Raw genomic sequence first — 57508 nt, 5'->3', positions numbered from 1 at the left:
GTCCGAAACCTGAAAAAGAATTGCTTCCTTATTTGAAATATTCCGGAGATAAAACCTTTGATATTCATCTGGAAGTTTCTCTGAAGCCAAATGGAGGCGAAGAAAACCTGATCTCAAAATCCAACTTCAAATATCTTTACTGGAATATGAGTCAGCAGCTCGCTCACCATACCGTGAATGGTTGCCCGGTAATGTCGGGAGATATGATGGCCTCAGGAACGATTTCCGGTGCCAGTGAAGACTCTTTTGGTTCCATGCTGGAATTGACCTGGAGCGGAAAAAAACCTTTAAAACTGAAGGACGGCAGTGAACGCAGCTTTATTGAAGATAATGATACGGTGATCATGCGCGGCTATTGCCAGAATGGTAATTCCCGAATAGGTTTTGGAGAAATAAGCACAAAACTTCTTCCTGTTTATAAGCCAAAAAAGAAATAAACTAAACTGAAAAGAGGCTGTCTAAAAAGTAAAGAAAACGCCATCCTGAATTTATTTCAGGATCTTAACTAATTGAAAATCAAAATCAATTAGAAGCTGAATCAAGTTCAGCTTGACGAAAAAGGCCTTTTCAGGCAGCCTCTATTTTACTCTTTTTTTCCTTTTTTATCCCTAAAATCTTCACGGGATTTAAGTTCATCCTCAGGATCTATTTTTCTTTTCTTTCCAGACTCTTTTTTTAATTCTTCTTTCTGCTCTGCATCCATAAATTCTCTTTTTTGTCGTTCGTTATCGGGATGTTGTATGTCCCGTTTTAATTCCTCTTTCTTTTCATCTTTCAATTTCATCATTAAAGGTTTTTGTTATTAAAAGAAAAATATAAAAAAGGTGCTCAAAAATTGAAAGCACCTTAATATTCTTTAACGTATAATTCTTAAAACAGGAAAAATTACCCAACCAGCTCCTTAAGCTTGCCTGCCTCTATTTGTTGATGAGATGCATGATGGACCACTTCGGCATCTTTTATTATAATTAGTTGCGGACTCTCATGCCGAACGCCAAACTTTTCGGCTATCGCATTTGAAACATCGCGGTGTGCAATAAGGTCCAGAAAATATAATTTCACCGGAGCATCCTCAGGAAGATTATAGTCGGACTCGAACATTCGCAATACCATTCGGCTAACCCCGCATCTCGTGGAGTGTTTCAAAATAGCCACATATTGTTCTTCAGATTCAATTTTAATAGAATCCAGTTGCTCAATGGAAGTAAGTTCATTCCACGGAACGACGGTATTTTCTTTCTTTTCTCCTTCATTTTCATTTTTAAAGATTTTATCAAATAATCCCATAGAAATTCTTTTCGGTAAAGGTAATTCTAAGTAAATTTAATAGAGAATTGAGATCGATAAAATTTTAATAAAAAGCACTAAAACTGCCTTTTTGTCGGTTATTTTTCAATAAAAACAGCCATTTTGTCTTCTTTCTCTAATGGTATATTAATTGACTTTCAGGAATAAAAACGAAGCATATGAATTTTCAAAACTTTACCATAAAATCACAGGAAGCCATCCAGCAGGCTCAGCAGCTTGCCCAGGAGATGGGCCATCAGCAAATTGAAAACGAGCATCTCATGAAAGCCATCACCATGGTTGATGAGAATGTGACGCCTTTCCTGCTGAAAAAACTGAACATCAACGTGAACCTATTCAACCAGATTCTTGATAAAAGCCTGGAGAGTTTTCCGAAGGTTAGCGGAGGTGACATCATGCTTTCCCGGGAAGCCGGAAAAACCGTAAACGAGGCTACAAGTATTGCCAAGAAGATGAATGATGAATATGTTTCTATTGAGCATCTTATTCTGGCAATTTTTAAATCATCCGGCAAGGTAGGCCAGATGCTGAAAGACCAGGGAGCAACCGAAAAAGGCTTGAAAGCTGCTATTGAAGAATTGAGGCAGGGTGATCGTGTGACCTCGCAAAGCGCTGAAGAAACCTATAATTCCCTGGAGAAATATGCCCGAAATCTTAATAAACTGGCGGAAGAAGGGAAACTGGATCCTGTAATTGGGCGCGATGAGGAAATAAGGAGAATTCTTCAGATCCTTTCACGAAGAACAAAGAACAATCCGATGCTCGTAGGTGAACCCGGGACCGGTAAAACCGCGATTGCAGAAGGTTTAGCCCATCGTATCGTTGATGGCGACGTTCCCGAAAACCTGAAAGACAAGCGTATTTATTCACTGGATATGGGTGCCCTTATCGCGGGTGCGAAATATAAAGGTGAATTTGAAGAAAGACTAAAAGCAGTAATAAAAGAAGTTACTTCGAGCGATGGAAATATCGTTCTTTTTATTGACGAGATACATACCCTTGTGGGCGCCGGTGGCGGACAGGGGGCCATGGACGCCGCAAATATCCTGAAACCAGCACTGGCACGTGGAGAACTCCGGGCAATAGGAGCCACAACCCTGGACGAATACCAGAAATATTTTGAAAAGGATAAAGCGCTGGAACGCCGTTTTCAGAAAGTAAATGTTGAAGAACCTGATACCGAGAGCGCGATTTCGATCCTTCGCGGTATCAAGGAAAAATATGAAACTCACCACAAGGTGCGCATCAAAGACGAGGCGATTATCGCAGCCGTGGAGCTTTCACAACGTTATATCACCAACAGGTTCCTGCCTGATAAGGCTATTGATTTGATGGACGAGGCAGCGTCTAAATTAAGAATGGAGATCAACTCTAAACCTGAAGAACTGGACGTTCTTGACAGAAAGATCATGCAGCTGGAAATTGAGATCGAAGCGATCAAGCGTGAAAAAGATGAAACCAAATTAAAAGCCTTAAGAGCCGATCTGGCAAATTTGAAAGAAGAACGCAATGATCTTCATGCCCGCTGGATGAGTGAAAAAGAGGTGGTTGATAATATCCAGAATTTAAAATCGGATATTGAAAATTATAAACTTGAAGCTGAAAAAGCCGAGCGTGAAGGCGATTATGGAAAAGTAGCCGAGATTCGCTATGGAAAGATCAAGGAATCTCAGGAAAAACTGGAAAAACTTCAGCAGCAGGTAGCCGAAAAACAGGATGGTAAATCATTGATCCAGGAAGAAGTCACTTACGAAGATATTGCTGAAGTGGTTGCAAAATGGACCGGTATTCCTGTAACCAAAATGCTGCAAAGCGAACGCGAGAAATTGCTGAAACTGGAGGAAGATCTTCATAAAAGAGTGGTTGGCCAGGACGAGGCTATTATGGCGGTGAGCGATGCAATAAGACGAAGCCGCGCCGGATTACAGGATCAGAAAAGACCAATAGGTTCCTTCCTCTTCCTTGGTACTACCGGTGTTGGTAAAACCGAGCTTGCCAAGGCTCTAGCGGAATATCTGTTCGATGACGAATCGGCGATGACCCGAATCGACATGAGCGAATACCAGGAAAGACATTCGGTAAGTAGGCTGGTAGGGGCGCCTCCCGGATATGTTGGTTATGATGAAGGAGGCCAGCTAACAGAAGCGGTACGAAGAAAACCCTATTCGGTGGTACTCCTTGATGAGATCGAAAAAGCGCACCCCGATACCTTCAATATTTTATTGCAGGTACTCGATGAGGGAAGGCTAACCGATAATAAAGGTCGTGTAGCCGATTTCAAAAATACCATCATTATCATGACCTCGAATATGGGTAGCCAGATCATTCAGGAGAAATTTGAAAATATCAAAGACCTTGATACGGCTATGGAATCGGCAAAATCGGAAGTTTTGAATTTGCTGAAACAAAGTGTACGTCCTGAATTCCTTAACAGGATAGACGATATCGTGATGTTTAGTCCGCTGACTCAAAAAGACATCAGGCAGATTGTAAAACTGCAGCTGAAAGCTGTGAAGAAAATGCTTGCCAAGCAGAATATCGTGCTTGATGCGACTGAGGAAGCTATTAGTTATCTTGCTTCCAAGGGGTTTGATCCACAGTTTGGAGCGAGACCGGTGAAACGAGTGGTTCAGCGGGAAGTTTTGAACAAGCTTTCTAAAGAAATACTGGCTGGAAAAGTTACAACCGATAGTATAATCCTGCTGGATGAATTTAACGATGAACTGGTTTTCCGAAATCAGGAACACCTGGCGGAACAGGAATAAAAGCAAAAAAGCGGCAGAAAAATCTGCCGCTTTTTTAATGAAAAAATTCTTCTTAGAATCTTACCATTTGTCTATTTCCTTTTTTAATTCTTCTTTTGATTTTCCGGTCTTTTCCTGCATGCGACCTAACATTTCATCAAATTTTCCTTCCGAAAATTTAACATCGTCATCGGTGAGCCTTCCATATTTCTGTTTGAACTCTCCTCTGATTTGTTTCCACTTTCCTTCTAACTGATCATTATTCATAATACATTGGTTTTTGAAATTATTATTTTAAATATATTCATAAGTAAAGACGGCAGCTCCCAAGAAATTCACATAATTCTCTTAAACATTTGTTATTTTTGAAATTCAATAAATTGCAATGAATTTCAGAAAACTTCTATACTTTTTACTGCCTTTGATCACCGGTTGTGCCGTTACCAACAGAATTGACAATTCTATGGTAAAACTTCAATTTTTAGACGAATATGTACTTCCCGCCGAAACTACCTTTCAAAATACAAAAGTGGGAGGCCTTTCCGGGATAGACCGAAAGAATGGCAAATATTATTTGGTTTGCGACCAGAGCTCCAACCCGAGGATCTATGAAGCTGATATTCCAATTTCTGATAAACAGATAGATTCCGTAGAAATTACCGGCATGATCACGGTTAAAAAGGGAAAAGAATTTTCTTCAGCGGTGCTTGACCTGGAATCGGTAAAATACGATCAGCTCCGCGATAAATTTGTGATTACCAGCGAAGGAAGTATTGACTCTGGCAAGGATCCTGGAGTTTATACTTTGAACCATAAAGGTGAAATAGAAGAAAAATTTGAAATTCCTTCTTATTTTGACGCAAAAGGCGAACAACGGCCAAGGAATAACGGAGTTTTTGAAGGGCTGGCAGAAAGTTATGACAATCGTGGTTATTGGGTGGCCGATGAATTGCCACTGGAAAAGGACGGCCCTAAACCTAAAATTTATCCTACGCATTCGCACATTCGCATCACCAAATACGACAAGAATACGGGTGAACCCATGAAACAGTTCGCTTATAAGTTAGAAGGAATTTCCAAATTACCCATCAATTTTTTCGCGATAAATGGCGTCACAGAATTGCTGGAATATGCCCCTGATAAGTTCCTGGTTTTGGAAAGGGCCTACTCTGCAGGTTATGGCCCGCACAGCAATACGGTAAAGATTTTCCAAATAGATGCTTCAGAAGCGACCAATACCTTGAAAATGGAGAGCTTAAAAAAGAACAAATATGAGATGCCTGAAAAACATCTGGTATTTAATTTTAAATCTGTCAGAGATCAACTTACCGATGGGATAATCGATAATATTGAGGGAATGTGCTTCGGGCCTGTTTTATCAAACGGTAAACAATCCTTGCTTTTTGTATCAGATGATAACTTCAGTGGTTTTGGGCATCAGATTACCCAATTCATACTTTTTGAAATTGAATACCAAAAGTAAACTTCACCCCCAGGCGCTGTTTATTAAATCTAAATTACTTTTATTTTTCTTCCTTCCTTTCCCCGAAGGTATTTCAGGATTCTACATTTACTAAATAATCCCGTGAGTTGTTGGTTTTGCTTTGATGCCCCCAATGCGAAGCAATTTATCTATGATGGCTCTACTATTTTCCTCTAATCCGACGTCATTCCAATCAAGCCTAACTTAATGATGGCCCTGAAAAGCTCCCCCGAACGGGGAGAATGTCTATAAAAAAAGAATTAAGATTTACCCCTCAAAAAGATATCCATTAAGTTTTTATTTTTATATCCTTATTTTTAAAAAAAAATTAAAAGAATTAAAACATTATGTAATTTTTTAATTATACCTTTTCCTAATTATCGTGAAATGCTTAAATATTTACAACCTTTTATTTTCCTCTTTCTTATAGCCTCACCTGGACTTTTCGGGCAAAAAGTTAATAGCGCCTATCGCCTACACATAAAAAAAACCGCAACACCAGTAAAAGTTGACGGAATAATGGATGATAAGGCGTGGTCAAAGGCAGAAGTCGCTGATGATTTTTATATGATTCTCCCTACGGATACCAGTTATGCCGAGGTCCTCACTGAGGTAAGAATGACCTATGATCAAGAAAACCTTTATCTATTTGTGACCAATCACCACGGTATCCCAGGTCCCTATATAGTAGAATCATTAAGAAGAGATTTCTCCTTTTCCAAAAACGATAACTTTCTCCTGTTTATGGATCCATTCGATGATCAAACCAATGGTTTTTCCTTTGGAGCCAATGCAGCAGGAGCTCAATGGGATGGCCTGATGTATAACGGCGGATCTGTGGACCTGAGCTGGGACAACAAATGGACTTCAGTTGTAAAAAATTATGAGGATAAATGGACTTTTGAAGCAGCCATACCCTTTAAAAGTATACGATATAAAAAAGGAATTAAAGAATGGGGGATTAATTTTGGCAGAAATGATTTAAAGACTGCTGAAAAATCCAGCTGGGCTCCTGTGCCCCGGCAGTTTCCCTCAGCCTCCTTAGCCTATACAGGCACCCTGGTCTGGGACGAACCCCCACCATCCACTGGGCCAAATATATCTTTAATTCCCTATGTACTGGCTGGAGGAAGCAAGGATTTTAATACCCAGGACGGGGTAAAGAAGCGAAGTGAAGCTGGTCTGGACGCCAAAATTGGGTTAGGCTCTTCCTTAAACCTGGATCTGACAATAAACCCGGATTTTTCCCAGGTAGAGGTCGATCGCCAGGTGACAAATTTGGATCGGTTTGAACTATTTTTTCCGGAACGCAGACAATTCTTCCTGGAAAATGCAGATATAGTGGCCGGTTTCGGGTATGAAAATATCAGGCCCTTCTTCTCACGACGAATAGGTCTTAACGCTCCTATTGATTTTGGTGCCCGTCTTAGCGGGAACATTAGTGAGGACTGGAGGATTAATGCCATGAGTATGCAAACGGGAAAAGTAAATGATATCGGGCTTCCAGCTCAGAACTTCAGCGTTATAGGAATACAGAGACGTGTATTCTCCCGTTCCAACATCCGAGCAATTTTCGTGAATAAAGAATTGCTAAACTACTCCCCTGATCCCCCATCAGACTACCCGACCTACAACCAATTCAACAGAAACCTGGGACTGGAATATAACCTTGCTTCCGCCAATAATGTCTGGACTGGCAAAGCCATGATTTTAAAGTCTTTTAGCCCCCATGAATCACAACAAAATTTAATTCACGCCGCCAATTTACAATATACCAGTGGCCATCTTAACTTTAACTGGAGACATGAGTATATATCGGAAAATTACCAGGCTGAAGTCGGTTATATCCCGCGCACCGGTTACTACAAGATCAATCCTAGTATTGGCTATCTTTTTTTTGGAAAGAACAAATATATCCTAAACCATGGCCCCCAGTTAAGCACTTCAATATTCTTTAACAAGCACTGGAAGAATACCGAATATCTTACATTGTTTGAGTATATGCTGCGGTTTCATAGCCAAAGCGTTTTTAGGCTATGGGCAGAGAATAATTATGTGCAGCTGCAACAAGCCTTTGATCCTACTAATTTTAGTGGTGTTGAACTGGCTGCCGGTACTCGACATCAGTGGTACCGTTGGGGTGCAAAATTTAATTCTAAACCTCAGAGCCTTTTCACATATGCGTTATCATACAGTACAGGTGGATATTATGCAGATGGAGCGATGACTAATTACGCTGCCGAAATGGGGTATAGGTTTCAGCCGTATGTGGAAATCTCTCTTAACGCCACCTATAACGCTCTGGAACTACCGGAGCCATGGGGAGACACCAAGTTCTGGCTGGTTGGTCCACGCCTGGATGTGACTCTGACCAATAAGGTATTCTTTACGGCCTTTGCCCAGTATAATGAGCAAATGGACAACCTCAATCTAAATGGTCGCTTTCAATGGCGCTTTAGTCCGGCATCAGATTTATTCCTTGTTTATACCGATAATTACATTCCTTACCCAATTCAGGTGCAAAACAGAGCATTGTTACTTAAACTCACCTATTGGTGGAATTTATAATTTTGTACTGCAATCGATAAGTCAAATCTTTTATGAAGATTTTTTTCTTGTATAAGAAATAATAGAAAATACGAAGAACACGTATGGTCCCAAATTACATGACAGAAACAATACTTTGCTGTTGATCTCAAATTCTAAATTTAATACTTATCAAAATAACTCAACCAATTTATTCTTCTGGAAATAACAAACCTTTACTAATTTCCGTGTAACTTATATTGGTAAATCAGTCGTATAAAAAACATTAATTATGAATAGCATCTTAATTTTATTCAGCTCTATTGTCCTCAGTCTTTTTACAAATCCGCAGAAAGACGCTATTAAACCCACACCCGGTACTGTGACTACTTACTATCTCATCCGGCATGCGGAAAAAAATGGAAATGTTATGACAGGAAATCCCGATTTGACCGAAAAAGGCCTCAAAAGAGCAGAAAATTGGGCGAAGGTTTTTAAGGATGTTGATTTTGATGCCGTTTATAGTACGGATTTCATAAGGACGATCAAAACGGCTACACCTACCGCCAAAGCTCAGAACCTGGAGGTGAAATTATACGACCCGAAAAATCTCTACAGCGATGATTTTCAGAAAGCGACAAATGGAAAAACCGTTCTGGTAGTGGGACATAGTAATACTACTCCTAAACTCGCCAACGCGATCCTAAAAAATAAAAAATATCAGGATCTGGACGAAACGGAATTTGGTGCTTTATTTATCGTGGAGATTTTTGAAGATGGCACCCAAACAAGCAAAGTTCTGTATATCAATTAGAAATCCGGATTCAGGTTCACTTCGATATTTTTATTGCGTATATCAGAAACTTTAAAAAGCTGCCCTGCTTCATAAAGGTTGTCGAGTTTTGAAAGCTCAACATTTATATCGTTGTACCCATAATTTTGATAATCCACAAATCGTATTCCCTCGATCCTGCGCGGGTTAATAGCTTTCCGAAATCGCACCCCACCACCTTCGGTTTCGTAATTATAGGCGAGATAATCCACACCAAAATTTTGCGTGTCTATCCAGTAAAGATATTCGTCCTGGTGATCCTCACCTCCGCCCTGTTTATCAAAAGTTACTCTGATCTCATAATATTCCCGGCCTTCAATACTGTCCTTTCCAATAAGCTTTTTGTTCACGGCGGGATCATTTAATCCGTAAGGTAATTCCATGAAATAATGAACAGAATTTACCGAATTGGTATAAGCCTGCACCAGCGAATCGGGAAGTTCAATTTTACTTTCCCCAAGATATCTTGCAAATCCCTTATTGTCGAGAACATCGTGTATTTCTCCAAGTAAAGTATCTTTCTGAAACCTTTCTAACCTGAATTTTCCAGCTTTCCGGCTGCTTCGGTAGCTTATATTTCTAAAATCAAAACTGATTTCGGCATTTTCATACTTCTCTCCTCCGGCATTTTCAATGGCCTTATCCACGATCTCCTGTGCTGTTTCATTGCTTTTTTCACAAGAAATAAAAATCATTAAGATGAGTAGGATCTGTAGGTATTTCATTATTGAATTTTAACACCCAAAGATACATAATTAGAAAGGAAGCCGCTTTTAAGAATTTTAATTTCCCTTTAGTATGATATTCTTTGAAAGCTTGTATTTTTGTGGGTGTATGAAGAATAAAATCAACATAAAGAACCGTAAAGCCAAGTTCAATTATGAATTTCTTGATAAATATACGGCGGGCATCAAACTTGCCGGTACCGAGATCAAGGCAATTCGTGAAGGAAAGGCCAGTATAGCCGAGAGTTTCTGCGAATTCCAGGATCATGAGCTTTACGTGATCAATATGCATGTTGAGGAATATTCTCATGCCAGCCACTTCAACCACGATCCCAAAAGCGAAAGAAAGCTGCTGCTGCAGAAGCGCGAATTGCGAAAACTTGAGAAAGAAGTGACAAATTCGGGCCTTACCATTATTCCGCTAAGGCTTTTTATCAATGACCGCGGCCTTGCGAAAGTTGAAATTGCTCTGGCTAAAGGTAAAAAGCTTTACGACAAGCGGGAAACCATCAAAGATCGCGAAAGCAAGCGTCGTTTGGATCGTATTCAAAAAGAATACAGATAATTCTTTGAAGACTCTTTCGTTATTCCGTAAACCGAAAGACCGGCTTATGATCAAAAAGCTTTTGTGTTGTATTTTTATTTTCGCGGCCCTTCAGGTTCATGCACAAATTTCAGGAACGGTAAAAGATCAACAGGGAAATTCGCTTCCCTATGTGAATATCTATACTGAAAATGGCCAATTTGGAACTACAACCAATGACGAGGGCTATTATGAATTAAAGATCCCGGCACCGGGAAAATACACGCTTATTTACCAGTTCCTGGGCTATAAGACGCAGCGAAAAACTATTGATTACACGGGGAAACCTCAGCAAATTGATGTTCGCCTTGCCACAGAAAGCACCTCCCTGGATGAAGTCACGATCAATTCGGGAGAAAATCCGGCTATAGCGATCATGCGAAAAGCCGTAGAAAACCGAAAGAAAAATGCGGCGAAACTGGAATCTTTTACGGCCGATTTCTACTCCCGCGGACTCTGGCGTATCAAAAATGCTCCCGTAAAGATCCTTGGCCAGGAAGTTGGAGATCTTGGCGGCGGATTAGATTCTACACGAAGCGGAATTGTTTATTTAAGCGAGACCATTTCAAAGATCGCCTTTCAGAAGCCTGATGATTTCAAGGAAAAGATCATCGCTTCCAAAGTGAGCGGCGATGATAATGGATTCAGCCTGAACTCGGCACAGGAAGCCTATTTTTCATTTTATGAAAATACTCTTGAGATCAACAGTGAACTGGTCTCTCCCATCGCCGATTACGCTTTCAATTATTACCGCTACAAGCTGGAAGGAACCTTTTATGATGATCGCGGCAACCTCATCAATAAAATCAAAGTGATCCCAAAAAGAGATAACGACCGGATTTTTTCAGGATATATTTATATCGTTGAAGATCTATGGCAGATCTATGGTGTGGAATTGACCACCACGGGAAAAGCCGTTCAGGTACCACCCATCGAAGAGCTCGTCTTCAGGCAGAATTATAAATATTCCGAAAAGATTGACCGGTACATACAGATCTCGCAAAGCGTGGATTTCAGTTTTAAGATTTTTGGTTTTGGGGGAGACGGAAGGTTCACCGCCGTTTACAGCAATTACGATTTTACTCCCGGTTTTAATAAAAACAGCTTCGGAAGGGAGATTTTGAGTTTTGCAAATGCGGCCAATAAAAAAGATTCGCTGTATTGGAAGGAAATGAGGCCGGTGCCGCTCACTTCCGAGGAAATTGAAGATTATGTTAGGAAAGACAGCATTCAGGAAATCAGAAATTCGAAAAGCTATAAAGATTCGGTAGATGCAGTTCAAAATAAATTCAAACTTAGCGATGTGCTTTTCGGCTATGATTATTCCGATTCCTGGAATCACAGGAATTTCAGTATTAGCGCACCAGTTTCCGGCATTCATTTCAATACGGTACAGGGCTGGAACGGGAATCTGGAACTCAATTATACCCAGCGAAAAGGAGAAAATCAGCAGAACTTCTGGCGGTTATACACGAATCTGAATTACGGCCTAAGCGAAGAGCGCTTCCGCATTCATGGTGGATTTTTAAAGAAATTCAACAATTTTTCCAGGCCTTACCTGAGAATTGAAGGCGGAACCGCGATCGAGCAGATCAATAACAAGGAACCTATTTCTCCAATTCTCAATGATGCCGCGACCATTCTTTTCGAGCGAAATTATATGAAGCTTTATGAAAAAGATTATGCCAGTATTGGTTACAGCCAGGAGGTGATAAATGGTGTGCAATTATTTGGAGGTCTGGCCTGGGAAAAGCGTCAGGCGCTGGTGAATCATTCAGATCATATATTTATCGATCGGGAAGACGTGAGTTATACTTCCAATAATCCGCTGCAGCCCAATAATTTTAGCAGTATCCCCTTTGAGGATCACCGGCTTTTTAAATTCAATTTTTCTGCAGAGATCACCTTTGCTCAGGATTACATGAGCTATCCGGATGGGAAATACAATTCTTACGAAAATAAGTTTCCGAAAATCGAACTTTCCTGGGAAAAAGGTTTCGCCGCCAGCGATTCAAAATTCGAATATGGTCAATTCAATGCTAAGCTGAGGCAGGAAATAGCCGTGGGCAATAAAGGAACTTTTCGCTACCTGATTAACGGCGGAATATTTTCAAATGCTGAAGGAATCAGCCTGGTAGATTACCAGGATTTTAATGCAAATCAAACTCGAATCGCTTTTGGAAGTTATGTGGGAAAATTCAATTTGATGCCTTACTACGATTTCAGCACCAATCATAATTATGTGGAGTTTCATGCCGAGCATGATTTTCAGGGATGGATACTCGGAAAACTTCCGCTGATCAATAAGCTCAATTATAACTTCATCATTGGCGCTCATCGATTAACAACACAGGGCCGTGCTCCATATTCGGAATATTCTGTTGGTATTGATAATATCGGTTTTGGAAAATATCGATTTCTGCGGCTTGACTATGTAATTTCAGAATTCGACGGGTATCATCAAGGCGCCTTGATATTCGGACTTAAATTTTAAATTCTAGTCAAACTGAATGAAAAAAAGGCTGAAAATTTCAATTTTCAGCCTTTAATATTTTCAGTGGAATAAGTTCTACTCTTCCTCGTCGTTTTTCGCGTCTTTGTTTTTATCTTCTTTTTCAGCCTTGGAAAAATCGGTGATCCCATTTTCAATAAGAATATTGTACCACTGCACGATCTTTTTCATATCGCTGGCATACACCCTGTCTTCATCATAATCAGGCAAAATTTCAGAAAAATAGGCTTCCAGTTCATTTTTTGAAGATTTGTGGCTTATGGCTTCTCCCCCGTCTTCTTTTTCCTTTATCTTCTGCATCACCTCACCAAGCGGCACTTCTTCGGTATATGTATAAATAGCGATCTCGCTCAGGATACTCACGTTATGACGCATATTCACCGCGATCTTTTTGCCGTCCAGCAAAGATTTGGCAACGAATCCGCCACGCGTTTGTGCGGTAAGTTCATACAATCCCGGTTTTCCTGAAATAGCAAGAATTTTATCTAATCCCATAGTTTTTTATTTAGGTTGGCAAATATCAAATGCCGGAAGAAATTATCAAAGTTATATGCGGCCTTTTTTCAAATTCGGAAAGCGCATTTTGTAGTCTACCTTAATTTTTCCTTTGGAAATATTGGCGAGTTTGCTTTTTATCAGCCTCTTTTTCAAGCTCGAAATCTTATCGGTAAACAAAATCCCCTCGATATGATCGTACTCATGCTGAATAACCCTTGCTGCCAGGCCGGAAAAAGTATCGGTATGTTTTTCCCAGTTCTCATCAAGATATTCAATTTTGATCTCCGGTTTTCTGAAGACATCTTCGCGAATTTCTGGAATACTCAGGCAGCCTTCGCCAAAGGCCCATTCTTCGCCTTCTTCAGTAATTATTTGCGGATTGATGAAGACCTTCCTCATATTCTTTAATTCTTCCCGCTCTTTTTCGTCCAGTTCTTCATCTTCAGAAAATGGTTCAGGATCTATTATAAACATGCGAATAGGCAGCCCGACCTGCGGTGCAGCGAGGCCCACTCCGTAAGCATTATACATCGTATCCCACATGTTGTTTATTAATTCTTCAAGTTTCGGATAATCCTTTTCAATCGCTTTCGCCTTTTTTTTCAGTACAGGATCACCGTATGCTACAATTGGTAAAATCATTGTAATGTTTAATGTTTATTGTTTAAGGTCTAATTTCGATTTTCAGAGCCTTCCGCTGTTTTCCTGGAGGCTACAAAAATTGAAGTCAGCTCTTTTGCTTCTTTTAAAATATCTGAACATGCATCTGCGGAAAATAAATTTTCTTTTAAAAGAAATTCTATCCAAAATATGCATTCATCTGCTTCTTCTATAACGATGCTAATTTTAGCAATAAAAGAACGTTTTGTTTGTCCCAGGTTCGCCGCTCTGTAATTTGATGCAACCGAAGTTGAACACCTGATTAACTGCTGCCGGATATGATTTCCCAGCGTGTTAGGAGGTAAAGAAAGAGAAAGTTTCACACATTTATGAGCAAAATCGTTTGTACGAACTTTTAGATTTCTCTCCATTTGTTAATCATTAAACCTTCAACCTTAATCCTTACTCATAGAGCCAGGTTTGCAGGATGATGGTCGCGCTGATCTCATCTACCAAAGCTTTGTCCCGACGCTTCTTCTTTTTGAGTCCGCTATCGATCATACTCTGAACGGCCATTTTACTGGTAAAACGCTCATCCACCCGTTCCAGCGGCATATCAGGAAATTTTTCAGAAAATTTCTTCAGGAATTCCTGAATATAAACTTCACTTTCAGAGGGTGAATGGTCCATTCTCTTAGGTTCTCCCACCAAAACCCGTTCCACCTTTTCTTTTTTGAAATATTCTGAAAGGAAATTGATAAGATCAGGAGTTTGAACCGTGGTAAGACCCGAGGCAATAAGTTGTAGCTCGTCAGTAACCGCGATTCCTGTTCGTTTTTTTCCGTAATCCAGCGCTAAAATCCTCGCCATTTCAAAAATTTAAGCAAAGGTAAGGTTTATATTGGTTTGTCCATAAATATTGAAAGAGACTGTTATCTTTGAAAAAAAATCGAAAATGGAGCAGTTAAAAGCAAAAATTGAAGCGGCCTGGGAGAACCGGGAATTGTTAAAAGATAAGGAAACTACCGATGCGATTCGACAGGTGATCGAACTACTGGATAAAGGAGAATTAAGGGTTGCCGAACCGACAGAGGGAGGATGGCAGGTAAACGAATGGGTAAAAAAAGGAGTGGTTTTATACTTCCCTATTCAGAAAATGGAAACCCTTGAAGCCGGAATTTTCGAATATCATGATAAAATACCATTAAAACGAGGCTATAAGGAAAAAGGAATCAGGGTCGTGCCCAATGCGGTGGCCAGACATGGCGCCTATATTTCTTCAGGCGTGATCATGATGCCAAGTTATGTGAATATTGGTGCTTATGTAGATGAAGGAACCATGGTTGATACCTGGGCCACAGTTGGAAGTTGTGCCCAAATTGGCAAAAATGTACATTTAAGCGGCGGCGTTGGAATTGGAGGGGTACTCGAACCACTTCAGGCAGCACCCGTGATCATAGAAGATAATGCATTTTTAGGTTCAAGAAGTATTGTAGTTGAAGGCGTGCGTGTGGAGAAAGAGGCCGTGCTGGGAGCAAATGTGGTGCTTACAGGTTCTACAAAAATTATTGATGTTACCGGTGATGAGCCAAAAGAATTTAAAGGTCTTGTACCTTCGCGATCGGTGGTGATTCCCGGAAGCTATACTAAAAAATTTCCTGCCGGAGATTACCAGGTGCCATGCGCATTGATCATCGGGAAAAGGAAGGAAAGCACCAACAAAAAGACTTCTCTCAACGATGCGCTGAGAGAATATAATGTGGCGGTTTAATCCACACCTATCTCCCCAGGGAGAGGTTAATTGGAAATTGGAATGAAAATATTAGTGATTCAGCTGAAAATGATTGGGGATGTGCTTACATCCTCAATCTTATTTAAGGCCTTACGGGAAAAATATCCCAATGCCCGGCTGGATTACCTGATTTATGAACATACCAAACCCGTAATAGAGAATAATCCTAATATTGACAGGCTTATCCTTTTTAAACCTTCTGAACATAAATCGCTGGCGGGCCTTCAAAAACTGGCGAAAGAGGTTAAAAAAGAAAAATATGATGCGGTAATAGATGTGTATTCAAAGATCAATTCGGCGTTTATTACACTTCAAAGCAGTGCGAAAATCAGAAGTTCGTACCGAAAATGGTATACCCGGAATGCCTATACACATACCTTCCCTTATAAAAAAGACACGGAAACAATTGCCGGACTCGCCATAGAAAACCGGCTTCAGCTTTTGACGCCTATGGGAGATGATTTTCCAAAGGAGATTAAACCCCGGATATTTTTAAGGGATGAAGAAAAAATATGGGCTAAAGATCTTTTAAAGAATGCTGAAATCGACCGTTCCAAACGGTTGTTTATGATAAGCATTCTGGGCAGCGGACCGGAAAAAACGTATCCGGGTAAATATATGGCTTACCTGTTGGATTATATTGTAGAAGAAGCAGAACCTACTTTATTGCTTAATTACATCCCGAGTCAGAAAAAAGAGGTTGACGAAATTTTGGAACTTTGCAAAACAGCCACTCGCAAAGATATTCGAGCTGATATTGTAGGAAAAAATCTTAGGGAATTTATCGCTATTTGCTCCCAATGTGATGCACTGTTAGGCAACGAAGGAGGCGCGGTGAATATGGCAAAAGCACTGGATATTCCCACATTTTCTATTTTCGCGCCCCAGACACCAAGGAAAGAATGGGGACTTTATGAGAAATCGGAAAAAAATTCCAGTGTTCATCTTGAAGATTATTTTAAGGAGATTCTGGAAGACAAGGATAAAAAAGCACTGCGGAAAGAATCTAAAAATCTCTACCTGCTTCTGAAACCTGAATTATTCGAAGATGAGTTGAAAGAATTTCTACAAAAATTCAGTTAAAAGTTACTTCTTCCAAAATTTCAGTCGCTTTTTGAGTCGCTGTTTTTGATGAAAAGATTTCTGAAACTGATCGGTAAAAAACCACATTTTTTCGAAAACATATTCCGGTGATTCCTTAATCAAGCTGGCATACTCTTCGGCCATAATTCTGACCATTTTCTTGTGAGGAGTTAACCGGCAGAAATTTTTGATACGCTCTGTTTCATTCAAAGGTTTGAAAACCATTCGGTTTAGATCGACTAGAAAAAATTTATAGTCGCCATTATTTACCTGGATAAGCGTGTTTCCCGGCGAATGATCCAGGAAAAGAATATTTTTTTCATGCATCTCGAAGGTAAATCGGGTAAAGGCGCGTAGAATTTTCTCATGTTCGGGATAATTTTCGTCAATCACCAGTTCGCGATAAGTTAGATCATAAGGCAGATGGCGGCTTACATAAAAACTCTTTCCAAAAGCAAGAGCCGAAGTTTCCTCAGCAAAAGCCACCGGATCTGGGGTTCCGATCCCCTTTTTCTGCAGAACTCCCGCGTAGTAAAAAGATCGCTCGGCCTTTGATTTTCGAAAAAAGCGGTAAGCTACTTTATTGATCGCATTCGGGATCTTAAAAGATTTTATATTGAACTCTCTCCCATCAATTTTAAAAATCTTGATGGTATTCCTTGCCGGCACTTCAAGTCTATCACCTTCTTTGTCAAAGTTGGCGATGAGAGAAAGAATTTCTCCCCGGTATTTTTCATATTCTTTTGCGAATACTGTTTTCATACTACAAAACTACAATATTCAGCGTTTTTTGTATAAGCCGGAAGCCGGATTTGAAACAGCTTTCTTATTTTCTCATATCTTTACAAACATTTAAAACTTGTTATTTATGCTCAAAAAATTCAGTTTTAAATACAAAACAGGGCTCTCTGTAGGTCATTATCCTGCCCTGAAAGTACTGTAATATGCTGGATGTTAGCTGTATCATCATAAATTATAATACCTCCGGATTTACATTCGATTGTGTAAAATCTATTATTGAAAATCATGATCCCGATTTTAAATGCGAGATCATTGTAATTGATAATGCATCCCGACAGGAAGATTTCCAAAAGCTTGATCGGGACCTGAAAAGTCTAAAGGGCCTTCCTATTAAACATATTGGAAGTAAAATCAATATAGGTTTTGGTGCCGGAAATATGCTGGGGGTACAGGAAGCTTCTCCTAGCCGTTATTATGCCTTTATCAATAATGATACATTGATCACCGCAAAAAACACCCTGGAGGAACTTGCTCAATTCATGGATAATAATGCTGAAATTGCTGTTTGTTCCCCACAAATGCTAGATGAAGAAGGAAATTTTCGGGTGACCATAGACCATTTTTCAACTTTACAGCGGGAAATTTTAAAAAGGTCGTTTCTGGAGACTTTTTTTCCGAAAAAATATCTAAATCGGAAAAAATTCTATGATAATCCAACTCGTGTGGATTATGTACAGGGTTCGTTTTTATTTGTTGATGCTCAGGATTTTAATGATGTTGGCGGTTTTGATACAAATCTTTTTCTTTACTATGAAGAATCTGATCTTTGCCGACGACTTTTAAAACAAAAGGGAAAACTAACCTATTTATATCCGTATCTGACATACATTCATTACAAAAGTGCCAGTATAGAGAAGAATATTGCCATCAAAAAAGAACTGAAAATTTCATTGTTATATTATATTAGGAAGCATTTCGGATTTCTTGCTTACAAAGTACTACTCACTTATATGATTATCAGGTATTTCTTTACCTGCCTTGTCAAACCCAAATATTTCCCTCTTTTTAAAGTTTTATGGCGTGGCGCGCATTTATCGGATTCATTGAAACAGAAGCAGGTTATCATAAGATGACAAATAACTTTGAACTTATATTTTAAAATGAATGGAAGTACTTAAATTTTTTAAAAGAATTCTTACCTCTCCCATAAGATCTGAATACAAGGATTCTTCTTTAAATATGCTTCTTGATAAAAAGCAAAATCATAAGAAAATACTTAATATCTATAGAATCGATAAAAACAATGCCGGGGATTTTTTTTCAGCACCTTTCCATTATTATGAAGGGATAGAAAATATTCTGGATATTTATGGATATAAGTCTTCTTCAAAAAATGAGCGATACAAATGGGTTAAAAAAATTGCAGCAAACTCGATTATTGTCGGTGGTGGAGGACTTTTAAATAGAAAAAGTTTTAAACGCCAGTTGCAGACCTTCGAAAAATTGGCCAGTGACAATAAAAAAATAGTACTATGGGGCGTTGGCCATAATTCCAAGAAAAAAAAGGACTTCAATAATATGAGTTCTTACAATATTGATATTAAGAAATTTGGACTCGTTGGCACCAGGGATTATTCAATGCCTGGAGACTATGTGCCCTGCGTAAGCTGTAAACATGTAGTTTTTGACGACTCCTATGAAATTGAAGATGAAATTGGGATTATATTTCATAAAAAAACAATGAAAAATAAAGCTGTTTTGGGGAAATTTTCAGCTTATCCATCCATTTCCAATACAGCCGAAGTGGAAAAGATTGTAGCATTTATTGGCAGTAAAGAGAAGATCATTACAGACAGTTATCATGCAATGTATTGGTCGATGCTCCTTGGCAGGAAGGTCGCTGTTATCCCCAATTCTTCTAAATTCTTTGATTTTAAATATAAACCGGTATTTTCAGATTTTGAAAATTGTATCGCGGAGGTAAATAAAGCTACTTCTTATACAGGAGTACTTGAAGAATGCAGAGAACTGAATGATTCTTTTTATCAAAAAGTAAAAGAGTACCTGGATTTTTAAACTATTTTTAATGATGAACATTCTCCAGGTTTCCAGTGGTAAAAAAGTTGGAGGCGGCCAAAAACAGCTGGAAAATCTATGCCTAGAATTAAATGAGCTCGATAAGGAAGTTAAAACTTTTATTCTGTGCATAAAAAATTCAGATTTTGAGAAGTATCTTTCTAAGAAAGACCTCGAATTTGACTCAGCTCCTTTATCTTTTAATTTAGATCCTCGTTTTCTTAGAAAAATAATTTCGATCGTTAAAGAGAAAAAAATTGATCTTATCCATATCCATGGCTCCGCAGCATTAACTTTGTGCATTATTGCCACAAAACTGGCAAAACTTCCGCCTTTTGTTTTCAGCAAAAAGACTTCTTTTCCTATAAAAAACAGAAAACAGACCCTGTATAAATACAACCATCCTAACCTCAAAAAGATTCTCTGTGTTTCTGAAACTACCAGAAAAATCGCTTCGGAGAGCATTAAAGATCATTCTAAACTCGTTAGGGTTTATCATGGATCACGTATAAAAAATACTGACCCGCCGTTTGATCTTCGAAAAAAATTAAATATTTCAGAAGATAAAATCATCGTCGGAACCATTGCCAATCATATAAGGGCAAAAAACCTGGAAACATGGGTAGCAACAATCGCTGAAATTATCAATATCAGGAAATATGAAAATTTCCATTTTGTGCAAATAGGATCTTTTACTTCTAGAACAGAAAATCTACAAGAGGAAATAAAAAGTAAAGGTCTGGAAGCTTCAATTTCAATGCTGGGATTTGTCGAAGAAGCCTCTGCACTTATCCCTCAATTTGATATTTCACTGCTGACTTCCCAAAGCGAAGGCCTTCCCCAGTTTATCTTTGAAAGTTTCTTTTATAAAACCCCGGTGGTTAGTACCGCTGTGGGTGGAATTCCGGAAATTATCAAAGACGGCGAAAACGGATTTCTAACTGAACCGTTTAATTCGGAACAATTAGCCGATAAATTGATAGCTTTGCAGGAAAATCCGGAGCTTGGGAAAAAATTTTCGGAAAGATCGCATAAAATATTTCTGAATAATTTTACCAGCCGGAAAATGGCCGAAAATACACTGGCCGAATATAAAAAAGTAATCAATGGAAAAGTTTGATCAGGAAGTTCAAAACTGTTTGGATGTCATTAAAAAAGGAGGAGTGATTCTCTACCCTACCGATACGGTATGGGGAATTGGCTGCGATGCGACCAATGCCGACGCGATAGACAGGATCTACGAAATAAAAAAACGGGAAGAATCAAAAGCGCTGATTACGCTCGTTTCGAACTTTAAAATGCTGGAACAATATGTCGAGGAAGTTCCTGAAATGGCCTATGATATTCTGAAATATGCCAAAAAACCAACCACGATAATCTATGATAAACCAATCCGAATCGCAGATAACCTGGTTGGGGAAGACGATTCATTAGGAATTCGTGTGGTTCGCGACGCTTTTTGCTCAGAACTAATAAAAAAAATGAGAAGGCCTTTGGTTTCCACCTCGGCGAACATCAGTGGAGAACCTACTCCGGAATCTTTTGATCAAATAAGTCCGCAAATTTTAAAAGAAGTGGACTATGTAGTAAATTTGCAGCGTTCAAAAAAATCGTCAAAACCCTCGTCGATCATCAAATTGAGCAATGATGGCCAGGTGAAAGTGATACGCAAGTAAAGATGCCGAAACACCACAATTACAGCAAAGCATTACATCATAATATTTTCAGAATAATTTCGGAAGCAGCCGATGAACTTTCGGTCGATGCCTACGTGATTGGCGGCTTTGTTCGCGACCATATTCTCGAGCGCGGCGATCCTACCGATATCGACATTGTTGCCGTGGGAAGCGGAATTCAACTTGCTAAAAAAGTAGCTGATAAACTCCCGAAAAAAACTCCTGTAAAGGTTTTTAAAAATTTTGGTACGGCGATGTTAAAAGCTGATGATAAAGAGATCGAGTTCGTTGGAGCCAGAAAAGAAAGTTATCGCCAGCACAGCCGGAAACCCATTGTGGAAGACGGCACGCTTCAAGACGACCAGAACCGAAGAGATTTCACCATAAATGCCCTGGCCCTGAAACTGAATAGTGACGGTTTTGGTGAACTGCTTGATCCCTTCAATGGTTACGAGGATCTTAAGAAAAAGATCATTCGCACTCCGCTGGATCCAGATCTCACCTACTCAGATGATCCCCTGCGGATGTATCGTGCCATTCGATTCGCCACCCAGCTCAATTTCATTATTGAAGAGGAATCGCTGAAGTCAATTAGTCGCAATAAAGAACGGATCAGGATCATTTCGAAAGAAAGGATCGTTGATGAGTTGAATAAAATTCTTCTAAGCGATAAACCTTCCAAAGGTTTTGCTTTGCTTTATAAAACCGGCCTGCTGGAAAAGATCCTTCCTGAATTAACCGCCCTTCAGGGAATAGATGAAGTGGAAGGGCAAACCCATAAAGACAATTTCTGGCATACACTTGAAGTAGTCGATAATATTTCAGAAAATACCGATGACCTATGGCTTCGCTGGGCCGCTTTGCTTCATGATATCGGTAAAGCTCCAACAAAAAAGTTTCATAAAAAAATTGGCTGGACCTTTCACGGGCATGAATTCGTAGGTGCGAAAATGGTCTTCAAATTATTTAAAAGACTGCGGCTTCCATTAAACGAAAAGATGAAATTCGTACAAAAAATGGTGCTGCTGAGTTCCCGCCCTATCGCAATAGTTGATGATAATGTAACCGATTCGGCTGTACGAAGATTGATTTTTGATGCGGGTGATAATATTGAAGAGCTGATGACGCTTTGTGAGGCAGATATCACCACCAAAAATCCGAAACGCTACAGAAAATATCACAATAATTTCCAGGTCGTACGCGAGAAAATACAGGAAGTGGAAGAACGCGATCATGTTCGCAATTTTCAACCTCCGGTTAGTGGTGAAGAGATCATGGAAACTTTCAATATAAAACCAAGCCGGGAAGTCGGGCTTATCAAAGATGCCATAAAAGAGGCCATTCTTGAAGGGGATATTCCCAATGAATATCAACCAGCCCGGGATTTTATGCTGAAAAAGGGAGAAGACCTGGGCTTAAAAGTTCAAAACCAAACATAAATCAACCACCAACCAAATCAATGAGTTTTGCATACTTAATTTTACTTCAATGAAAGACAACAAAAAAGTAGTTTACTGGCTGCTGACCGGATGTTTACTGATTTTTCTAATGGTAATTGTAGGTGGAATTACCCGTTTAACCAACTCCGGCCTTTCAATTTCAAATTATAAACTTATTAGCGGTACCATTCCGCCGCTCAATCAGCAGGAATGGGAAGAAGCCTTTGAGCTTTACAAGCAATATCCCGAATACCAGAAATTGCATTACCACTTTAATCTTGAAGATTTCAAATCTATTTATTTCTGGGAATGGATCCACCGGGTCATTGGAAGGCTGATCGGGATTGTATTTTTAATTCCGTTCATTTATTTCCTAATCAGGAAGCAACTTTCCAAATCTACGATCAAAAAAGCCCTGATATTATTGGCGCTGGGCGCCTTCCAGGGATTTTTAGGCTGGTATATGGTAAAAAGCGGACTTGTGGATATGCCTTGGGTGAGCCATTACCGCCTCGCCGCCCACCTGACCACCGCTTTTATAACTTTTGCCTATACCCTTTGGGTGGCTCTTGACATTCTTTATCCGCAAAGAAAACACATTGATAAAAGCTTCAGAAACCTGGTGAGATTCGGGCTCGGGGTTTTGTTGTTGCAGATCATCTGGGGTGCTTTTGTCGCCGGACTCGATGCCGGTTTTATCCATAATTTCTGGCCCATGATGGCAGAAGGAAAACTCATTCATGAAACCGTTTATACCGAAAAATCACCGATTTGGAGAAATTTTATCGAAGGTAAAAGTGGGGTTCAGTTCATTCATCGATACCTGGCCTATATCGTGGTGATAGTTATAGCCTACATTTGGTACAGGGCAAAGAACCTTGAGCTTACGAATCCGCAGAAAAACGGAGTGAATTTTTTACTGGTAATGGTATTTGTACAATTTACCCTGGGAGTTCTCACGCTTATCTACGCAGTACCCATCTGGCTGGGAGTACTTCACCAGGCAGGCGCATTTTTGTTATTAACAGGAATGACTTTTACGCTGCACAGATTTAGTAAATAACTTATTTTTCCCGACTAAAATTTTATCTTTGTAATCCAAAATTTTAAGAGGTATGGTTTACAGATTCAGAGTGATTCTCGATGCGCAAGAAGATGTTTTTAGGGATATTGAAATGCTTCAGGAAAGCACCCTGGAAGATTTGCATAATGTGATCGTTCAGTCTTTCGGTTTCGACGGAACCGAAATGGCTTCCTTTTACATCAGTGATGAAAACTGGAACCAGGGCGAAGAGATCCATCAGTTTGACATGAGCGGGAATGACACCTCCATAAAACTGATGAACGAAACTACTCTTGACAGCGTTCTTTCTGAAGACCAGACAAAACTCATCTATGTCTACGATTTCCTGAAAATGTGGACTTTTTTAGTCGAACTTGCACAAATAGCTGAAGTGGAAGAAGGCCGGGATTACCCCAATTTAATGTTCGTTCATGGTCAGATCCCTGATAATGCACCCGATAAGGAATTCATTGGGGAAGATGAAAACCAGGGTCTTAATGGCGATGATGTTTTTGACGACGATAACTTTGATGATTTTTCTTATGACGATGAATGGAATTAATTCCCTTCCTGCATAGAAGATCAAAATTTCATCATACATTTTAACCATTTCCCTATTAACTCTTTTACTCATTAACTCTTTTTACACATTTCCTATAAATAATGATCAACCTTTATAACGCTCAAATTGAATCCCTTTCTATTCACCGCGTTGGCAATAAAAGCCGTGGTGAAAATATCTTTCTTTCGGCATCGACCTATCATTTAAATGATGAGATCAAACCACTTATCAAGGAATATTTTCTGAAGCCATTCCGCGAAAAAGAAGAATCTTATTATCGTTTTGATCATGAAACCGATCTGGAATTCAATGAGCTTTATAATTTGTCAAATTCGATCTTTGATGATCATTTGAATACACATGAATATTCCAAGAAAATTGCCACTCTTTTATATGAGCAGTCCAGCCATCCGCATATTAAAAGCGGGGAGGTTTACGTGGTATATTTTGAAAATATGCAGATCGATAATGAAAAAGTTTCGGCTATCGGAATCTTTAAATCTGAATTAAAACATGATTTCCTTCAGTTTGAGCAAAAAGGAAGCAATCTTGAGATGATCGTTGAGCAGGGAGTAAACCTGAATAAACTCGATAAAGGAGCACTTATTTTTAATAAAAACCGTGCGGAAGGTTACAAGATCATGAGTGTGGATTCAAATAAATATGACACGAAATACTGGCTGGAGAATTTCCTGGGAGTGGATGTTTTAGCTGATGAAAACTACTTCACGAAGAATTACCTGAATTTCTGTAAAAATTTCGCGAAAGACGTTGTTTTACCTGCCGAAGACAAAAAACAGGAGGTGATGTTCATGAACCGGAGCATGGATTATTTTGCTAAAAATGATGATTTTGAGGAAAGTAATTTCATGAATTCGGTGATTGATAATCCCGCACTGATCCCTGAATTTCAAAATTATAAAACCGAAAAGGCTCCAAAATACAAAGTTGAAGATCTCAGTACCTTTCCTATTTCAAATAAAGCCGTAACCGATGCGAGGAAAAAGATCAAAAACGTGATCACCCTGGACACTCATATCCAAATAAAAATGGATTTTGTAAATCCCGAGTCGGCTGAAAAATTCGTGGAAAAAGGCTGGGACGAAGAAAAACAGATGTATTATTACCTTGTTTATTTCAATAAAGAGGAAAAGAAATAAATGGCCATAAGCCTTAAAAAAGTCTGTTTCGGGCAAAGCGACGAATTAGGAAAGTACTATTCCAGCATTCGGCGCGTATTCACATTTTCGTAATTACGCTTCACAAAATCGAGGGCTGTCCTTAAAATCTGGCCCATGGTGCTGGCGCGTTTGAATTTCATGTCTTTCGAAAAAGCATAAAGCTCCTGCCGAAGCTGCAGAACATTCTCTTTAGTTGAAACATGGTCATTGATCATACACCTTATCAATTCTTTATAACGGCTTTTGGTATTGATCATTCTTTTTGCCAGAAGTGAACGTTCTTCCTTACGATATTGCTCAATAGAAGACTCTTCCAGTTTTTCGGAAACCAGCTTCACCATTTTGTAATTTTCCTTGAAGAACTGTGGGCGGTACACCTTCAAATTTCCTTCAAAACACTGCTGATCAAAATCTATGGCGCGAATCTGGTATTCCACATGATCAAAATCATGAGTGGGAATGACCACATAATTATAAGAACGCATATCTCCCAGCAACCTCACCGTACAGCGTTCATTGAATTTAACGAATTGCTTGGCAATTTGCGTTTGGGCTCTCAGATCACATTCAGGAAGGTGATCTTCTATAAATACATCACCTGGAATTCCCGCAATATGGGCTTCAATCAAAGTATCTTTATAAACAAGGAAATTAATACGGTGCGGAGAAAGCAAATGCTCAAATTCGAGTCCGTAAATTCGGGAAGCATCGGCTTTTTTCACATAGAAATAGGTAAAACTGTCGTTCAGTATATTCCGGACTTTAATGCGGAAAGGCTTGGAATTTCCGAAGGTGCAGTAATCAATTGCGTCAACATTCAGCCATTCCAGCGAATCCTCACTCCCGTCTGAATGCAAAATAGTATAGACCTTTTTAAGACTGGTATCAATTTCCTTTCGTTCATGATCGGCATAATAACAACGTATCCAGAAAGTATCCTGATCATGCTGATCATAAACTACGATAGAACCAGAAAACCTTAGCAGATCCTCATAAAAAACGGGTATTTTGGTATTTCGGTTATATTTTGCCAGGTAGCGGTTAAAGCGTTCATTAATAGGAAATGAAGGCTTCTTCTTTGACATAAGTTTTGGCTCCATAAATAAGGGCGTGTTTTCTCAAAAATATGCCTATTATAGGGAAAGATGTAACAAAATCCTATTTTAGACGTCGTATTTTTAAACACTTCATCAATCTTGGAAACAATTTTAAGTCTTAACAAGCTCACGAAGCGATTTGGAAGGCTCACCGCTGTAGACAATCTCAGCTTTAGCATTGAAAAAGGAAATGTGTACGGAATCCTGGGACCCAACGGCAGCGGGAAATCAACTACCCTCGGGATGGTTCTTAATGTGGTAAATAAATCTGATGGTGATTTCAGATGGTTCGACGGGAAAACATCAACCCATAATGCGCTGAAAAAAGTTGGAGCCATCATAGAGCATCCAAACTTTTACCCGTATATGACGGCTGAGCAAAACCTTGCTCTCGTATGTAAGATCAAGGGAACCAATCCCCAAAAAATACGTGAGAAACTGGAGATCGTGGGATTGCTTGACAGAAAAGACAGTAAATTTCGCACTTTTTCACTGGGAATGAAACAAAGGCTGGCTATTGCTTCTGCCCTGTTGAATGATCCTGAAATTCTTATTCTTGATGAGCCTACCAATGGTTTGGATCCCCAGGGAATCCACCAGATAAGGGAAATTATCCGCCAGATAGCTGCCGGCGGCACAACCATTCTTCTTGCTTCTCATTTGCTTGATGAAGTTGAAAAGGTTTGTTCGCACGTGGTGATCATCCGCAAAGGAAAAAAACTTTACAGTGGACCTGTTGATGAGATTGTGAACAGTCACGGATTTTTTGAGCTAAAAGCTGAAGACATGGCAAAGCTGGAAAGCCTGTTACAAACTCATCCCAATATTGGGAAAATCACTTTAAAAGACGGCTATTTAACCGCTATTCTTAATGCCCCAATGCAGGCCGAAGAAATTAACAGGTTTCTTTTTGAAAAGGGTTTAAGCCTTTCATACCTCAATAAGCGAAAAGAAAGTCTTGAAGAACAGTTCCTTCAGTTAACCAATCAAATCTCCCAGAATTAATGCTACGCTTACTCCAAATAGAATACGATAAACTGCGATATAGTCGTTCGGCAAGAATCCTCATCATTACTTATTTTATCCTGATCACTTTTATTGCACTGATCGCCTCGATAGAATTTAAAATTGGAGATATCGATTTCAGGGTTGCCGATCAGGGAATTTTCAATTTCCCTTATATCTGGCATTTTAATGCTTATATCGCGGCTTTGCTGAAAATATTTCTGGCCATTGTGATCGTTTCGATGATGTCTAACGAATATAGCAACCGTACGATCAAACAAAATCTGATAGACGGCCTCAGTAAAAAGGAATTCGTTTTATCAAAATTTCTTACAGTACTCGTCTTTTCAGGGATTTCCACGCTTTTTCTTTTTATTGTTTCCCTGATCTTAGGCTATTCCTTTTCAGATTATACTGAAATTTCCATCGTTTTTTCCGATCTCGAGTACCTCGTCGCCTATTTTGTGAAACTCACCGGTTTTTTTTCATTCTGTATGTTCCTGGGTGTTTTGGTTAAGCGCTCAGCCTTTGCCCTCGGATTCCTGGTAGTATGGTATATTTTTGAAAATATTCTGTATGCCGTCCTGAATTTCCGAATTTTCAAAGACAGTGATATCGCTGAAAGGATTATGCAGTTCTTTCCTTTGGAAGCGATGAGCAATTTGATTAAAGAACCGTTCACCCGTTTAAACGCGGTTCAGACTGCTGCAAATCAAATAGGCTCCCATCTAGATAAAGACTATGGAATTCACTGGTATCAGCTTTTAATTGTTATTATTTGGACAGCTTTTTTCGTGTGGGGGTCATTATTTTTACTTCGCAAAAGAGATTTGTAATTTTTTCCTTTTAAAATAATTTAAGGTTTATAAAGCTAATTGAGAGGAATTGCTTTAGGCCTGATTATTGCTTATTTTCGTGAGGCTATGAAAAAAGTAACCCAGCTGAATGAAATTTAAAATAAAATCAGATTATAAGCCTACGGGCGACCAGCCGGCAGCGATCAATCAACTCGTCACCGGCCTGGATAAACAGGAGCGCTACCAGACCTTGCTAGGGGTGACCGGCTCGGGAAAGACCTTTACGGTAGCCAATGTGATACAGGAAGTGCAAAAACCCACGCTGGTCCTTGCGCATAACAAAACACTTGCCGCACAGCTTTATTCAGAATTTAAACAATTTTTTCCCGATAATGCGGTGGAATATTTCGTAAGCTATTACGATTATTACCAGCCGGAAGCATTTATTCCCACTTCAGGAACCTATATCGAAAAGGATCTTTCAATCAATGAAGAGATCGAAAAGCTACGTTTAAGCACCACTTCGTCTTTGTTAAGTGGAAGAAGGGATGTTATTGTTGTCGCATCGGTTTCCTGTTTGTATGGTATCGGAAATCCGGTGGAATTTCGAAAAAATGTAGTATCTATTGAAAGAGATATGGAAATTTCCCGGACAAAATTTCTCCATCGTCTTGTTCAGAGTCTATATTCCCGTACCGAAGCTGAATTCAGTCATGGTAATTTCAGAATTAAAGGAGATACGGTGGATGTTTTCCCCAGTTATGCCGATAATGCCTTCCGAATTCATTTTTTTGGAGATGAAATCGAAGAAATTGAAGCTTTCGATCCCGGCACTAATGATATCATTGAAAAGTATGACCGGTTAAATATCTATCCGGCAAACATGTTTGTGACTTCTCCTGATGTATTACAGAACGCGATCAAAGACATTCAGGATGACCTGGTGAAACAGGTAAGTTATTTTCAGGAAATAGGAAAAAACCTGGAAGCAAAACGACTGGATGAAAGGACCAATTTCGACCTGGAGATGATCCGCGAACTGGGATACTGCTCAGGAATCGAAAATTATTCCCGCTATCTCGACGGAAGGAAACCTGGCACACGCCCTTTCTGCCTGCTAGATTATTTCCCTGATGATTTTTTAATGGTGGTGGATGAAAGCCATGTGACCATTCCGCAGGTACATGCCATGTACGGCGGTGACCGTTCAAGAAAAGAAACGCTGGTGGAATATGGTTTCCGCTTACCGGCGGCTATGGATAACCGTCCGTTGAAATTTGAAGAATTCGAAGCCCTTCAGAATCAGGTGATCTATGTCAGTGCCACTCCGGCTGAATATGAACTTCAGAAAAGTGAAGGCGTTTATGTGGAACAGGTGATACGGCCCACAGGCCTTCTTGATCCGGTTGTGGAAGTGCGTCCAAGTCTGAACCAGATCGATGATCTAATAGAAGAAATTCAAATCAGGGTTGAAAAAGACGAGCGTGTTCTGGTAACCACTCTTACAAAAAGGATGGCTGAAGAACTTACAAAATACCTTACCAGGATTGATGTACGCTGCCGTTATATTCATTCAGATATTGATACTTTGGAGCGCGTGGAAATCATGCAGGATCTCAGAAAAGGACTTTTTGATGTGCTTGTAGGGGTGAACTTGCTGCGGGAAGGGCTGGATTTACCGGAAGTTTCCCTTGTAGCCATTATCGATGCCGATAAGGAAGGTTTTTTAAGAAGCAACCGTTCATTGACCCAAACCATTGGTCGTGCAGCACGTCACGTTGACGGAAAAGCGATTCTCTATGCAGATAAAATCACCGATTCCATGCGCAAAACCATTGACCAAACGGAATATCGCCGGGAAAAACAGATTACTTACAACAAAGAAAATAATATTACCCCTACGCCTCTGGTGAAGAAATTTGACAGCGCTCTTATTCGTAAAAAACTGGATATTTATGAACATGAAGTCCGACCTGATCTCAAGGCTGCTGAAGAGGAAGCCGAATATCTCAGCAAATCCCAATTAGAGAAAAAGATCAGGGAGAAGCGAAAAGCCATGGAAACGGCTGCCAAAGAACTTGATTTTATGCAGGCTGCGAAGCTTAGGGACGAGATAAAAGTCCTGCAGGGAAAAATTAACGAGACGGCCTAAAATTTTTTTGTTTTAGGAATGAAAAAATAATATATATTTGACTCAGCCTTAAACATTTAAAGTTTTCCTGAAATGTCAGACAAACCTGTTTGACCATGAAAACATTTTTTTTATTTCTATGCATTTTTGCCTCCGGATTTAATTATGCCCAGGTGGGAATTGGCAATACCGACCCTAAGGCTCAGCTGGATATTTCCGCTACTAATTCAGCAAACCCGGAAGTTATAGACGGAATTTTAATTCCCCGAATTGATAAATTTCCCACGACCAATCCCGGAATCGATCATAACGGTATCATGGTATATTTAAATAAGACCGTTGGTTCAAATAATCCCGGCTTCTATTACTGGAGTTATTCAGAAAACAAATGGAAAGTTCTGGGAAATGATGCCTCATCTTCCAATTTTTACAAACCTGGGAGCTTGATAAGTCCTAATAATATCACTGATCAAATTTACCGTGACAACAGTATTGGTATTGGTACCGATCAGATTAATTCAAGATTGGAAATAGCCATCGCTCCGGGCAAGGATCTGGGTTTGAAAAGAGCTTTATCGGTAGATAATGCGAATTCCGCCACCGACAATCTCACCACCTATGGTATTGTTAATGACAACCGTAGTTCTACCAACGGCAATAAATATGGTTTTAAAAACAATGTTGGCGGTACAGGAACCGGCATCCATTACGGCATTTTTAATGAAGCTTATCAAAATACAGGAACTAATGATATTTACGGCATCTTCAACAGGGTTGGGAGAACCTTTGGCGCGAGGAGCAATAATTTTGGAATTTACAGCGAAATTGGAACCATACAGGGAGTGGGAAATATTTACGGAATCTACAGCATCGCCTTAGGTGACAGCAACAGTAATGTCTACGCCGGTTATTTTGCCGGAAGGCTTGGAATAGGAACTACCCCTGAAACTGATTATGTTTTACCCACCGCACGCGGCCTGGAAGGACAGGTAATGATGTTGAATGCCTCCGGAGAAGCTTCCTGGGCAAACGCCGGTTTCGAGAATTATTCTTCCGTCACCAGCGCTACCGGCAATTTTACCATCACTGATGAAGTTGGGACTTTACGGATCAACAATGGGGTCACTGGTATTGTTTTACCTCCTTCTGCACCAAATAAAGGAAGAATTATCCGACTTATTAACTGGGTGGGAAATTCAGAAAAACCTTTTATTTTCCAGGGAAGCGATGATCTATTTGATGTTCGCACGAACTCGAAAATTACAAGTATTAAACCTCAACAGTTATTTACAATCCAAAGCGCAGGTAACAGGTGGCTGTTGATCGATTACTGAAAATAAAAAAAGCGTCCACAAAATGCGGACGCCTCACCTTTAACTAATCAAACTCATTTTCAGCTTAGGCAATTTCGATCATTCGTTTTGCCTGCACCTTTGCTTCTTCTTTTTTAGGAAGCGCAATTTCAAGCACTCCGTTTTTATAAGAAGCTGAAATCTTCGAACTATCTACAGATTCTGGCAAACTAAAAGCTCTTTTAAAGGTGCTGTAGCTGAATTCTTTTCTTGTGAACCTACCGTTTTCCTCAGTAGATTCTTTTTCCTTTTTATCTTCCGAAGAAATAGTTAAAACATCGTTGTCCAGCTCGATATTGAAATCTTCTTTAGATTTACCGGGAGCTGCTACGTGAACATTAAAACTATCTTCGGTTTCCTGAATGTTGACAGCAGGGATACTGGTACCTATGCTGTTCACATTTGTTGTTCCTCCAAGCCAGTCAGTTCTGAACATATCATCAAAAACTGAAGGCAACCAATTTTCGTTTCTTTTAATTAAACTCATGACTCAAATATTTTAGGGGTTATTATTTTAATTTTCATTTATCATATTGCAATTCAAAGACCAACCAGAATTTCATGCCTTTTTGGCATTTATATCAATATTTTAAGTGTCATTTTGGCTTGTTTTGATTTTATATAATTTTCAGATTAGAAGATTAACTACCTTTATGGTAAATAGTTTTTGATGAAACATCTCTATAATAAGCTGATCAATTTCTTCAATTCAGTAAGAAACAATATTGCTTTCTACCCTACCCTGCTGGCGGCTTTAGGTTTTAACTTCGCCTTCTTAATGATCTACCTGGAAGAAAGGGGTATTTCGACCTATCTTCTGGAAACCGTGCCTGTATTAGTGGTGGATAATGGAAATACGGCCATGACGCTTTTAAGCTCTTTCATAACCGGTCTCATTTCAATGATGGTTTTTAGTTTCTCCATGGTAATGGTATTGCTTAACCAGGCATCAAGCAATTATTCTCCCCGACTCCTTCCGGGTTTGATTTCAGATAAAAACCACCAGTTTATCCTGGGAATCTACCTTTTTACCATACTCTACTGTATTTTTATCCTTTTTTCCATTCAGCCTACCGGAGATAAGTACCAGGTACCGGGATTTGCAGTACTGTTGTCCATTCTTTTCACCGTGGTTTGCATTTGTGCTTTTATTTATTTTATTCATAATATATCTCACAATATCCAGATCAATAATATCCTGGATCAGATTTTTCATCTTGCTGAAAAAAGACTGTCACGTCTTATCGAAGCTGAAGATGGCGGAGATAAAGATTTTCCAGATACCTCAGGCTGGTATGGATATCATTCTGAAAAGACCGGATATTTTCAGAACGTAGCTTTGAATAGCATCATTGACATTTGTAAAAAGGAAGAAACAAAAATTGAGATTCTACCCGTCAAAGGAATTTTTGTACTTCAAAGAATTCCCCTTTTTAAATCGGAAAAAGAACTTGATGAAGAAACTGTAAAAGAAATCTTATCGAATTTTAATTTCGCCAGGGGCGAACTAGTTGCGGATAATTACGCACTGGCTTTTAAACAGATCACCGAAATTATAGTGAAAGCAATGTCTCCGGGAATTAATGATCCCGGAACAGCACTTAACGGCATAGATTATCTTACCGAACTTTTTGCGCTTAGAATGAAAAAGCGAGACCAGTCAATTATTGCTAAAGATGAAAACGTGTATGTAAAAGTTGCAACTGTAAATTTTGCCGAATTGATGTATAATGTGCTGGCCTCCATACGAGTGTATTGTAAACATGATATTATTCTCATTCAGAAGCTCAGCACCATGTTTATTTACCTTAAATCTCAGGAAGCGATACATTCTTTTTATTACGACGTGATAAAAAACGAAGCGAAAATTCTCCTGGAGGATGCCTATGAAAGTATTGAAAATAAAAGTGACCTAAAAGTTATTGAAAGGCTGGCCCGAAAACTTGATATAAAGACAGAGAAATTCAAAATTGATAATTTACCTTTGACGCATGGCATTAACAAATAACGATATTTTTAAAAAACTGAGAGTAGCCCACAAACTTACCAATGATGATATTGTAAAGATCTGTGAGCTTGTTGATTTTAAAGTTACTAAAAGTGAACTCGGCGCTATCTTCCGCAGAGAAGGACACGAAAAATATATGGAATGCGGTGACCAGTTCCTGAGAAATTTCCTTGACGGTCTTATTATTCATCTTAGGGGACCCATGCCCGAACCAAAAGGAAAAACACTTAAAAAATCAAAAAAATAGTTTTAGTTTAAAGCAGCAAAAAGCCGCGCCCGATGGGCGCGGCTTTGCATTCATAAAACCAGGATTCTATCCTCTGGTAAGTTTTTTATACTTAATCCGTTTCGGCATAATATCCCCACCAAGACGTTTCTTCTTATTCTCTTCGTATTCTGAAAAACTTCCTTCAAAGAAATATACCTGCGAATCTCCTTCAAAAGAAAGAATATGGGTACAAACCCTGTCTAAAAACCACCGGTCGTGAGAGATAATCACCGCACAGCCGGCAAAATTCTCAAGTCCTTCTTCCAGGGCCCGCAATGTATTCACGTCAAGGTCGTTGGTAGGCTCATCGAGCAGAAGTACGTTTCCTTCTTCCTTTAAAGTCATCGCCAGGTGCAGCCTGTTGCGTTCACCTCCCGAAAGCATACTGACCTTTTTATTCTGTTCGCTTCCGCTGAAATTAAAACGGCTTAGATAAGCCCTTGAATTTACCTGCCTGCCGCCCATCATGATAAGTTCCTGCTCATCACTGAAGTTTTGCCAGATGGTCTTTTCAGAGTCGATATTAGCATGGCTTTGATCGACATAGGCGATTTTCGCGGTTTCCCCAACTTCAAAACTTCCTTTATCGGGTTGCTCTTCGCCCATGATCATCTTAAAAATAGTAGTTTTACCGGCACCGTTGGGACCTATGATTCCCACAATTCCGGCCTGTGGAAGACTGAAATTCAAATCTTCGTAAAGAAGTTTATCACCAAATGCCTTGCTCACTCCTTTGGCGTCGATCACATTGGTTCCTAAACGCGGACCGTTTGGAATATAAATTTCCAGCTGTTCGTCCATTTTTTTCTGATCCTGGCTAAGGAGCTTATCGTAATTCTTCAGCCTTGCTTTCTGTTTGGATTGACGGCCTTTAGGACTCATTTTTGCCCATTCCAGCTCCCTTTCCAGAGTTTTCTGGCGTTTGCTGGCCTGTTTCTGTTCCTGGGCCAAACGTTTTGATTTCTGATCGAGCCATGACGAATAGTTCCCCTTCCAAGGAATACCTTCCCCACGGTCGAGTTCCAGGATCCATCCGGCAACATTATCCAGAAAATAACGGTCATGGGTTACGGCGATCACTGTTCCCTTATATTGTTGAAGATGATGCTCCAGCCAGTGTACAGATTCGGCGTCAAGGTGGTTAGTAGGCTCGTCGAGCAGTAAAACATCCGGTTCCTGAAGCAATAAACGGCAAAGGGCGACCCTTCTTCTTTCTCCTCCTGAAAGTACCGATATCTTCTTGTCGGGCTCCGGCGTACGCAAAGCATCCATCGCGATCTCGAGCTTGGTGTCAAGTTCCCAGGCGTTGCTGGCATCGATCTTATCCTGAAGTTCTGCCTGCCTGTCCATGAGCTTTTGCATTTTATCTGCATTTTCATAAACTTCGGGCAGACCAAACATATCATTGATCTTATTGTACTCATCGAGCACAGCCACAGTTTCGGCAGCTCCTTCTTTTACAACTTCAAGTACGGTTTTATTTTCATCCAGCTCAGGTTCCTGCTCAAGAAGTCCTACGCTATAATTGGGTGAAAAAACAACATCTCCCTGATAATTCTGATCCTGTCCTGCAATAATTTTTAAAAGCGTGGATTTTCCGGAACCGTTAAGTCCCAAAATCCCAATTTTCGCTCCATAGAAAAAACTGAGATAAATATTCTTCAATACCGGAGTGTTCGCCCTTGGATAGGTTTTGGTAACTCCAGACATTGAAAAGATCACTTTATTATCGTCTGCCATATATTTTAAAAATTTAAATTTATCGTGTTTTTTGAGTCAGCAAATATCTGCAATTTTTCGCAGAAATCAGTTTTCATAAACTCCTAATAATCGCATTACAACCAGCATTTGACCGGTATGATAGGCGCTATGTTCTATTACCAGCATCAGTTCCCTCAAAAGCGTGTGATCTTCAGAATTCCTAACCGCCGCATCCAGTTTATTTTTCTTATCAGCCACAAACTCTTTGAGCATCTCCCTGTCATCAAAAAAATCCTTTTTCAGCTTTTCCCAGTTTTTTTCGTCTTTTGGCTTTACGGAATCCGGCCAGTAATCATCGGGCCATTGACTGGTTTTGTAATCGCCGGAAATAGTATATTCCAATATATCTTTCTGGGCGAAGGTGATATGAAAAAAAAGCTCGTAAAAGGAATAGGGCAAAGCTTCAGGCCGAATTCCTACTTTTTCAAAGGGCATTTTCTTCAACATTTCGTCAATGGGCATAAAAGCTTCCCCACCCATAAGGTGTGCCGTTAATTGTTTTCTGATTTCTTCCACAATTCTTTTTTTTGGTGAGTTTTAAAGTTAAAAAAAGGGATGACGAGGAAAAAAATTTAGCAGATGTTTCTGATGATCACCCGGAGAAAATATTTCTGAAACTAACAAAACCGGGATAAATTCGGCTCAAACCCTTCCTTTAAGAGCATTGAAGACCCACGAGATGAAGAAAAACCCTATTCCGGTGGTGGAAAAACCAATAGCGTAATCATTATATTTTAAAACTCCCAAAAGAACAAGAGCTGTTCCTACCAGGAACATCAAAAAGGAGGCCCATCCAAAAATGGTATTTTTATTCATTCCCATAATTCACGTTTAAGTACAAATATCGGGTATTTTAATGATTCTTTACATTTAAGTCTTCAGGTGATTTTGTATTTTAGCCCGACACCTTTCTGAAATAAAAATCCTATTAATTTTTCAGAATAACAGATTATTTGAAAATTAATCTCTTATTTAGGCTGTAAATATTATAAATAATTCAACAAGAATGGATATTAACTTCAATAAAAATGAAGATCATAATAAGCTTCTGGTTTCTGCCATGCGTCAGAAGCTTTCCAAAATAAAGCTTGGCGGAGGTGAAAAACGTATTGAAAAACACCATTCCAAAGGAAAAATGACAGCCCGGGAAAGAATAAATTTCTTGCTCGATAACCCCGAAAAAGCCATTGAAATTGGTGCTTTTGCCGGCGACGGAATGTACAGGGAACATGGCGGTTGCCCAAGTGGCGGTGTAGTGGTGAAAATCGGTTACGTTTCAGGAAAGCAATGTATAGTTGTGGCAAATGATGCGACCGTAAAAGCCGGCGCCTGGTTTCCTATTACCGGAAAGAAAAACCTTAGAGCCCAGGAAATCGCCATTGAAAACAGGCTTCCTATTATATATCTTGTAGACAGTGCGGGCGTTTACCTTCCCATGCAGGATGAAATTTTTCCCGATAAGGAACATTTTGGAAGGATCTTCAGGAATAATGCCGTAATGAGCAGTATGGGAATCACTCAAATAGCAGCCGTCATGGGAAGTTGTGTGGCCGGTGGTGCTTATTTGCCCATCATGAGTGATGAAGCGCTGATCGTTGAAAAAACCGGCAGCATTTTCCTGGCGGGAAGTTACCTGGTAAAAGCAGCTATCGGCGAATCTGTAGATAATGAAACCCTTGGCGGTGCTACCACTCACAGCGAAATAAGCGGGGTGACCGATTATAAAGCCAAAGATGATGAAGATGCGCTTACCCGTATTAAAAATATCATGGATAAGATCGGGGATTTTGACAAGGCCGGATTTAACAGAAAAAAACCCGCGAAACCAAAGGAAAATTCCGAAGAAATCTACGGTATTCTTCCTAAGAAACGCAGTGATCAGTATGATATGCATGAAATTATCTACCGGCTTATCGATGATTCAGAATTTGAAGAATATAAAGAAGGTTACGGAAAATCTATTATCACCGGTTACGCCAGGATTGATGGCTGGGCCGTTGGAATTGTTGCCAATCAGCGTAAAATTGTAAAAACCAAAAAAGGCGAAATGCAATTTGGCGGAGTAATTTATTCTGATTCTGCCGATAAAGCCACGCGTTTTATTGCCAATTGCAATCAAAAGAAGATTCCACTGGTCTTTTTGCAGGATGTCACGGGATTCATGGTAGGCAGCAAAAGCGAACATGGAGGTATCATAAAAGATGGTGCGAAAATGGTCAATGCCGTAAGCAATTCGGTAGTTCCAAAATTTACCGTGATCATTGGTAATTCATATGGCGCGGGCAATTATGCCATGTGCGGGAAAGCTTATGACCCCCGCCTGATCGTTGCCTGGCCGAGTGCGGAGCTTGCTGTGATGGGCGGTACCCAGGCTGCAAAAGTCCTTGCGCAGATTGAAACGGCAGCCATGGCGAAAAAAGGAGAAAAAGTAGACGAAGAAAAAGAAAAAGAGGTTTTCGATAAACTGAAGGCGAAATACGACGAACAAACCTCAGCCTATTATGCCGCGGCGAGATTATGGACCGATGCCATCATCGATCCCCTTGATACCCGAAAATGGATCTCTATGGGAATCGAAGCCGCAAATCATGCGCCTATCGAAAAAGATTTTAATTTAGGAGTTATTCAAACCTGATCTATTTATGAAAAACCTGATTTTAAGCTTCCTTTTAATAACAGGAAGTTTTTCTTCTTTTGCCCAGGTTGTGGGCGAAAATAATACTGAGTTTACACGAGCCGATACCCTTCGCGGTTCTTTACGTCCTGAAAGGACCAATTATGACGTAAAGAGCTATCATCTTAAACTGAAGGTGGAACCGGAGAAAAAATTCATTTCCGGCTCAAATATTATCGCGTTTGAAGTTTTGAATGACATGCCGGTGATGCAGCTGGATCTTTTCGATAATATGAAAATTGACTCCATTGTCTATAAAAATAAAAACCTGGATTATCGCAGGGAATTCAACGCGGTTTTCATCAATTTTCCTGAGGCTCTTCAAAAAGGATTAAAAGATTCCCTACAGTTTTACTACCACGGTCATCCTAAAGAAGCTTTGCATGCGCCATGGGACGGCGGATTTGTATGGACTGAAGATGACGAGGGAAATCCGTGGGTAGGCGTTGCCGTTCAGGGTACGGGCGCAAGTTTATGGTATCCGAACAAAGACCACCAAAGCGACGAACCTGAAGAAGCGCAAATGGACATTTCGGTGCCCAATGGCCTGATGGATGTCTCTAACGGACGATTTCTCGGGAAAACCGATTTGGGAAACGGATTTACCGAGTGGCGCTGGAAAGTGGTTAATCCCATCAATAATTACGACATCATGATCAATGTGGGGAATTATGTCCATTTTTCTGATAAATACAAAGACCTGGATCTTGACTATTATGTACTGCCCTATAATCTTGAAAAAGCGAAAAAGCAATTTGAAGAAGTTAAGGATATGATGGCCTGCTTTTATGAGAAAATGGGACCCTATCCTTTTCCTGAAGATGGCTATAAACTTGTGGAAGCGCCCTATCTGGGGATGGAACATCAAAGTGCTGTAGCCTACGGAAATCATTATCAGAATGGCTACCTGGGAAGAGATCTATCGGGTACGGGAATAGGCCTGAAATGGGATTTCATCATTATTCATGAATCGGGTCACGAATGGTTTGGCAACAGCATCACCGCAAAAGATATCGCCGATATGTGGATTCATGAAGGTTTTACCAGTTACACCGAGGCTATTTATGTCGAATGTGAATGGGGAAAAGAAGAAGCTCTTGAATACCTGCAGGGCTTACGTGGAAATATTGCCAATGATGTGCCTATCATTGGAAAGTATGGCGTAAACAGCGAAGGTTCCGGAGATATGTATTACAAAGGTTCCAACCTTCTAAATACCATTAGAAGCATTTATGACGACGACGAACTTTGGTGGAATACCTTAAAGGATTATACAAAAACTTTCAGGCATCAAACGGTTTCTACCAAACAGGTAGAAGATTTTTTCAATAAACCAATAGAAACCGATTTAAAACCGATTTTTGACCAGTACCTGCGACACAGCTCCATCCCTGAGCTCCAGCTAAAAGAAGAAAATGATCAAATCTGGTATCGCTGGAAAGCCGAGGTAAAAGATTTTTCGATGCCTGTTGACGTGTTTATTGACGGAAAGGAAAAAAGGCTAAGAGCAACTTCAAATTGGCAAAAAATAAATTCTGAAGAAGACGACCTGGGAGATATCCGGGTAAATAAAAAGGAATTTTATGTAGACGTCCGGAAAATGTAAATTTTCAGGAGATATTTATTTTAATCCACTTTGCTTCTGATGGTATTCTCACGGTGGATTTTACCACTTGAAGTTTCCTCAAATTTGGCTATAAAATAGATCTTTTTCGGTTTCTCATACTTTTCAAGAGTTTCCAGATTATCTATTTTATGTCTAAGCTTTTGAAGGTTTTCCTCTGAAAAATCATCTTCCACAAATAAAACCAATTTTTGACCCAGCGATTCATCTGGCAAGGAACTTACAAAAAAACGTTTATCGAGGATTTTATTGATCTTCCTTTCAATTTGCTCAGGAAAAAGCTTTATGCCTCCCGAATTAATAATATTGTCATATCGACCTTTCCAGATAAAGGTTTTGTAAGTAACAATTTCAACCACATCATTGGTAACGATCTCCTCATCTAGCACATTGGGCGCTTTAATAATAAGGCATCCCCGATAATCCTGTGAGATCGTGATATTGGGAAGAAGTTTGAATGCCCGTACTTCTTTCTTTCTTTTTTGGGGATTAAGCCTCTTCGCCGCAATATGACTGCAGGTTTCGGTCATTCCGTAGGTTTCGTAAATTTTCGCATCTACATCTGCAACCATTTTCCGGATCTTGGAAGAAACAGCTCCCCCACCAATGATCAGTTTTTTTACTAAATGAAGCCGCGCGATTGAATTATCAAGCTGAAACGGTGTCATTGCTGAGAAATCGTACACTTTGTAAACATGATCAAGCGGATTGGAAGAAGGAGGCACGGTATCGAGGTGCCAACCCAGATACATGGCTCTTACCAGCATCATTTTACCCGCGATATAACCGGCTGGAAGGCATAGAAGCGCCCTTGTGGCCACCGGTAATTTAAAAAATTTGGCAGTTGCCATAGCCGAATTCAGCATATGCTGTTTTTTAAGCTTTATTTTTTTGGGCTCGCCGGTAGATCCTGACGTATAAACCTCAACAAAAGAAGTGGGTTTCAGCCAGTCAAGAAGAAAGCTGCCTATCTCCTCTTCGAAAGGTTCCCCCTCCTTAATGAAGCTATAGGCTACCTGTCGCAATTCAGCATTGGTGAAATGCTGCTTATTTAGCTTGAATTCCGGATGCGTTTCCGGAAGTTTAAATTTGTCTGCCATATCTTACAACCAAAGTTGTTTTTAAGATCTGAACTTAAAGTTACCAAAATGCTATGAAATTCTTAACTTTCTTCGGAAACATTTAGCAGTTCAGGTCTTTCTGCCTTACCAAAAAGCCTTTCCTTCCAGTTGTTCCAGTGATACTTTTTCGCGAAAATGATCAAATAAATCGGATAAACGACCAGCACCGGGATCAAAACATCCCATCCTGCTGAAGGTTCCGAAACATCTTTGAGTATACTATGGGTTTGAAATGCCGTCCAATCGGCAGTGACAATTAATGCGGTAAGAAGATTGTTAGCCGCGTGAAATCCAAGAGAGAGTTCAAGACCTTCATCCATCAATGCCATAATTCCCAGCATAAACCCGGTCCCGATGTAATAGATCATGATCGTATTACCCAATTTGGTAACTTCCGGATTAAAAAAATGAAGTCCTCCAAAAATAACGGAGGAAACGACCAGGGGCACCCACCGGTTTTTTACCATCACTCCTATTCCCTGCATCAAATATCCGCGGAAAAAATATTCTTCAAAGCTGGTCTGTACGGGAATAAGAACCACTGAAATTACAAGTAAAATCAGAAATGGCTTCAGTTTAAAATTCCACAGAAAATCATCGGGATTACTGATATAATCTCCTACTGTAGTTAAAATTATAAAGATCGCAACCAGGCCGAAAGCGAACCAAAAGCGGCTCCAGTCTATTTTCTTCCGGGAAGTGGTCAAAGCGATCAAAGGCTGCTCATGAAGCTTTTTTACGATAAAAAATAAAAATCCGAGTCCAACCGCATAAGTTAAAAGCATCAGGAAAAGAAATAAATTTGAATCCAGCGCCTGCATCATATCGGTTTCGGTCATGTTCATTACCTCAAAACCCGCCTCTTTAAGTAGAACGATAGTTAGGGGAATCTGGCCGATAATGATTCCGAAAACCACGGCAATTACTCCAATGAGATATCGCCAGAAGTCATGCTGATACTTATAAACCTGTTCTATAAACATATTTTCTTAAAATTTAATTTCCCATTCTTCCGCAGGATCAAATTGCAATTCTCCCTTCATTACTTCCAGCGGAGATTCAAAATTATTGGTGAACAAACTACCGGTTCCCAATCCCTGTGGCATGTTTGAATTTAAAGTAAAGGTCCACTGTGCGATGGCATTAAGGCCAATATTGCTTTCCAGGGCACTGGTGATCCACCATCCGGTTTTATTTTTTTCGCAACTGTCGATCCATTCCTGAGTCCCTTTAAATCCGCCAATAAGGCTGGGTTTAAAGATGGCATACTGCGGCTTAATGGTTTGTATCAATTCCTGCTTTTCTGTTACATCAGTGATGCCTATTAATTCTTCATCAAGGGCAATGGCCAAAGGCGTTTTGGCACAGAGTTCTGCCATTTGATCAACCTGCCCTTGTTTTATTGGCTGTTCGATACTATGAAGTTGAAATTTTGACAATTTTTCAAGTTTATTCAGCGCATCTTTAGGAGAAAAGGCTCCATTCGCGTCAACCCTGAGTTCAATAGTTTCAGCAGAAAAATTTTCCCGGATCGAATGTAAAAGTTCCAGTTCGGTTTCAAAATCTATGGCACCAATCTTTAATTTGATGCAGTTAAAACCTTCTTTGATCTTTTCTGAAATCTGTTTTTTCATGAAATCCTTATCTCCCATCCAGATAAGGCCATTAATGGGAATTGATTTCTTTCCTTCTGTAAAATCTGAAGGAAACAGGAGAAAAGGATGTTTGGCTTCCATACTTTGAAAAGCCATTTCAACCCCAAACTGAATACTTGGAAATTCCCGCAGCTGCTCCCAAAGTTTTTCCCTGCCCAGGTTGATATTCTCACATACCCATTGCAGTTTTTCTTCGTAATCTGGCCGGTCATCATAGCTCAGGCCTCGAAACATATTACATTCTCCAATTCCGATTTTCTCCCCATCGGTAATTCTGAGAAACCAGGTGTCTTTTTCAGTAAGAACGCCCCGGGAGGTTCCACTGGGGCGTTTAAAGTATAAGGTATATTTTTTGAAAGAGGCTGAAATCATTCGGATGGTTGGATTGTGGAATTCCTGGGTTTTAGATTATTGGATATTTTATAGAGTGCTCATAAATTTTGAGATCATTTTGATGATACTACTAATTTTTGAAAGGCAGTGATTTATAAGTATTCAAAAAAAATCGCTATTTCCATTTAATTCAGTTATATAGTAATCTAGTGATCTAGTTTATATTTCAATCGATTCTCCAATTTCCAGCAACATCAAATCTTTTCCTTTTTCATAGAATTTGCGTTTGGCTTCTTCATGGTCAATTTCAATGTAACCAAAAGTATCGTAATGGCAGCCCAGGATCTTGTCGCATTCAATAAAATCACTGGCTATAATCGCGTCTTCGATTCCCATGGTGAAATTATCACCAATAGGCAATACCGCAAGATCTAATTTTGTACGCATTGGGATCAATTTCATATCCATGGTCAGGGCGGTGTCCCCGGCAATGTAGATATTTTTATGCTCTCCTTCAATAACAAATCCGCCGGGTTGCCCGCCAAACTTTCCGTCGGCAAAAGAACTGCTATGCAGCGCGTTCACATATTTTACGTTTCCGAAATCAAAATCCCAGCTTCCCCCGTGATTCATGGGATGCACTTCAATTCCCTTTTCTTCGTAATGATTGGCTATTTCAAAATTACTAACGATCACAGCCCCGGTATTTTTAGCAATAGCTTCAGCATCGAGAGTATGATCCTGATGCGCGTGAGTTAAAAGAATATAATCGGCTTTTAAATCATTAATATCGACTTTATCTTTAGAAAGTGCATTTCCTGTTATAAAAGGGTCGACGATAACATGGGTATCTCCTATTTGAAGAGCTAATGAATTCTGGCCGTAAAAGGTAATTTTCATAATCTTAATTTTGGATTTTCATAAAATTAAGCATTAGGAAAAAAATAACTCCTGAGCACTTTATATATTTTTGTTAAACTTCCGCTCAAGCCGTTACCAGATAAGGCCTATGGCAAATAACAGGGAAATCGCAAAAGTAGATAATGCGACTATTTTGAGTTCAGGATCCAGCAACATCGGATTTTCATTGGTGACCACTCTTTTTAAATGAAAGATCAAAGGAATATAACCCAGAAGGTAGATGAAATCATTAAGATCATTGGCAGAAATTACCGTATAGATCACCATAAAGAACAAAGCACCAAGTATCAGGCTGTAATGATAGTCTTTTGCCCTGTTAGCGCCCAGTTTCACTACCAAAGTGACTTTTCCTGCTTTTTTATCAGATTCCCTGTCTCTTAAATTGTTAATATTCAAAACTGCCGTACTCAATAACCCTATAGAAATTGCCGGAAAAAGGCTTATCCAGTCATGATCATGAGAATATAGATAGTAAGAACCATAAACGGCAACGATTCCGAAGAAAATAAACACGAAAACATCCCCCAGGCCTCTGTAGCCGTAAGCCGAATCACCCACAGTATATTTAATAGCCGCGACTATCGCTGCCACTCCCAAAGTAAAAAATACCAGTGCTGAAAGCCATTTTTCAGTACCAAAGGAAACATAAATAAGCAAAATTGCCAGAAAAAGTGTAGCAATCGCAGTGATAACGATGGCCTGCAGCATTTCTTTGTGAGAAATGAGTCCGCTTTGTATGGCCCTCTGCGGCCCGATCCTGTCTTCGTTATCGGTTCCTTTCACTCCGTCGCCATAATCGTTTGCAAAATTTGAAAGTATCTGCAATCCCAAGGTCGTTCCCAGGGCAAGGCTGAAAATAACTATATTGAAATGGCCCTGCTGAGCAGCCACGCTGCTTCCCACGCAAATTCCCGAAATGGATAATGGTAAAGTTCTGAGCCTCGCGGCATTGATCCAGGATGAAAATTTACTCATTAGTTCATTATTTTCACCAGAAGTTCTTTTAATAGATCCCCTTGAGAAATGTTGCCTGCACCCACTCCTTTACTTTTTACATCGGCTTCCTGCAACAGGCTTATTGCCCGGCTGGCTTTTTTCATAGAATAATTTCTTGCGGCAACCACATAATCACTCACAAAATAGGGGCTGATCTTCAGTTGTTTTGAAACACTTGCCTTTGATTTATCGGGTAGCCCATGGTATTGTAATAGCTGGGAAAAATAGCCAAAAAGTAGAGAAATCGTCACCACTATGGGATTGTCTTTTGGATTTTGAGCAAAATAATTTACAATGCGATGGGCTTTTTGAGTATCTCTGAGTCCAATGGCTTTTCTAAGTTCAAAATTATTGAAATCCTTACTTATTCCGATATTTTCTTCGATGATCTCCGGCGTGATGGTCGTTCCTTTTTCGCAAATGAGCTGTAATTTATTAAGTTCATTATCGATTTTTCCAAGATCTGTTCCTAAAAATTCAACAAGCATCTGCGATGCCTTGGGAGAAACAGCATAACCGCGGCTTTTTAGTGTTTTGGATATCCAGTCCCCAACCTGGTTTTCATACAGAGTTTTGCTTTCGAAGATCACTCCACTTTTGGAAACCGCCTTGTACAACTTCTTCCGTTTATCTATTTTCTTGTATTTGTAACAAACTACCAAAACCGTGGTAGGCATTGGATTTTCTGCATAATCTGCTAAATTTTCAATACTCCGTGAGAGATCCTGGGCCTCTTTTACGACCAAAACCTGGTAATCGGCCATCATGGGGAAGCGCTTGGCATTACTCACAATCTCGTCAACGCTGGTATCCCTTCCATAAAGGGTCATCTGGTTAAAACCTTTTTCCTCTTCCGCCAGGATATTTTCAGAAATGAATTCAGAAATCTTATCAATATAATAGGGTTCTTCGCCCATAAGAAAATAAATAGGTTTAATTTCCCTTTTCTGAATATTGGCAACAATTTGTCTGACTTCGTCCATGAATTTTTTTTAGCTGGATGGGCAGGAACTATACTGTAAAAATGTGAATTTCTTTCTTACTTTTGAAATATGCAAAAATTGAATTTCCCGCCTTATTCATTTCGGTTCAAAAATAATCAAAATAAAATAGCCGTTTTTGATGAACAACGGAAAAAATTTGTGATTCTTACCCCTGAAGAATGGGTACGGCAACATTGCGTAAAATTTTTGAAGAATAACCTGAATTATCCCGCCTCTCTTATCAATGTGGAAAAAAAAATTGAGATCGCCGGGCTCGTTAAACGCTATGATATTGTGGTTTTTGAACCCCAGGGAACTATAGATATCATTGTAGAATGTAAAGCTCCCGGAATTAAGATCAGGCAGGAAACTTTTGACCAGATTGCCCGCTATAACCTTGAGCTTAAAGCTAATTTTCTTATGTTAACTAATGGCCTGGATCATTATTTTTGCAAGATGGACTATGAGAAACAGACCTATTTATTCCTTCAAAACCTTCCCGAATACGCCTCCTCATGAAAACAGCCGTAGTGATATTGAACTGGAACGGCAGAGCTTTGCTGGAGAAATTTTTGCCTTCAGTAGTTCAACATTCAGAAGAAGCACGCATTTATGTAGCCGATAATGCATCTTCTGATGATTCAGTAGAATTTCTAAAAGAATTTTTTCCACAGGTTGAAATTATTGAAATCAAAGAAAACCTTGGATATGCCGGCGGTTATAACGAAGCGCTTAAAAAAGTATCGGAAGAACTGGTAATTTTACTCAATAGCGATGTGGAAGTTACTCCCAATTGGCTGCCTCCCATAATTTCTGCTTTTGAAAAGCAAGCTGAAGTTGCCGCGGTCCAACCTAAAATCCTTGATTATAAACGGAAAGAATTTTTCGAGTATGCCGGCGCGGCCGGAGGCTTTATCGATAAATTCGCATATCCTTTTTGTCGCGGGAGAATTTTTCAGCATCTGGAAAAAGATACTGGCCAGTACAACGATGAGACTTTTATTTTTTGGGCCAGTGGTGCCTGTCTTGCCGTAAGGAAATCGATTTTTTTTGAAGTAGGAGCCCTGGATGAAGATTTCTTTGCCCACCAGGAAGAGATCGATCTTTGCTGGAGATTAAAAAACTTTGGCTATAAAGTGAAATATGTGAGCGCATCAAAGATTTATCATGTAGGAGGTGGCACGCTGGAAATGATGAACCCCAGGAAAACATTTTATAATTTCAGAAACAGTTTATACCTCATTCTGAAAAATGTGGAGGGCTCTGAAGTTTACTATATTTTACTCGGTAGAATGGTTTTAGACGGAATTGCAGGTATAAAATTCATCATTGAAGGAAAATTCCAGCATTTCATCCAAATCCTGAAAGCTCACGGCAGTTTTTATCAAAATTTCTTCCGAATGAAAAAAAAGCGCCGCAAAGGCAGCAATACCGGGAAATATTATGAAGTTCCTTCCGTTGTATATGCACATTATATCGAAAGAAAAAATGAATTTAGGGAGCTTAAAAAATAAATCTGAAAGGAAATGTTAAAATAGCTTTTTGGCTTTACATTTTTTTGATATTTTTGGTCATTCTAACATTTAAAAAATTTAAGAAACGGATTATGAAAAAACTCATGATTTTGTCAGCTACGGTAGCTATTTTGCTATCTTCGTGTGTTTCCCAGAAGAAATACAACGAACTCGAAGCCAAACAAAAAGAAACTCAGGACCAGCTAAATACTGCAACAGTCAAATTGAATCACTGTCTTGACGAAAAAGAAAGATTGAACGATCAGATCAAAACGCTTAACAACACTAATGCAGCGCTGCTAAATAACGTAGGTAACCTTGCGACGCTTTCTAAGAAAGAAGCTGAAAACATGGAGCGTTCCCTTGAGAGCATTAAAGAGAAAGATCTTGCAATCAAAACGATGCGTGATGCCATCAACAAGAAAGATTCAGTGACTCTTGCTCTGGTAACCAGCCTTAAAGGAGCTCTTGGAAACATGAACGATGAGGATATCGAGATCAATGTTGAAAAAGGTGTTGTTTATGTGTCTATTTCAGACAAACTTCTTTTCGACAGCGGACGCTACAACCTTACTCCACGTGCTAAAGAAGTTCTTGGAAAAGTTGCTACCGTTATCAAGAACAAACCAAATATCGACTTTATGGTTGAAGGTCATACTGACAATAAACCAATCCACACTGCGATGTTCGAAGACAACTGGGATCTTAGTGTAAAACGTGCAACTTCAGTAGTAAGAACACTTCAGGAAGAATTTGGTATCGAGCCAGCTCGTATGACTGCCGCAGGTAGAAGTTATTACGTTCCTGTTGCTACTAACGAAACAGCTGAAGGTCGTGCTAAAAACCGAAGAACAAGAATCGTTATCCTTCCTAAACTTGATCAATTCTATGGAATGATCGAAGAAGGAATGGAAAAAGCCAATGAAGCTGATAATATGAAAAATTAATCAGCACTGATATTAAATAAAAAACCCGCGCGAATTGCGCGGGTTTTTTTATAGATAAATTTCGAGATTTACATGATCTCCACAGTTCCTTTTCCTTCTCTGATCACCTCGGGTTCAGGGGTGGTGAGATCTATTACGGTAGACGGTATATTGTCTCCATAACCACCGTCTATCACTATCTCCACCAGTTTATCCCACTTTTCCCTGATGAGCTCTGGATCTGTAGTATATTCCAAAACCTCATCTTCATCCCTGATTGAAGTGGAAACAATGGGGTTTCCCAATGCAGTGACGATGGCTTTACAAATATTGTTATCTGGAACCCTTATCCCCACCGTTTTTTTCTTTTTAAACACATTGGGAAGATTATTCCCGCCGGGTAAAATGAAAGTATAAGGCCCCGGAAGACAGCGTTTCAAAATTTTAAAGGTCGCCGTATCTATTTGTTTTACATAGTCGGAAAGATTGCTCAGGTCTTCACATACAAACGAAAAGTTCGCTTTTTCAAGTTTTACATTTTTTATTTGGGCGATCCTTTCAAGAGCTGAAACATTGGTGATATCACAGCCCAGACCGTAAACAGTATCGGTAGGATAAATGATCAGCCCTCCGTCCCGAAGAGTTTCTACAATGTGCTGGATTTGTTTCTGATTCGGATTTTCGTTGTAAAGCTTTATTAATTCGGCCATCTTTATTTATTTATTAAACATCCTAAAATTTACAAAATTCATGTCGCAGTATATTGATGTAAAGTAAAATTATTCCTGCTTTTCTATTTCGCTTTCCAGTTTCAGCACTTTATCGCCATCATGCTGCTTTATATAAAGGGCTTTATTTCCTTCCTCTCCATTCCTGGTAATTTTACTGCCTTTTATTGTTTTTGTAACTTTTTGCTTATAGGTTTTGATGACCTCGCCACTAGCGGTTCCACTACCCCATTTCCAGCTGACTTTACTACCTTTCCTTATCATTTTTCTTTTGAATATAAAAAGAAAGCCGCTCAGGGCGGCTTTAAATAACAGAAGTTTAACTGCTTAAGAAAGTACTTTCAACTTGGCAAACCTTAGCAGGAGTTTTTTTATACCTCCCTGCTCAAAATCGATCTCGGCCTTTTTATCCTGTCCAACACCTTCAATCTTTATAACATTTCCAATACCAAACCTTGAATGCTCCACCTGGTTTCCTTCTTCCAGCTGAATAGTATTTCTGGCAGGCGCCGGTCCCGTAGAAGCAGGCTTCAGTTTACGCAATTTTCGCAACTGCTCTTCGGTGGGTTTATGAGAAGGTGGCGGAGTTCCGCTTTTAGGCTTGGATTGTCGCAATTTGCTTTTATCCACCTCATCCCCAAAAATATCTGTATCGACGAGCGGCTGGTATTTATAATCATCCTTGGGAACCATCATATCGAGATACTGCTCATCGATCTCCTCAATAAAGCGGCTGGGCTCAGAATCCACTAGTTTTCCCCAGCGGTAACGGGAAAGCGTATAAGTAAGGTAAGCCTGTTTTTCAGCACGGGTCAGCGCCACATAAAAGAGTCGGCGTTCTTCCTCAAGTTCGCTTCGGGTATTCATGCTCATCGCCGAAGGAAAAAGATCCTCTTCCATACCTACGATATAAACATATGGAAATTCAAGTCCTTTTGCCAGGTGAATGGTCATGAGGGCCACGCGATCATCATCACCGGTATCTTTATCTAAATCGGTAGCCAGGGCAACATCTTCCAGAAATTCTGAAAGTGAGCCGGTCGTATCTGCAAGCTCTTTCTGGCCTTCAACAAAATCCCTGATACCATTAAGTAATTCCTCTATATTTTCAATTCTCGCGATCCCTTCCGGCGTGCCATCTTTTTTAAGTTCCTGCACCAAACCGGTTTTTCGCGTGACCGTTTCAGCCACCTGGAAAGCATCAGCTGTTTCATTCAAAATGGAAAAACTTTTAATCATATTCACGAAATTCTCCAGTTTTGTCTGAGTTCCGCGATTGATCTTCAAATCAAGTTTATCCAGGTTTTCAATAATTTCAAAAATTGAGCGATCATGTTTATTCGCTGCTACACTCAACCTGTCAATCGTGGTTTGCCCAATCCCCCGTGATGGATAATTAACAACACGTTTAAGGGCTTCTTCATCTTTGGGGTTCAGGGTCAATCGTAAATAGGCAAGAACATCTTTTATTTCTTTTCTCTGGTAAAAGGAAAGTCCGCCGTAGATCCTGTAGGGAATATCTTTTTTTCGCAAGGCATCCTCCATCGCACGGCTTTGTGCGTTGGTACGGTATAAAATCGCAAAATCACCATTATTCATCTGATTCTGCATTTTATTCTCAAAAATAGAACTGGCTACAAAACGCCCTTCCTCCCCATCGGTCAACAACCGGTTTACAATAATTTTAGGGCCGTCTTCATTGGCGGTCCAGACGATTTTTTCAAGTTTGGTCTTGTTTTTTTCAATGATGGAATTGGCAGCATTGACGATATTTTTGGTCGAACGATAATTCTGCTCAAGGCGATACATCTGCACATCGTCATAATCTTTTTGAAAATTAAGGATGTTGTTGATATTCGCTCCGCGGAAGGCATAGATACTCTGTGCATCGTCACCCACCACGCAAATATTCTGAAATTTATCAGAAAGTGCCCGAACGATAAGATATTGCGAATGATTTGTATCCTGGTACTCATCTACCAGGATATACCTGAAGCGGTTCTGATATTTCTGAAGCACATCGGGAAAACGGTTCAGCAGTTCATTGGTCTTCAGCAGAAGGTCGTCAAAATCCATCGCGCCTGCCTTAAAACAGCGATCAACATATTCCTTGTAAATTTCACCGAGTCGGGGTTTTTTCGACATGGCGTCGGCTTCCTGCAATTCGGGATTTTGAAAATAAGCCTTGACCGTAATTAAACTGTTTTTATAGGAAGAAATCCGGTTATAGACCTGTTTATACTTGTAAACATCTTTGTCAAGCCGAAAATCTTTTATGATCGCTCTTATCACACTTTGGGAATCCTGCGTATCATAAATTGTGAAATTCGAAGGATAACCCAGCTTTTCAGCTTCATACCTGAGGATTTTTGCAAAAACCGAATGAAAGGTTCCCATCCAGAGATTTTTTGCCTCGCTGCTTCCAACAATTTTCGAAATACGCTGCTTCATTTCCCGCGCAGCCTTATTGGTAAAGGTCAATGCAAGTATATTGAAAGGGTCGACTCCCTGGTTCATCAGGTAAGCGATCCTGAAAGTGAGCACCCTGGTTTTACCCGAACCCGCACCGGCAATTACGATCATTGGCCCGTCTTTCTGCAGCACGGGAGCCCTCTGTGCATCATTTAATTGAGCTAAATAAGCTTCCAAATTTCCTCCTTTTTTAAAAGCTGAAAGGTAACCAAATTGAGCAAAAAAGGAAACCGGTAGTCGTGCCTTTTTTGAACAATTCCTTCCCCATTACAGGCGATGAAAGATTATTTAATATCTTTAAAAAAAATTTATGCGACCGCTGGCAAAGCGAACACTAAAACTTAAGGCAATAATGAAATATTTTTTGATTCTCTTCCTTTTCTGTTCTGCAATATTGCAGGCACAGACTTCGATTCCCGAAAAAGAGTTTAATAACATTGAAGACCAGGTGATCGAATGGCGTCGGGATATACATGAGCACCCGGAACTTTCCAACCGCGAATTCAGGACTTCCGAGAAAATTGCGAATCATCTTAAAAGCCTCGGAATAGAAACAAAAACAGGAGTCGCTAAAACCGGCGTCGTGGGTATTTTAAAAGGAAAATATCCCGGAAAAACTGTGGCCCTTCGTGCCGATATCGACGCGCTGCCTGTAACCGAAAATAATGACCTTCCCTTTAAATCTCAGGTTACTAGCGAATTTCTTGGTTCCAAAACCGGGGTAATGCATGCCTGTGGGCATGATACCCACACCGCTATTTTAATGGGAGTGGCGCAGATCCTGGCTCAGCACAAAGACAAGATCCACGGCACTGTGAAATTCATTTTTCAGCCTGCGGAAGAAGGTCCGCCTCCGGGAGAAGAAGGTGGCGCTTCCCTGATGATCAAAGAAGGAGTGCTTAAAAATCCTGATGTAGATGCCATTTTTGGCCTTCACATCAATGCCGGGACACCGGTAGGAACCATTAAATATAAGCCTGAAGGAATGATGGCTGCCGTAGAAAGATTTGTTATTAATGTAAAAGGAGTTCAGGCACATGGCTCAGCACCCTGGAGCGGTGTGGATCCCATAGTTATTTCGGCAAAAATCATCGATGGACTTCAAACCATTATAAGCCGAAATGCCGATCTCACCGAATCGGCTGCGGTTATTACAGTAGGAAAGATCAGCAGCGGCGTGCGATTCAATATTATTCCCGAAACCGCTGAAATGATCGGAACCGTGAGGACCCTTGATCCCGCAAACAAAGAACTCATCTTAAAAAGAATGCGTGAAATGGTTCCTGAAATTGCCAAAGCCTACGGCGGGGAAGCCACTATCGAAATTCAGAACAATACTGCCATTACTTTTAATGATCCCGAGCTGACCCGGGAAATGCTTCCAAGCCTTAAAAAAGTAGCTGGCGACGATCACGTAGAACTGATGAAAGCCACTACCGGAGGAGAAGATTTTTCATTTTTCCAGGAAAAGGTACCCGGTTTATATTTTTACCTGGGCGGAATGCCTAAAGGCGGTGAACCAACGCGCCACCACACTCCCGGATTCTATATTGATGAAAGCGGAATGCTTCTTGGCGTAAAAGCCCTTTCACAGCTCACTCTTGATTATCTTGATGCTAATGCTCCTAAATAAAAGATTGCCTCAATGAACGAAACAGAAATTTTAGATTTTTTATATGCGATCTTACCGGCACTGATCATTGGTGCCGTGGCCTTTTTCTTTTTTCAATCCTATTTCAAAAATGAGGAAAAAAGAAGGCATTTTCAGCTGCTTCGCGAAAATAGAAAAACTGCCCTTCCCATTCGCCTGCAGGCTTACGAAAGAATGGCCTTATTCCTGGAAAGGATCGCCCCGGGAAAAATTCTTTTCAGGGTGCAACCAACTTCTGAAGAAGCCGATGCGTATTCCCGACTTTTAATCGCGAACATTGAGCAGGAATTTGAGCATAATATAGCTCAACAGGTCTATATTACCGCGGAGTGCTGGGATTATATTCGTACGGCGAAAAATGCCACCATTAACATGATCAGGAATGCCGCGGGAAAAGAGAATATCGCAAATGTCGACCAGATGAGGGAATTGATCCTGACCAATCTCATGGAAAAACAATCGCCTACAGATGCAGCTCTGGCTTACATTAAAAAGGAGGTTAAAAACCTAATTTAAACCACGAAGATTTTCTGGCCTTTTTATCAATATCTTTTCTTTCGGCATATTCGTAGCCTTCCTGCCACCACTGCTTCATCGCTTTTTTATTGAAAACAAGGGAATTTTCAGTGAGTTTTGTGGGGGTATAATAAATATTTAGCTTCACCTTTTTATTCATGGCGGCGAGTTTTCCCTCGATGATATCATGATATTCAACCTGGTCGAGTAAAAATCCGAAAAGGTTGATCATCAATGAGAACGGATTTTTCCCCAACACTTTGTTGTACTCCATATTTTCAGCTTCAAGGATAATCGCATCAACTTCGGTCGCTCCGCGCCTTATCGCTTCCCTTATCGGCACCACGCAACCCAGGCCGCCATCGGCATACTCATAGCCATTTTTCGTCGCCAGGCTCATAAACGGAATGTAATTACAGGAAATCCAGATCCAGTCACAAAAGTCGTCGTATTCAAATTCGTGAATAGATTTATATTCCACCCTGTTTTTAGAAAGATTGGATACCGTGACCACCACATCTTTTACCCTGGATTTTAACTGCTGAAAGTCCTCATGCGAAAAATTCTTTCGGATATTTCTTCTCAAGGCCTTGCTTTCCCCGAAAGTCCTTTTTTGCTTGATAAACTGCCAGAAAGTATTGAAATAATTAATGGTAACATATTCCCTACCTTCTTTCCTTTTCACCACAAAAGGATTGATACTAAAGATCTTTCGCTGGGTAACATTGGTGTAGATGTCATAGATCTTCTGGATATTTCCTGCCGCGAGGTGCGGAATAAGCAAACTTCCTGTAGAAGTTCCCACAAAAAGATCATAATTGTGTTTTTTCTCCTGGATTAAAAACTGAGCAACGCCTCCCGCAAAGGCCCCTTTGCTTCCTCCTCCAGAAATTACGAGTGCCCGCATTAAGGTTTTATTTGATTTAATTCTTTATTTCGATGTTTGGCGAATTCAAATCCGCTTTCCCACCAGGCCTTCATTTTCGTATCATCAAAAATAAGAGAATTGGTGGTCAACACACTGGGAGTATAGTAAAAATTAATAATTGCATCATTATTTGCTGCTGCAAATTTTCCAATTTTAATATTCTGAGTTTCTATGCGGTCAAGCATAAATGCAAAAAGATTGGTGATGAGTGAAAATACATTTTTTGAAGGAAGTCGGTTAAAATAGGTAACTTCCGTCTGCAGAATAATGGCATCAATTTCGGTGGCTCCACGCTGAATAGCTTCCTCGATAGGAACCATAGAACCCAAACCACCATCGGCATATTCACAGCCATTTTTAAGGACCAGGCTCATAAATGGCGTGTAATTGCAGGATATCCATATCCATTCAATAAAAGCCTCATAATCGTAATCTTTAATAGATTTATATTCAACTTCATTAAGAGAAAGGTTGGAAACCGTGACTACAATATCTTTCCCGCTCGCCTTAAGTTCTTCGAACTCTTCTTTAGAAAGGGTTTCCCTGATCAGTTTTCGAAGATTATAACTATCACCAAATGTTTTCTTTCCTTTTAAAAAATTCCGAAGCACATTAAAGTGATTGATGGTGATATTCTCATAGCCGTGCTTGCGGGTGATCAAAAAAGGCCTGTTACTAAAAATGCTGGACTGGTTTACCGAAGTAAAGACCTTTCTAACCTTTTCCGCCTTATTAAGCGCCATGTGGGAGATCAAAAGGCTTCCCGTAGAAGTACCTATAAACATATCGTAGTCCCTTTTCAGCTCCTGTGTAAGATATTGAGCCACCCCACCTGCAAAGGCACCTTTACTCCCGCCGCCTGAAATGACCAGTGCTCTCATTGGCCCGTAGTTAAAGATCTTATAAAGGAAGACTCGCTGTTATCCATTTTTCCTGAAATTTCAAGCAAACGCTGCCGATATTCATCATTTTTCATCAATTCTTTTACAAGTTCCCGGCAATATTTTTTAAAAGCAGAAGTATGATGAGTGGTACATTTTAAAAGACTTTCCAGGCTTTCCGTATTAAATGCATCGATTTGAAAAAGATAGCTGAATGCGTTTTGCCGAACCTCGAAAGGCCTCCATTCTTCAGTATACCCCGCCAGTTCATTATAATATTGGGTGGTTTTATCAGGCTCATAATCGGGTGTAACAAGATTCAGAACCAGCCAGAGCATTCTTATATTTTTATTGTAAAATCCAACCTGGTCTTCGGTTGCACGGAAATATGCCTCTCTTTTTTCGGGGAAATTTGCCCAAAGTTTGTACAATGCCGCCTCCCGTGTAACATAAGAATGATCTTTCAGCAAAGATTCAAATTCAGATTGTAAAATTTGAGGCACCTTTTCCATGGTTTGCGCGATAGCCTGCCGAACATACAGGTTATTAGTAGCAAAGGCTTTCTTATAAAGTCGGATTGCTTCTTCGGAAAGGTTTCCGGAAAGCTGGTTCACCGCTTCCTGGCCTATATAATCGTTCACCGGAAAATCAAGCGCGCGTGAAAGAATTTCCTTTTTCTCCTCAAAAGGCACTTCGCGTAAAGCCGCCAGTTTTAGATAATTTTGAAGGAATTCTGATTTTTTAAGAGATTCCAGAGCCTGTGTAGCTTTAAAAGCCGATTGCTCCAGCCAGTCTTTTTTATACTGCGAAAGGTCCTGCCCGGAAACTTCTTCCATCACTTTCAAAAAATCATCGGTTTCCACGTTTTTATAAGCATTGCGCTGCAGGTATTTTTTAATTCCTTCATGAAAAGCCTCCTCCCCAATCCTGTCTTTTAAGATCTGAAGTGCCCAGGCACCTTTTTGATAGTAGGTGAGTGAACTGCCACCGGTACGAAGAATGGCTTCCCCTTTTCCCTGGTCGCTCTTCTCTTTTAAAGTCTCTGCAGTCTGGTATAGTTTCCAGTAAAAATAATCTTCTCCAAAGATGTCTTTTTCGGCCAGCAGGGCGAAATAAGTGGCAAATCCTTCATTTAACCAGTGATGCGTGCTGTTTTTTTCGGTTACAAGATCACCAAACCACTGGTGGGCAAGCTCATGCGCATTGACATTGACATAATTTTGAACATGAAATCCAATAGAATCGGTCATCAGGGAATTAGAAAAAATAGTCATTCCCGTATTTTCCATTCCTGAATACAGAAAATCCAGTACCGGTACCTGTTTGTAATTTTTCCAGGGATAGGGAACACCAATCTCATTTTCCAGAAAATCAAAAATTCGCTCTGAATATCGATACGTGGGTTCTACATTTAAAGAATCCTGAGGCCGATAATAAAGCTGAATGGAATCTCCAGTGGAAGAAACGATGTTTTTGGAAGAATAATTTCCAGCAGCCACCCCAACCAGATAGCTGCTCATGGGTTTTTCCATATCGAATTGCCACTGAACAGTGGAATCATTAATTTTTCGACGATCTTCTAAAGTTCCATTTGAAATTAATTCATAACCGGCTGGAAATTCATAAGTAAGATCAAATACAAGTTTTTCGGTGAGGTCATCAAAACTTGGCAACCAGTTGGAAGTCTCTCTTCCCTGGCCTTGTGACCAGACTTCTTTCATACCATTTCGAGGAACCTTTTC

Annotated in this window: 56 protein-coding genes (2 of these 56 running past the window's edge); 30 read left to right on the top strand and 26 right to left on the bottom strand. The window is 39.9% G+C overall.

Features of this window, described 5'->3' with window-relative positions; translation table 11 throughout:
- Nucleotides 1–437, top strand: the 3' portion of a protein-coding gene (gene fahA, locus C7S20_RS11570; RefSeq protein WP_107012613.1) for a fumarylacetoacetase. Its footprint begins 853 nt before the window's first position; only the last 437 of its 1290 coding nucleotides appear in the window; its start codon lies off the left edge, out of view; it ends in the stop codon at nucleotides 435–437.
- 146 nt (nucleotides 438–583) lie between these two features.
- Here fahA and C7S20_RS11565 read toward each other — a convergent pair whose 3' ends face one another.
- Nucleotides 584–787 carry a hypothetical protein gene (locus tag C7S20_RS11565; RefSeq protein WP_107012612.1) on the bottom strand — a complete coding sequence of 68 codons (204 nt, stop codon included), beginning with the start codon at nucleotides 785–787 and terminating at the stop codon, nucleotides 584–586.
- Nucleotides 788–885: 98 nt separating this feature from the next.
- Complete coding sequence (gene ytxJ / locus C7S20_RS11560) at nucleotides 886–1287, bottom strand: bacillithiol system redox-active protein YtxJ (protein WP_107012611.1); 402 nt, start codon at nucleotides 1285–1287, stop codon at nucleotides 886–888.
- 179 nt (nucleotides 1288–1466) lie between these two features.
- On the opposite strand from ytxJ, the gene clpB reads away from it, so the two are divergent.
- On the top strand, nucleotides 1467–4073 hold the full coding sequence (clpB, locus tag C7S20_RS11555) for an ATP-dependent chaperone ClpB (protein WP_107012610.1): 2607 nt from the start codon (nucleotides 1467–1469) through the stop codon (nucleotides 4071–4073).
- Nucleotides 4074–4133: 60 nt separating this feature from the next.
- Here clpB and C7S20_RS11550 read toward each other — a convergent pair whose 3' ends face one another.
- The gene (locus C7S20_RS11550) at nucleotides 4134–4319 is read right to left on the bottom strand and encodes a CsbD family protein (RefSeq protein WP_107012609.1); all 186 of its coding nucleotides are present in this window, start codon (nucleotides 4317–4319) and stop codon (nucleotides 4134–4136) included.
- 118 nt (nucleotides 4320–4437) lie between these two features.
- Here C7S20_RS11550 and C7S20_RS11545 point away from each other — a divergent pair, with 118 nt between their 5' ends.
- The 3 genes from C7S20_RS11545 (at nucleotide 4438) to C7S20_RS11535 (ending at nucleotide 8875) form a co-directional block, all read left to right on the top strand.
- Nucleotides 4438–5535 (top strand): esterase-like activity of phytase family protein, encoded by a 1098-nt coding sequence (locus tag C7S20_RS11545; protein WP_107012608.1) that lies wholly within the window; start codon nucleotides 4438–4440, stop codon nucleotides 5533–5535.
- A gap of 387 nt (nucleotides 5536–5922) precedes the next feature.
- Nucleotides 5923–8103 (top strand): carbohydrate binding family 9 domain-containing protein, encoded by a 2181-nt coding sequence (locus tag C7S20_RS11540; RefSeq protein WP_107012607.1) that lies wholly within the window; start codon nucleotides 5923–5925, stop codon nucleotides 8101–8103.
- Between the two features lie 250 nt (nucleotides 8104–8353).
- Nucleotides 8354–8875: a histidine phosphatase family protein gene (locus C7S20_RS11535; RefSeq protein WP_107012606.1), complete on the top strand. Its 522-nt coding sequence runs from the start codon at nucleotides 8354–8356 to the stop codon at nucleotides 8873–8875.
- On the opposite strand, the gene C7S20_RS11530 is transcribed toward C7S20_RS11535, so the two are convergent.
- Nucleotides 8872–9618: a DUF6503 family protein gene (locus C7S20_RS11530; RefSeq protein ID WP_107012605.1), complete on the bottom strand. Its 747-nt coding sequence runs from the start codon at nucleotides 9616–9618 to the stop codon at nucleotides 8872–8874. The genes C7S20_RS11535 and C7S20_RS11530 overlap by 4 nt on opposite strands.
- Nucleotides 9619–9727: 109 nt before the next feature.
- Between C7S20_RS11530 and smpB the strand changes: the two genes are divergently transcribed.
- Both smpB and C7S20_RS11520 read left to right on the top strand, forming a co-directional pair.
- The gene (gene smpB, locus C7S20_RS11525; protein WP_107012604.1) at nucleotides 9728–10183 is read left to right on the top strand and encodes an SsrA-binding protein SmpB; all 456 of its coding nucleotides are present in this window, start codon (nucleotides 9728–9730) and stop codon (nucleotides 10181–10183) included.
- A gap of 46 nt (nucleotides 10184–10229) precedes the next feature.
- Entirely contained in the window at nucleotides 10230–12695 is a 2466-nt protein-coding gene (locus C7S20_RS11520; RefSeq protein ID WP_107012603.1) for a DUF5686 and carboxypeptidase regulatory-like domain-containing protein, read from the top strand.
- 75 nt (nucleotides 12696–12770) lie between these two features.
- Here C7S20_RS11520 and C7S20_RS11515 read toward each other — a convergent pair whose 3' ends face one another.
- Genes C7S20_RS11515 through ruvX form a run of 4 tightly spaced genes read right to left on the bottom strand, consistent with a single transcriptional unit; the run spans nucleotide 12771 to nucleotide 14681 of the window.
- On the bottom strand, nucleotides 12771–13208 hold the full coding sequence (locus C7S20_RS11515) for a DUF5606 family protein (protein ID WP_107012602.1): 438 nt from the start codon (nucleotides 13206–13208) through the stop codon (nucleotides 12771–12773).
- 51 nt (nucleotides 13209–13259) lie between these two features.
- Nucleotides 13260–13853 carry a peptide deformylase gene (gene def, locus C7S20_RS11510; RefSeq protein WP_107012601.1) on the bottom strand — a complete coding sequence of 198 codons (594 nt, stop codon included), beginning with the start codon at nucleotides 13851–13853 and terminating at the stop codon, nucleotides 13260–13262.
- A 29-nt stretch (nucleotides 13854–13882) separates the two neighbouring features.
- Nucleotides 13883–14242 carry a four helix bundle protein gene (locus tag C7S20_RS11505; protein WP_107012600.1) on the bottom strand — a complete coding sequence of 120 codons (360 nt, stop codon included), beginning with the start codon at nucleotides 14240–14242 and terminating at the stop codon, nucleotides 13883–13885.
- 31 nt (nucleotides 14243–14273) lie between these two features.
- A complete protein-coding gene (gene ruvX / locus C7S20_RS11500) occupies nucleotides 14274–14681 on the bottom strand; it encodes a Holliday junction resolvase RuvX (RefSeq protein WP_107012599.1) in 408 nt (135 codons plus the stop codon).
- Nucleotides 14682–14766: 85 nt separating this feature from the next.
- Here ruvX and C7S20_RS11495 point away from each other — a divergent pair, with 85 nt between their 5' ends.
- Together C7S20_RS11495 and C7S20_RS11490 are read left to right on the top strand one after the other, a co-directional pair.
- A complete protein-coding gene (locus tag C7S20_RS11495; RefSeq protein ID WP_107012598.1) occupies nucleotides 14767–15582 on the top strand; it encodes a 2,3,4,5-tetrahydropyridine-2,6-dicarboxylate N-succinyltransferase in 816 nt (271 codons plus the stop codon).
- Between the two features lie 42 nt (nucleotides 15583–15624).
- A complete protein-coding gene (locus C7S20_RS11490; RefSeq protein WP_107012597.1) occupies nucleotides 15625–16686 on the top strand; it encodes a glycosyltransferase family 9 protein in 1062 nt (353 codons plus the stop codon).
- 3 nt (nucleotides 16687–16689) lie between these two features.
- Here C7S20_RS11490 and C7S20_RS11485 read toward each other — a convergent pair whose 3' ends face one another.
- Nucleotides 16690–17448, bottom strand: a complete 759-nt coding sequence (locus C7S20_RS11485) for a lipopolysaccharide kinase InaA family protein (RefSeq protein WP_107012596.1) — start codon at nucleotides 17446–17448, stop codon at nucleotides 16690–16692.
- Nucleotides 17449–17630: 182 nt separating this feature from the next.
- Between C7S20_RS11485 and C7S20_RS11480 the strand changes: the two genes are divergently transcribed.
- The 8 genes from C7S20_RS11480 to C7S20_RS11445 all read left to right on the top strand — a co-directional run bounded on the left by C7S20_RS11480 (nucleotide 17631) and on the right by C7S20_RS11445 (nucleotide 25403).
- On the top strand, nucleotides 17631–18560 hold the full coding sequence (locus tag C7S20_RS11480) for a glycosyltransferase (protein WP_107012595.1): 930 nt from the start codon (nucleotides 17631–17633) through the stop codon (nucleotides 18558–18560).
- Between the two features lie 31 nt (nucleotides 18561–18591).
- On the top strand, nucleotides 18592–19503 hold the full coding sequence (locus C7S20_RS11475) for a glycosyltransferase family protein (RefSeq protein ID WP_107012594.1): 912 nt from the start codon (nucleotides 18592–18594) through the stop codon (nucleotides 19501–19503).
- 10 nt (nucleotides 19504–19513) lie between these two features.
- Nucleotides 19514–20623 carry a glycosyltransferase family 4 protein gene (locus C7S20_RS11470; protein WP_227008999.1) on the top strand — a complete coding sequence of 370 codons (1110 nt, stop codon included), beginning with the start codon at nucleotides 19514–19516 and terminating at the stop codon, nucleotides 20621–20623.
- Complete coding sequence (locus C7S20_RS11465) at nucleotides 20610–21179, top strand: L-threonylcarbamoyladenylate synthase (RefSeq protein WP_107012593.1); 570 nt, start codon at nucleotides 20610–20612, stop codon at nucleotides 21177–21179. The genes C7S20_RS11470 and C7S20_RS11465 overlap by 14 nt, the downstream gene beginning before the upstream one ends.
- Nucleotides 21180–21181: 2 nt before the next feature.
- A complete protein-coding gene (locus C7S20_RS11460) occupies nucleotides 21182–22618 on the top strand; it encodes a CCA tRNA nucleotidyltransferase (protein ID WP_107012592.1) in 1437 nt (478 codons plus the stop codon).
- A 49-nt stretch (nucleotides 22619–22667) separates the two neighbouring features.
- On the top strand, nucleotides 22668–23681 hold the full coding sequence (locus C7S20_RS11455) for a COX15/CtaA family protein (protein ID WP_107012591.1): 1014 nt from the start codon (nucleotides 22668–22670) through the stop codon (nucleotides 23679–23681).
- Between the two features lie 52 nt (nucleotides 23682–23733).
- Entirely contained in the window at nucleotides 23734–24243 is a 510-nt protein-coding gene (locus C7S20_RS11450) for an IS1096 element passenger TnpR family protein (protein WP_107012590.1), read from the top strand.
- 101 nt (nucleotides 24244–24344) lie between these two features.
- The gene (locus C7S20_RS11445) at nucleotides 24345–25403 is read left to right on the top strand and encodes a nucleoid-associated protein (RefSeq protein ID WP_107012589.1); all 1059 of its coding nucleotides are present in this window, start codon (nucleotides 24345–24347) and stop codon (nucleotides 25401–25403) included.
- A gap of 56 nt (nucleotides 25404–25459) precedes the next feature.
- Here C7S20_RS11445 and C7S20_RS11440 read toward each other — a convergent pair whose 3' ends face one another.
- Entirely contained in the window at nucleotides 25460–26524 is a 1065-nt protein-coding gene (locus tag C7S20_RS11440) for a hypothetical protein (protein WP_107012588.1), read from the bottom strand.
- A gap of 96 nt (nucleotides 26525–26620) precedes the next feature.
- On the opposite strand from C7S20_RS11440, the gene C7S20_RS11435 reads away from it, so the two are divergent.
- The 4 genes from C7S20_RS11435 to C7S20_RS11420 all read left to right on the top strand — a co-directional run bounded on the left by C7S20_RS11435 (nucleotide 26621) and on the right by C7S20_RS11420 (nucleotide 31788).
- Nucleotides 26621–27526 carry an ABC transporter ATP-binding protein gene (locus tag C7S20_RS11435; protein WP_107012587.1) on the top strand — a complete coding sequence of 302 codons (906 nt, stop codon included), beginning with the start codon at nucleotides 26621–26623 and terminating at the stop codon, nucleotides 27524–27526.
- Nucleotides 27526–28362, top strand: coding sequence for an ABC transporter permease (locus tag C7S20_RS11430; protein WP_107012586.1), 837 nt, complete (start codon nucleotides 27526–27528; stop codon nucleotides 28360–28362). The genes C7S20_RS11435 and C7S20_RS11430 overlap by 1 nt, the downstream gene beginning before the upstream one ends.
- A gap of 109 nt (nucleotides 28363–28471) precedes the next feature.
- Nucleotides 28472–30475: an excinuclease ABC subunit UvrB gene (uvrB, locus tag C7S20_RS11425; protein ID WP_107012585.1), complete on the top strand. Its 2004-nt coding sequence runs from the start codon at nucleotides 28472–28474 to the stop codon at nucleotides 30473–30475.
- 95 nt (nucleotides 30476–30570) lie between these two features.
- The gene (locus C7S20_RS11420; RefSeq protein ID WP_107014217.1) at nucleotides 30571–31788 is read left to right on the top strand and encodes a hypothetical protein; all 1218 of its coding nucleotides are present in this window, start codon (nucleotides 30571–30573) and stop codon (nucleotides 31786–31788) included.
- A 64-nt stretch (nucleotides 31789–31852) separates the two neighbouring features.
- On the opposite strand, the gene C7S20_RS11415 is transcribed toward C7S20_RS11420, so the two are convergent.
- Complete coding sequence (locus C7S20_RS11415) at nucleotides 31853–32293, bottom strand: Hsp20/alpha crystallin family protein (RefSeq protein ID WP_107012584.1); 441 nt, start codon at nucleotides 32291–32293, stop codon at nucleotides 31853–31855.
- A 183-nt stretch (nucleotides 32294–32476) separates the two neighbouring features.
- Here C7S20_RS11415 and C7S20_RS11410 point away from each other — a divergent pair, with 183 nt between their 5' ends.
- Together C7S20_RS11410 and C7S20_RS11405 are read left to right on the top strand one after the other, a co-directional pair.
- Nucleotides 32477–33814, top strand: coding sequence for a DUF2254 domain-containing protein (locus C7S20_RS11410; protein WP_107012583.1), 1338 nt, complete (start codon nucleotides 32477–32479; stop codon nucleotides 33812–33814).
- Nucleotides 33798–34061, top strand: a complete 264-nt coding sequence (locus C7S20_RS11405) for a DUF1456 family protein (RefSeq protein WP_107012582.1) — start codon at nucleotides 33798–33800, stop codon at nucleotides 34059–34061. The genes C7S20_RS11410 and C7S20_RS11405 overlap by 17 nt, the downstream gene beginning before the upstream one ends.
- Nucleotides 34062–34127: 66 nt before the next feature.
- Here the strand turns inward: C7S20_RS11405 and ettA are convergent, their stop codons facing one another.
- The 3 genes from ettA to C7S20_RS11390 all read right to left on the bottom strand — a co-directional run bounded on the left by ettA (nucleotide 34128) and on the right by C7S20_RS11390 (nucleotide 36665).
- On the bottom strand, nucleotides 34128–35822 hold the full coding sequence (gene ettA, locus C7S20_RS11400; protein ID WP_107012581.1) for an energy-dependent translational throttle protein EttA: 1695 nt from the start codon (nucleotides 35820–35822) through the stop codon (nucleotides 34128–34130).
- A 66-nt stretch (nucleotides 35823–35888) separates the two neighbouring features.
- Nucleotides 35889–36359: a DinB family protein gene (locus C7S20_RS11395; RefSeq protein WP_227008998.1), complete on the bottom strand. Its 471-nt coding sequence runs from the start codon at nucleotides 36357–36359 to the stop codon at nucleotides 35889–35891.
- 126 nt (nucleotides 36360–36485) lie between these two features.
- Nucleotides 36486–36665, bottom strand: coding sequence for a CAL67264 family membrane protein (locus C7S20_RS11390; RefSeq protein WP_107012580.1), 180 nt, complete (start codon nucleotides 36663–36665; stop codon nucleotides 36486–36488).
- Between the two features lie 184 nt (nucleotides 36666–36849).
- Between C7S20_RS11390 and C7S20_RS11385 the strand changes: the two genes are divergently transcribed.
- Both C7S20_RS11385 and C7S20_RS11380 read left to right on the top strand, forming a co-directional pair.
- Complete coding sequence (locus tag C7S20_RS11385; RefSeq protein WP_107012579.1) at nucleotides 36850–38478, top strand: acyl-CoA carboxylase subunit beta; 1629 nt, start codon at nucleotides 36850–36852, stop codon at nucleotides 38476–38478.
- A gap of 7 nt (nucleotides 38479–38485) precedes the next feature.
- Nucleotides 38486–40123, top strand: a complete 1638-nt coding sequence (locus C7S20_RS11380; protein ID WP_107012578.1) for a M1 family metallopeptidase — start codon at nucleotides 38486–38488, stop codon at nucleotides 40121–40123.
- 20 nt (nucleotides 40124–40143) lie between these two features.
- Here C7S20_RS11380 and C7S20_RS11375 read toward each other — a convergent pair whose 3' ends face one another.
- The 6 genes from C7S20_RS11375 to holA all read right to left on the bottom strand — a co-directional run bounded on the left by C7S20_RS11375 (nucleotide 40144) and on the right by holA (nucleotide 46150).
- A complete protein-coding gene (locus C7S20_RS11375; RefSeq protein ID WP_107012577.1) occupies nucleotides 40144–41241 on the bottom strand; it encodes an AMP-binding protein in 1098 nt (365 codons plus the stop codon).
- Between the two features lie 62 nt (nucleotides 41242–41303).
- Complete coding sequence (locus tag C7S20_RS11370; RefSeq protein WP_107012576.1) at nucleotides 41304–42245, bottom strand: CPBP family intramembrane glutamic endopeptidase; 942 nt, start codon at nucleotides 42243–42245, stop codon at nucleotides 41304–41306.
- Between the two features lie 6 nt (nucleotides 42246–42251).
- Complete coding sequence (locus C7S20_RS11365) at nucleotides 42252–43286, bottom strand: o-succinylbenzoate synthase (protein ID WP_107014215.1); 1035 nt, start codon at nucleotides 43284–43286, stop codon at nucleotides 42252–42254.
- Between the two features lie 183 nt (nucleotides 43287–43469).
- On the bottom strand, nucleotides 43470–44150 hold the full coding sequence (locus C7S20_RS11360) for a metal-dependent hydrolase (protein ID WP_107012575.1): 681 nt from the start codon (nucleotides 44148–44150) through the stop codon (nucleotides 43470–43472).
- A 93-nt stretch (nucleotides 44151–44243) separates the two neighbouring features.
- The gene (locus tag C7S20_RS11355; RefSeq protein WP_107012574.1) at nucleotides 44244–45146 is read right to left on the bottom strand and encodes a 1,4-dihydroxy-2-naphthoate polyprenyltransferase; all 903 of its coding nucleotides are present in this window, start codon (nucleotides 45144–45146) and stop codon (nucleotides 44244–44246) included.
- Nucleotides 45146–46150 carry a DNA polymerase III subunit delta gene (gene holA, locus C7S20_RS11350; RefSeq protein WP_107012573.1) on the bottom strand — a complete coding sequence of 335 codons (1005 nt, stop codon included), beginning with the start codon at nucleotides 46148–46150 and terminating at the stop codon, nucleotides 45146–45148. Before holA ends, C7S20_RS11355 begins: the two co-directional genes overlap by 1 nt.
- A gap of 69 nt (nucleotides 46151–46219) precedes the next feature.
- Between holA and C7S20_RS11345 the strand changes: the two genes are divergently transcribed.
- From C7S20_RS11345 to C7S20_RS11335, 3 genes are all read left to right on the top strand, one after another.
- Nucleotides 46220–46669: a type I restriction enzyme HsdR N-terminal domain-containing protein gene (locus tag C7S20_RS11345; RefSeq protein WP_107012572.1), complete on the top strand. Its 450-nt coding sequence runs from the start codon at nucleotides 46220–46222 to the stop codon at nucleotides 46667–46669.
- Nucleotides 46666–47664, top strand: a complete 999-nt coding sequence (locus tag C7S20_RS11340) for a glycosyltransferase family 2 protein (RefSeq protein WP_107012571.1) — start codon at nucleotides 46666–46668, stop codon at nucleotides 47662–47664. The genes C7S20_RS11345 and C7S20_RS11340 overlap by 4 nt, the downstream gene beginning before the upstream one ends.
- Before the next feature lie 92 nt (nucleotides 47665–47756).
- Nucleotides 47757–48611 carry an OmpA/MotB family protein gene (locus C7S20_RS11335; RefSeq protein WP_107012570.1) on the top strand — a complete coding sequence of 285 codons (855 nt, stop codon included), beginning with the start codon at nucleotides 47757–47759 and terminating at the stop codon, nucleotides 48609–48611.
- A 68-nt stretch (nucleotides 48612–48679) separates the two neighbouring features.
- On the opposite strand, the gene C7S20_RS11330 is transcribed toward C7S20_RS11335, so the two are convergent.
- The 3 genes from C7S20_RS11330 to C7S20_RS11320 form a co-directional block, all read right to left on the bottom strand.
- A complete protein-coding gene (locus C7S20_RS11330; protein ID WP_107012569.1) occupies nucleotides 48680–49300 on the bottom strand; it encodes an L-threonylcarbamoyladenylate synthase in 621 nt (206 codons plus the stop codon).
- A 69-nt stretch (nucleotides 49301–49369) separates the two neighbouring features.
- Nucleotides 49370–49582, bottom strand: coding sequence for a hypervirulence associated TUDOR domain-containing protein (locus C7S20_RS11325; protein ID WP_107012568.1), 213 nt, complete (start codon nucleotides 49580–49582; stop codon nucleotides 49370–49372).
- A 63-nt stretch (nucleotides 49583–49645) separates the two neighbouring features.
- Nucleotides 49646–51967 carry an ATP-dependent helicase gene (locus C7S20_RS11320; protein ID WP_107012567.1) on the bottom strand — a complete coding sequence of 774 codons (2322 nt, stop codon included), beginning with the start codon at nucleotides 51965–51967 and terminating at the stop codon, nucleotides 49646–49648.
- Nucleotides 51968–52142: 175 nt separating this feature from the next.
- Between C7S20_RS11320 and C7S20_RS11315 the strand changes: the two genes are divergently transcribed.
- Both C7S20_RS11315 and C7S20_RS11310 read left to right on the top strand, forming a co-directional pair.
- Complete coding sequence (locus C7S20_RS11315; protein WP_107014214.1) at nucleotides 52143–53423, top strand: amidohydrolase; 1281 nt, start codon at nucleotides 52143–52145, stop codon at nucleotides 53421–53423.
- Between the two features lie 12 nt (nucleotides 53424–53435).
- Nucleotides 53436–53957: a DUF7935 family protein gene (locus C7S20_RS11310; protein ID WP_107012566.1), complete on the top strand. Its 522-nt coding sequence runs from the start codon at nucleotides 53436–53438 to the stop codon at nucleotides 53955–53957.
- Here C7S20_RS11310 and C7S20_RS11305 read toward each other — a convergent pair.
- The 3 genes in view from C7S20_RS11305 to C7S20_RS11295 are tightly spaced (each overlapping or abutting the next) and all read right to left on the bottom strand, a layout consistent with a single transcriptional unit that may run on beyond the window.
- Complete coding sequence (locus C7S20_RS11305; RefSeq protein WP_107012565.1) at nucleotides 53941–54864, bottom strand: patatin-like phospholipase family protein; 924 nt, start codon at nucleotides 54862–54864, stop codon at nucleotides 53941–53943. The genes C7S20_RS11310 and C7S20_RS11305 overlap by 17 nt on opposite strands.
- Nucleotides 54864–55766 (bottom strand): patatin-like phospholipase family protein, encoded by a 903-nt coding sequence (locus C7S20_RS11300; protein ID WP_107012564.1) that lies wholly within the window; start codon nucleotides 55764–55766, stop codon nucleotides 54864–54866. The genes C7S20_RS11305 and C7S20_RS11300 overlap by 1 nt, the downstream gene beginning before the upstream one ends.
- A protein-coding gene (locus C7S20_RS11295) for a M1 family metallopeptidase (RefSeq protein ID WP_107012563.1) crosses the window boundary here: on the bottom strand, nucleotides 55763–57508 show its 3' portion. 372 nt of this gene lie beyond the right edge of the window; 1746 of the gene's 2118 nt are visible here — the last part of the coding sequence; the start codon falls outside the window, past its right edge — the gene reads right to left on this strand; it ends in the stop codon at nucleotides 55763–55765. The genes C7S20_RS11300 and C7S20_RS11295 overlap by 4 nt, the downstream gene beginning before the upstream one ends.

The sequence above is a fragment of the Christiangramia fulva genome, from assembly GCF_003024155.1.
GTDB lineage: Bacteria > Bacteroidota > Bacteroidia > Flavobacteriales > Flavobacteriaceae > Christiangramia > Christiangramia fulva.
This window is presented reverse-complemented; position numbering and strand designations above follow the sequence as displayed.

Excerpts from the sequence above, each read along its gene's own strand:
- C7S20_RS11565 (WP_107012612.1), bottom strand. The coding sequence starts at position 787 with ATGATGAAATTGAAAGATGAAAAGAAAGAGGAATTAAAACGGGACATA.
- ytxJ (WP_107012611.1), bottom strand. The coding sequence starts at position 1,287 with ATGGGATTATTTGATAAAATCTTTAAAAATGAAAATGAAGGAGAAAAG.
- clpB (WP_107012610.1), top strand. The coding sequence starts at position 1,467 with ATGAATTTTCAAAACTTTACCATAAAATCACAGGAAGCCATCCAGCAG.
- C7S20_RS11550 (WP_107012609.1), bottom strand. The coding sequence starts at position 4,319 with ATGAATAATGATCAGTTAGAAGGAAAGTGGAAACAAATCAGAGGAGAG.
- C7S20_RS11545 (WP_107012608.1), top strand. The coding sequence starts at position 4,438 with ATGAATTTCAGAAAACTTCTATACTTTTTACTGCCTTTGATCACCGGT.
- C7S20_RS11540 (WP_107012607.1), top strand. The coding sequence starts at position 5,923 with ATGCTTAAATATTTACAACCTTTTATTTTCCTCTTTCTTATAGCCTCA.
- C7S20_RS11535 (WP_107012606.1), top strand. The coding sequence starts at position 8,354 with ATGAATAGCATCTTAATTTTATTCAGCTCTATTGTCCTCAGTCTTTTT.
- C7S20_RS11530 (WP_107012605.1), bottom strand. The coding sequence starts at position 9,618 with ATGAAATACCTACAGATCCTACTCATCTTAATGATTTTTATTTCTTGT.
- smpB (WP_107012604.1), top strand. The coding sequence starts at position 9,728 with ATGAAGAATAAAATCAACATAAAGAACCGTAAAGCCAAGTTCAATTAT.
- C7S20_RS11520 (WP_107012603.1), top strand. The coding sequence starts at position 10,230 with ATGATCAAAAAGCTTTTGTGTTGTATTTTTATTTTCGCGGCCCTTCAG.
- C7S20_RS11515 (WP_107012602.1), bottom strand. The coding sequence starts at position 13,208 with ATGGGATTAGATAAAATTCTTGCTATTTCAGGAAAACCGGGATTGTAT.
- def (WP_107012601.1), bottom strand. The coding sequence starts at position 13,853 with ATGATTTTACCAATTGTAGCATACGGTGATCCTGTACTGAAAAAAAAG.
- C7S20_RS11505 (WP_107012600.1), bottom strand. The coding sequence starts at position 14,242 with ATGGAGAGAAATCTAAAAGTTCGTACAAACGATTTTGCTCATAAATGT.
- ruvX (WP_107012599.1), bottom strand. The coding sequence starts at position 14,681 with ATGGCGAGGATTTTAGCGCTGGATTACGGAAAAAAACGAACAGGAATC.
- C7S20_RS11495 (WP_107012598.1), top strand. The coding sequence starts at position 14,767 with ATGGAGCAGTTAAAAGCAAAAATTGAAGCGGCCTGGGAGAACCGGGAA.
- C7S20_RS11490 (WP_107012597.1), top strand. The coding sequence starts at position 15,625 with ATGAAAATATTAGTGATTCAGCTGAAAATGATTGGGGATGTGCTTACA.
- C7S20_RS11485 (WP_107012596.1), bottom strand. The coding sequence starts at position 17,448 with ATGAAAACAGTATTCGCAAAAGAATATGAAAAATACCGGGGAGAAATT.
- C7S20_RS11480 (WP_107012595.1), top strand. The coding sequence starts at position 17,631 with ATGCTGGATGTTAGCTGTATCATCATAAATTATAATACCTCCGGATTT.
- C7S20_RS11475 (WP_107012594.1), top strand. The coding sequence starts at position 18,592 with ATGGAAGTACTTAAATTTTTTAAAAGAATTCTTACCTCTCCCATAAGA.
- C7S20_RS11470 (WP_227008999.1), top strand. The coding sequence starts at position 19,514 with ATGATGAACATTCTCCAGGTTTCCAGTGGTAAAAAAGTTGGAGGCGGC.
- C7S20_RS11465 (WP_107012593.1), top strand. The coding sequence starts at position 20,610 with ATGGAAAAGTTTGATCAGGAAGTTCAAAACTGTTTGGATGTCATTAAA.
- C7S20_RS11460 (WP_107012592.1), top strand. The coding sequence starts at position 21,182 with ATGCCGAAACACCACAATTACAGCAAAGCATTACATCATAATATTTTC.
- C7S20_RS11455 (WP_107012591.1), top strand. The coding sequence starts at position 22,668 with ATGAAAGACAACAAAAAAGTAGTTTACTGGCTGCTGACCGGATGTTTA.
- C7S20_RS11450 (WP_107012590.1), top strand. The coding sequence starts at position 23,734 with ATGGTTTACAGATTCAGAGTGATTCTCGATGCGCAAGAAGATGTTTTT.
- C7S20_RS11445 (WP_107012589.1), top strand. The coding sequence starts at position 24,345 with ATGATCAACCTTTATAACGCTCAAATTGAATCCCTTTCTATTCACCGC.
- C7S20_RS11440 (WP_107012588.1), bottom strand. The coding sequence starts at position 26,524 with ATGGAGCCAAAACTTATGTCAAAGAAGAAGCCTTCATTTCCTATTAAT.
- C7S20_RS11430 (WP_107012586.1), top strand. The coding sequence starts at position 27,526 with ATGCTACGCTTACTCCAAATAGAATACGATAAACTGCGATATAGTCGT.
- uvrB (WP_107012585.1), top strand. The coding sequence starts at position 28,472 with ATGAAATTTAAAATAAAATCAGATTATAAGCCTACGGGCGACCAGCCG.
- C7S20_RS11420 (WP_107014217.1), top strand. The coding sequence starts at position 30,571 with ATGAAAACATTTTTTTTATTTCTATGCATTTTTGCCTCCGGATTTAAT.
- C7S20_RS11415 (WP_107012584.1), bottom strand. The coding sequence starts at position 32,293 with ATGAGTTTAATTAAAAGAAACGAAAATTGGTTGCCTTCAGTTTTTGAT.
- C7S20_RS11410 (WP_107012583.1), top strand. The coding sequence starts at position 32,477 with ATGAAACATCTCTATAATAAGCTGATCAATTTCTTCAATTCAGTAAGA.
- C7S20_RS11405 (WP_107012582.1), top strand. The coding sequence starts at position 33,798 with ATGGCATTAACAAATAACGATATTTTTAAAAAACTGAGAGTAGCCCAC.
- ettA (WP_107012581.1), bottom strand. The coding sequence starts at position 35,822 with ATGGCAGACGATAATAAAGTGATCTTTTCAATGTCTGGAGTTACCAAA.
- C7S20_RS11390 (WP_107012580.1), bottom strand. The coding sequence starts at position 36,665 with ATGGGAATGAATAAAAATACCATTTTTGGATGGGCCTCCTTTTTGATG.
- C7S20_RS11385 (WP_107012579.1), top strand. The coding sequence starts at position 36,850 with ATGGATATTAACTTCAATAAAAATGAAGATCATAATAAGCTTCTGGTT.
- C7S20_RS11380 (WP_107012578.1), top strand. The coding sequence starts at position 38,486 with ATGAAAAACCTGATTTTAAGCTTCCTTTTAATAACAGGAAGTTTTTCT.
- C7S20_RS11375 (WP_107012577.1), bottom strand. The coding sequence starts at position 41,241 with ATGGCAGACAAATTTAAACTTCCGGAAACGCATCCGGAATTCAAGCTA.
- C7S20_RS11370 (WP_107012576.1), bottom strand. The coding sequence starts at position 42,245 with ATGTTTATAGAACAGGTTTATAAGTATCAGCATGACTTCTGGCGATAT.
- C7S20_RS11360 (WP_107012575.1), bottom strand. The coding sequence starts at position 44,150 with ATGAAAATTACCTTTTACGGCCAGAATTCATTAGCTCTTCAAATAGGA.
- C7S20_RS11355 (WP_107012574.1), bottom strand. The coding sequence starts at position 45,146 with ATGAGTAAATTTTCATCCTGGATCAATGCCGCGAGGCTCAGAACTTTA.
- holA (WP_107012573.1), bottom strand. The coding sequence starts at position 46,150 with ATGGACGAAGTCAGACAAATTGTTGCCAATATTCAGAAAAGGGAAATT.
- C7S20_RS11345 (WP_107012572.1), top strand. The coding sequence starts at position 46,220 with ATGCAAAAATTGAATTTCCCGCCTTATTCATTTCGGTTCAAAAATAAT.
- C7S20_RS11340 (WP_107012571.1), top strand. The coding sequence starts at position 46,666 with ATGAAAACAGCCGTAGTGATATTGAACTGGAACGGCAGAGCTTTGCTG.
- C7S20_RS11335 (WP_107012570.1), top strand. The coding sequence starts at position 47,757 with ATGAAAAAACTCATGATTTTGTCAGCTACGGTAGCTATTTTGCTATCT.
- C7S20_RS11330 (WP_107012569.1), bottom strand. The coding sequence starts at position 49,300 with ATGGCCGAATTAATAAAGCTTTACAACGAAAATCCGAATCAGAAACAA.
- C7S20_RS11325 (WP_107012568.1), bottom strand. The coding sequence starts at position 49,582 with ATGATAAGGAAAGGTAGTAAAGTCAGCTGGAAATGGGGTAGTGGAACC.
- C7S20_RS11315 (WP_107014214.1), top strand. The coding sequence starts at position 52,143 with ATGAAATATTTTTTGATTCTCTTCCTTTTCTGTTCTGCAATATTGCAG.
- C7S20_RS11310 (WP_107012566.1), top strand. The coding sequence starts at position 53,436 with ATGAACGAAACAGAAATTTTAGATTTTTTATATGCGATCTTACCGGCA.
- C7S20_RS11305 (WP_107012565.1), bottom strand. The coding sequence starts at position 54,864 with ATGCGGGCACTCGTAATTTCTGGAGGAGGAAGCAAAGGGGCCTTTGCG.
- C7S20_RS11300 (WP_107012564.1), bottom strand. The coding sequence starts at position 55,766 with ATGAGAGCACTGGTCATTTCAGGCGGCGGGAGTAAAGGTGCCTTTGCA.